Below are 57,671 nucleotides of genomic sequence, written 5' to 3' on the forward strand. Positions count from 1 at the left end.
ATTAGAAGTCTACAGATTAAGCCGATAAAGCTTATTATGTGGGCTTTTTTGTATGCTTAAGAAGTTAAGTGAATTGTTCCGAAGTTTTATGAATTATTATTCTAAACACAATTTTAACCACACAAAAATAATACACATTTAGAGAGTAAGCAGTCAATAACAGTACGTCTAGCACTAGCTACCCTGGATCTCCTATACTGAGACTATCATCAGTAAGGAGATTTTTATGTATGACAGAACAAAATGAAATTATTACCCCAGTTTTCAAAAACAAGCCAAGTAATTTACAAAAGCGTTCTTTTACGGCACGCCCTGCCGTAAAAATTAATGTGAATGAAGTCGAATTAACGATTTTCAAGGGGACTAATTCTGTTTTAGCTTCGGATATCGTTAAAGTGGTTATTCGTTATGCTCGTTAATTGGCATGACCCAGATCATATCTATTTAGTCTGTGGAAAAACAGACATGCGAAAAGGTGTTGATGGGCTCGCAATGGTAATCGCTGAGAACTATGGATTAGAATTATATAATAATTCGCTTTTCTTATTTTGCGGCGGACGTAATGATCGGTTTAAAGGATTGTTTTGGGATGGCGAGGGCTTTATTATGCTCTATAAACGGTTTGAAAATGGCCACCTTAGTTGGCCGAGAAACAGTAATGAAGCCAAAGAATTATCTGCTCAACAGCTCGACTGGTTATTGCAAGGACTGAACCCATTACCAATTCGTAAAATTCAAGCTGTTCGACTGGGAAGTTTTTATTGAGTTACCTCTATTTAAAAGAAGAATTCTTTGATATAATTACCAAAGAATAATTCAAAGGAGGTGACGTACCATGAAGCAAACAGCGGAAGAACAAATCAAAGAACTTAAACAGCAATTAGCTATGGCCAATGAAAAGATTGCTCAATTAACAGCTATTATCAAACTTCAAAAGAACCAAATATTTGGGAAAAAAACTGAAGTAATGGAGCCCGTCGTTGATGGACAACAATCCTTATTTAGTGAGCAAGAAATGGATCAACTTCAAGATCCTGATATTTCAGTCACGGAAGTGACTGAAAAGAAAATAAAGCAAGTGGTGCGTCACCGGAAAGCAAAACAATCTGGTCAGCGGACCACTTTTTTAGATGGTTTACCACAGGTTGAAGAAGTTATTCCATTAAAAGATACTAACTGCCCACACTGTCATCAACTAATGAAAAAAGTGGGTCAACATGTATATAGTAGAGAAGCACGGTTAAAACCAGCTGAATTATATTGTGTGAATTTGATTCAAGAAACTTATAAATGTAATGAGTGTATTAATTCTAATGGTAGCGATGTACTTGTCAGTAGTAAGATGCCACAGAGTCTTTTACCCCATAGTTACTTTTCGAGTACTATTTTAGCTAAAGTAGCAGAGTTGAAGTTTAATCTTGCTTTACCGTTTCATCGTCAAATTAAGTTTTGGCAAGCCGTCGGCTTACGAGTTGATGCTCGATTATTGGCGACTAACATTATTAAGGTTAGTCAAACCTACCTTGAACCGTTGTATGATTATTTACAGGAATTAATCAGAAAAGAATCGGTAATTCATATGGATGAAACTCCATTCAAGGTAATTGATGAGCCTAATGAAACTGGCTACTTTTGGGTAACGCGATCAACAAAAGAATTCAGTAAGCATCAAATTATCATGTTTCATTACTATAATACCCGCGCGGGTAAAACCATTGGTCAAATTATCGGTCATCAATATCGTGGAATTATTATGTGTGACGGTTATGGTGGATATAGTGATCGATTATATCCCCAGGCAAAATTTGGGTCATGTTTAGTTCATATTCGACGTGAATTTTATCACATTACATGTTTATTGAATAAGGAGCAATTGAAGAACTCCAAAGCATACCGAGTTTTACAGCTAATGCGACCGATCTTTCATGAAGAGAAACAATTAACATATTCCAATCATAAGGAAAAACTAGTGCAACGTCGGTTGCACGTGAAGCCTTTGATGGATAAGTTATATACTTATTTAGAAAATATCAGTTTTCCTCAAGGACGGTTGAAAGCTGCCATTAATAATGCTTTGAAACTAAGAAAGCGAGTATATCAAATATTTGAAGATGGTCGAGTGCCGTTAACGAATAATCCGGTTGAACAAGCGATTCGTCCATCAACTCTTATTCGAAAGAATAGCTTATTTGCGAAAAGCTCTGCTGGAGCTCAGGCAAATGCCATTTTCTATACTTTGGTGGCAACTGCAAACCAGAACCATTTAAATATCTACAAATACTTTAAGTATCTTTTTGATTACTTACCAAACCGCAAGGACGCAGGACTTGAGGCTTATTTGCCATGGTCAAAAGAAATTCAAGCAGAATGCCATAAATAAAACGGGGTCATGAATTACCATTTTCGGTAGCTCATGATCCCAATTTTTTCAATCCGTAATGTTACTGACTGCTTACTTTAGAGAAGGTTCTGACCATTGATATATCAACATTTTGGTTTTAAATTGTGTGATAGTGGAAAACTCCATGTTCATTTACTGATATTGATTAATGCAGTAAAAACAAATGATAAAACCGTACTAACAAGTCACTTTTTTGTATATCGAACAGGGAAAATGATCTAATTCCGTTAATGAAGCCAGCCCACGTAAAGATGCTAAGACGATAATTACGCGATCAAGTTAGGAAGTACAACAAAAACAGCGAATTTAATTACAAAAATAAGAAAAAGAGAGTGAAAAACAATCAGTCTAATAATAAGCATTATCAAGTAAAAAACAAAAAGATGATTTGCTATTTGGTTTCAAGAAGCTTTAATATTATTTTACTCAAATACTCTGTTTTAGAATAGATGTACCAAGAGCAGTTGCCAATCTTAAAAGGGTAGTTGAATTAACATCATTTGAACCACCACGCTCAAGGCGAGAAATAAAATTATATGATTATATAGTAGAGTTGCTAAGCGGATCGAGCTAAAAGCGCATGCGATTCATTGAAACTTAATTTCAGTTAAAAAATCAGCACCTACCTTTTATGTTATTCTCTTATGATTAAGTAGAGTAGAAAATGAATAAACTCCTACTTGAAAATATTTCTAGACAAATTTTAAATTAGCTTGACGGGTATAAGGAGATAATATATAATTATATCCGTTGAGTTATTCCGGCATAGCTCAGTTGGTAGAGCACCTGACTGTTAATCAGGTTGTCGTCAGTTCGAGTCTGACTGCCGGAGTCGATAAAGATGTTAGCTGTTTGGCTAGCATCTTTTTTTACGCCTTCTAAATATCTTTTTAATAGTCTAAATTGTATATCTCCAGTTTTTAACGATAGATTATTAATTTTTATATCAAAAAAATTGTAGAAGTTTTAACATGAGAATATACTAAAACTGTAACTAGTTTCATATGTAGTTTAGGAGAATGGAGGTATTTATAATGCGATTTAGTAAAGCAATCCTTGTTGCAACCAGCATAATTGCAATTGGGCTATGTACAAGTGGCTGTAGTAGTTCTAGCACGAGTTCCAACAGTAGCAAGAGCAGTGCCCAAGTCTCATCAGCAAAAAAAGAGGAGTCACATATTGTGGGCTCATATCGTGATGATGCCGATGGAGCTGCTATTACCCTTAATTCAGATGGAACTGGGACATATGTAATGGCAAATCCGACGCAGGCTGATATTCATGATCAATTAACCTGGAAAAAGGAAAAGAATAATTACATCATTAACTTAAATGATAGTAATTATGATACACCGATTGATGCGCGGCTAAATGAAGATAATTTGAGCCTTGTAGGTAACGATGAGTGGCCTAATCAGTCATTTAAGCGAGTTCACGGGGACTTTGACGTTGATAATTTCTTAAAAGAACAACATGCGAAAAACAACAGTTCTACAACTAAGGATACTCATTCTAAGGAATCATCGACTCATGCCCGTGCAGCACTTAAGAAATGGGCGAGTGACCACCACAAAGACACCAGCAAGATTGATAATTTGAAGGCTACGACTGACCTATCTGAGCCAGATGAGGGGTGGGCCTTTGTTGATGATAATGGAACTGAATATGCCATTGTTCGAAATGGAAAAGTTTACCCACGTCCAGTTATTGACGGAGATACTTCATCTAATTAATAATCTTAGCGACAAACTTAATAAAATAAACAATTATAGCTCATACATGCGGTTGCGTTCTCATCAAAAACTTATTTTTCAATTGACGATGTTTTGAAACACGTTTATAATAGTACTATTCTGAATTTTATTGTTAAAGTTTTTTAATGTTTAGAATACGTATTCAATTAACATTGTGCTAATTGAAAAGTGAAATTATTTGGAGGAATTGTATGAGTAAACAAAAGAATTTGGATACCTCCTTCTTTGGACAACCGCGTGGATTGTCGACATTGTTCTTCACTGAAATGTGGGAACGGTTTAGTTACTACGGAATGCGGGCTATCCTTCTATTCTATATGTACTACGCTGTTACCAAGGGTGGTTTGGGCATGGACCAAGCTACCGCAGCATCAATTATGTCAATTTATGGTTCATTAGTTTACCTGGCCAGTGTTGTCGGGGGATGGTTATCTGACCGTGTATGGGGATCGCGGCGAACGGTTTTCATCGGTGGTGTCCTTATTATGTTTGGACATATCGCTCTGTCATTACCATTTGGTGTGTCAGCACTTTATGTATCAATCGCTTTGATTGTTATTGGTACCGGGTTATTGAAGCCAAATGTTTCAGAAATGGTTGGGGGCTTATACAGTCCTGAAGATCGTCGTCGAGACTCTGGTTTTAGTATGTTTGTCTTCGGGATTAACTTAGGGGCCGCTGTTGCTCCTTGGGCTGTTCCTTGGGCTGCTAATGGTTTTGGCTTAAACCTTTTCCATGGTGAAATGAACTTCCACGCTGGTTTCTCACTAGCTGCTATCGGAATGTTCTTTGGGTTAGTACAATATGTAGTTGACGGTCGGAAGTATCTTTCAAAAGATAGCTTGTATCCTGATGATCCGATCGATAAGGAAAGTTTACGTCCAGTAATTATTTGGTCAATTGTTGGTGTTGTTGCATTAGTGATCATTCTTGGATTGCTTGCGGCAATGGGTCAATTAAACATCAATAATATCATTACGATCATTACGGTTATTGCTATTGCTTTACCAATCTACTACTTTGTAATGATGTTGAATTCCAAGAAGGTTACAAAAGATGAAAAGTCACGGGTTGTTGCTTACATTCCACTTTTCATTGCTGCTGCTATCTTCTGGGCAATTGAAGAATCAGGTTCAGTTGTTTTAGCCCTCTTTGCTGAACAACGGACTGTTTTACACATTGGTGGCTGGCACTTTGCTGCTGCTAACTTCCAGACATTGAACCCATTATTTATTATGATCTTAACACCATTCTTCGTTGCACTTTGGGATCACTGGAAAAAACAACCAAGTGCTCCTGGTAAGTTTGCTGCTGGGTTAGTAATTGCAGGTCTTTCATATGTTTGGATGGCACTTCCAGCAATGATTCACGGTACAACCGCCGGACGGGTTAGCCCATTCTGGTTAGTTGGTTCATGGTTCATCGTTGAAATCGCCGAAATGTTGATTTCACCAATTGGTCTTTCAGTAACTACTAAACTTGCACCAAAAGCATTTAAGTCTCAAATGATGAGTATGTGGTTCTTGGCGGATGCTGCTGGACAAGCGGTTAACGCCCAAGTTGTTAAGTACTACTCATCAGCTACAGAAGTTCCATACTTCTTAATTATCGGGGCAGTAAGTATCGTCTTCGGATTGATCCTTTGCTTATTCGTTAAGAAGATTCATGGCTTAATGGATGGTGTAGACTAAAAATTATATTAAGAGATCGAGAATAATTCTTGGTCTCTTTTTTTATGAGGTGAGTTATGAAAATCGCAGTAAGCAGTGACCTTCATTTAGATTTAAATCATGCTGATGTTGCAGAAATTATTACTCAACAGGCACATTATTTAACCCGTCAAGAAATTGACCATTACTTTTTTGTGGGGGATGCCTTTAATGATTTTGAGCAAACCAGCGCTTGTTTTGCGGAACTACAATCGCAATTACCTACCACAAAGGTCCATTATCTTGCCGGTAACCATGATATGTTAAAAGGGGTCACTTATGAGCAATTAGAAAATTTAGATGATGATCTATATTTTCATAACCGATTTATCGATATTCCCCAAACAAACTGGCGGATTATCGGTAACAATGGTTGGTATGATTATTCGTTTTCAATGTATGAAAGTAATGTAAAAGAGGTCGCAAAATGGAAGCGGGCATATTGGGTGGATCGTCCAATTATGCAGCCAATGAATGATCCAGAACGAATGGCGATTGTCTTACACCAAGTTGAAGAAGCCCTAAAACAGGCTCACAATCAACAAAAACAGGTTATCTTTATGACCCACTTCGCACCAATTAGAGAAGCTCTCCCGCATCCACTTATTGAGTCTGCACGGCGACAACGGATGTGGGAGATGACGACAGCGATGTTGGGCAGTAAACACTTAGGAGCGTTACTAGCTAGATTCCTGGAAGTAAAAGCAGTTTTCTATGGGCATCTTCATTATGCTCAACCATTAATTACCGTTGGAAATATTGAATACCGTAATCAAGCAGTTGGCGTAAGACGCAAAAATAGTGAGGACTGGAAGGGGAAAAGCCTATTAGATCAATGGATTAGCCACCTTTATACTAAAAAAATCTAGTTTTTTCAAAAAAATAAGAAAAAACACTTGCAATGAGGTTGGAAATTAGGTATTATAATAAACGTTGATTGATACGAAATATTTAATCAAGCAACTTCTTGGAGGAGTAGCGAAGTCTGGTTAAACGCGACGGTCTGTAAAACCGTTCCTTCGGGTTCGGCGGTTCGAATCCACCCTCCTCCATCTTTATTATTGGGCTATAGCCAAGCGGTAAGGCAACGGTTTTTGGTACCGTCATGCGCTGGTTCGAATCCAGCTAGCCCAACTGTTATTGAAAGGCTAAGAAAAACATCTGTTTTTCTTAGCCTTTTCTAGTTCAAAATTTTATTAAGCTATATGAAAAAAGGAATGACAGCCAATGCCTAAACAAGGTCATTTTGCAAAAAGCATGCGAACTAAACAAATAAATGATTTTAAAGTGAAACGCAATGCGACTGGTGCGACCATTGATGATGAACAGTTAACAGATTTCTTAGTGGTTCGCTTTGCTTTAACAGCTAAGAAGAGGGTTGGATCCGGGGCTCGAGAAACTGTTCAACGGTTCTTGATTGAAATTGGTGATTCTTTACAAGAAAATGATGGAGATTTACAGACAATCATTCCAAATTTACTAGCGAGTCTTAATGCCCGGGTACCTTGGCAATTCTATCTAGAAATTTTGGGAGAGTGGGATTTGCTTCAAAAGTTTTTACAAAAAGAACTTCCTGCAGTCCCGTTAGAAAAACGTCTACGAATTAAGCACCCAGTCACAACCCAGGAAATGGAGACGTTAATTGCAAAATTATTGGCAAAAAAGATTACTGCAATTACGTTTATTAATCAGCCAGGAGTGGATCAAAATAAGAAAGATCAGATGGTGACAATGATGCTAACAACGATCTATCATGATCAAACGATTGAATGGGAAAAAGTGCGGTTGTTACTGGCGCCATTTAAATTTGAAATCGCTCCTGAACTAGATGAAGAAACAAAAGACTGGTTAAAGAAATTAGCAGAAAAATAATAACGTTGACTTTCGTTCTGCTTCCTTGGTAGAATTAAATCGTTATTGCAGAGCTGTGGTGGAGTTTTTATCACCGTGGCTCTTTTTATTTTGATTTGAAGGAGGAAGCGGAAAGCAATGGCAGAAAAAAACTATTCACGTATTTATCTCGCAATTGGTTCCCTTGCATTACTAACGTTTATCGGAATTTTGAATGAAACATCGATGAACGTCACATATCCAGAATTATCTGCTCAGTTTAATGTATCGCTCGATGTTATTCAGTGGATTACAACTGGTTATTTATTGATGGTAACAATTACGATGGGGACGACTGCCTATCTATTACGCCAGTATCAAGCACGCTGTTTGCACTTATTTGCAGTATCATTTTTCATTATTGGTGACTTGATGTGTGCTTTGACTGGTAACTTTCCTATTTTGTTAACGGGGAGATTGATTCAAGCAATTGCTACTGGGTTAGCAACGCCAATTATGTTCCATTTAATTTTTACGGAGATTCCGCGTGAAAGAATTGGCATGATGACCGGAATGGCTGCAATGGTTATTTCGTTTGCGCCAGCGTTGGGACCAACATATGGTGGGGTCGTTTCAGAAATGCTATCATGGCGGATGATCTTTTGGATTTTACTACCAATTGTTTTGATTAGTCTTGTATGCGGTCAACTTTTTATTCGTAATAAACCGCTTGGAAATGATAAAGCATTTAGTTATGGAAGCTTAATTACACTGGCAATTGCCCTTATTAGTATAATTAGTGCAGTTTCTTCAATTGGGAAACAAGGATTTGGAAAGCAGTTTTGGCTTTTATTATTGGTAGCAATTATTTTCTTTAGCGCCTTTATCTATATCAATAATCATGGTAAATCAGAATTGTTTGACTTAAGGGTGTTTAAGGTTGTCCCATTACGGCTATCAACTGTCACTTATTTTAATTTACAGTTTATTAATATTGGAATTTCGCTTGTTATTCCTATTTACGTTCAATATGTTTTGCACTCTTCGGCAATTGTCGCGGGTCTTATTTTATTTCCCGGGTCATTAATCGGTGCTTTTATCTCGCCATTTGCTGGAACTTTGGCTGATCGTTATGGTTTTGCTACGCCAGTTATTTCTGGGGGAACTCTTTTGGTTATTGGGACAAGTTGCTTCAGTATTTTCCAACGTCATTTAACGCCATTACTAATAACGATCTTCTTTGTTATTTTGCGAATTGGATTTAACTTTGCCTTTTCTAATACGATTTCCAATGCCTCAATGTTAGTTCAACCGCAAAATGCCCCCGATGTAAACTCAATCTTTAATATGGTCCAACAATTTGCCGGCTCACTGGGAACTAGTCTTCTGGCCTCCACAATTGCTTTATTCCAAATGAGCAACAGCGGTTCACTGATGGGACGTACGTACGCCGGAGGACGATTTGATTTTATCTTATTGGGCGTTTTAGCAATCGTTACTTTATTAACAATGGTTACTAATTATCGCATGCAACAAAAGAAGGAAAGTATTTCTCAATAAGTGGTTGAATTAGCCTGACAAGAATGTAATAATGTGGCTTGATTAATACAAGTTATTACAGGTTTTTAAAGAAAGTGACTATAAGTTAAAATGATACATTCTATCGTTCACTTTATGGTGAGCAATCAGGTTTTTACGCTGTTTATTTGTCTTGCAATTGGCTTTTTGATTGGAAACTATAAAATTGCGGGTAAATTTAATATTGGAGCAACGGTGGGAACGTTAATTGTGACCTTAATCGTGGGGCAGATTGGGAGTTTCCCCCGGGATGAAATGTTGGGAACGATTTTCTTTGGCGCCTTCATGTTCTCTGTTGGTTATCGGATCGGACCCCAGTTATTAGTTAGTTTGAAATTATTTGGGGTTCGCATTTTAATCGCTAGTATTTTCTGGATGGTTGTTGCGTTCTTAGTTGGGTGGAGTCTTTTTTCTGCCTTTAAGATTGGCCCGGGGATCGCTGCTGGAGTTATTTCCGGGGCCCTCACCCAGTCAGCTACCGTGGCCAGTTCGTTGCAAACGATTGGATCATTGCCAGTTAGTCAAAGCGTTAGGGCAACTTATGAGGCGCAGCTCCCGGTTGCTTATGCTTTAACATACGTTTTTGGGACGTTAGGGGTAATTATCTTTTTACGTGACCTAGCACCTAAAATTTTGGGGATTTCAATTGCTGAACAGGGTCCTAAAATGGCTGAACATTATCACTTTCATGCTAAAAACCCGAACCCAACGTGGCGACGAACATATCGCATTGCAGATGATTCACCGCTTGTCGGCAAAACGCTTGAGGAATTTAATCGGCGGTCTAATTACCGGATTATTGGGTTAGCTGCTTTTCATGATGGCAAAATGACTGACCACCTTGAATATCAATTGCAGGTTGGCGACTTGCTAACTGTTATTGGTTACGCCGTTCATTTCGATCGGTTAATGCGAGTGCCAGGTTTAACAGAAGTATTGACGCCAACCAATGCGCCGCGTGAACGAGCTTTTGTTCTGGGGAAAAACTTTAAACCGAGTGAATTAGCTCTTCTGCGTCAACACGGGGTTTTTGTGAATATTCAAGACCCAATCAGTGGAAATCAACAATTGATTAACCAGTTGCGACCAGGGGATGTGATTTCATTGACTGGGAATACATCGCGAACCAAGGCAATCTTAAAAAAGATGGGACGTTGGAAAGCTGCAGATACAGCAATGAATTATTCTTTATTCTCTTTAGGAATCGGTTGTGCTTCCCTTTTAGGAATTATCGGGCTAAAATTAAATAGTATTCCGTTGCAACTAGGGAATGGAACGGCGGCTTTGATCATGGGACTAATCTTGAGTTCGTGGATTGAACGTCACCGTGACCGTAAATCCATCCCTGTAACGGTAACCAGCTTTCTTCAGAGTTTTGGACTAACGCTTTTTGTGGGGACAGTTGGTTTACAATCAGCTCAAGCATTTACAAGTGCAATTAAGTCGTTAGGTATCGGGGTCTTATTTATTGGGGCGATGATTTCAATAATGCCACATTTGCTAACGATGTTCTTTGGACGCTATGTATTGAAAATGGAACCTCTTGCTTTAATTGGAGCAATGACAGGTTCGGGAACGATCGCAGCGGCAATGAATGAGATTTCGCAAAAAGCAGGTCCGGAAGGTGGCGCATATTATGCGGCTGCCTTTACTCCGGCGTTTGTAGTTGGTAATATTGGAATTACATTACTAGGGCCGATTTTTGTGGCGCTACTATCATAATTTATCGCTTAGAAAGGGCGTGCAAAATTATAATGCAACAATTTTTTACAATTTTAGGTGGAATGGGGACGCTGGCAACAGAGAGTTATGTACGTCTGTTAGATAAAAGAACGCCAATTCATTGTGATCAAGATTACTTAAACTATTTAGTTGTTAACCATGCAACCGTTCCTGATCGTACTACATGGATTCTCGATCATAGTCAACCAGATCCTAATGAGGCCCTGATTGAAGATATTAAACAGCAAAGTCTTTTGAATCCTGCATTCTTTGTTTTAATTTGTAATACAGCCCATTACTCTTTTGATAAGTTACAGGCAGCAACGGAGATTCCGATTCTCAACATGCTGCAAGAAACGGTTAACGAGATCAAGAAGATTAAGCCGGATGCAAAGCGGGTTGGCCTATTAGCCACTAAGGGAACTTTGGCAGCTAACTTATATGATCCTTATATTGAGAAGGCTGGGTATGAGCTTATCAAGCCAACTCCTGAGATTGCCGATATGACAGAAGACTTGATTTACCATGATATCAAAGAGGCTGGTCATTCTGATGGCAAGAAGTATCATGAGCTAGTACGGAAAATGATTGAAGAACAAGGAGTAGATGTAGTAGTTTTGGGTTGTACTGAATTATCTTTTGCAGAAGAGATGGACCCTGAAACTAAGTACCCTGTTGCCGATTCACAATCAATTATTGTTGATCGCTCCCTTGAACGCGCATTGAAATTACGCCAAAAATAATAAAAATTAAAAATTAGAGACCGGGGAAGGGGAATAGTTCCAACGGTCTCTAATTTTTATTAATTTTTTGCCGATATTTTAAGAAATTGGTCTAGATTTTTGGGAATGGTGTAAAATATACACATGCGCAATGTTTAGCAAACAATGGCGTAAGGAGGAAAGAAAATGAGTTCACCTGTTTATATTCAAATTCACAATCAGTTAAGACAAAACATTGAAGATGGTGAGTGGAAAGTTGGCGATAAAATTCCCGCTGAACGCGAACTCGCTAATGATTTTGGCGTCAGTCGAATGACTTTGCGGCAAGCAATTCAAGCATTAGTTGATGAAGGAATTCTTGAACGAAGAGTTGGCTCTGGAACTTTTGTCGCTAATCGCAAAGTCCAAGAAAAGATGTCAGGAATAACGAGCTTTACTGAATTAATGCACGCGACAGGGAAGAAAGCTGCTAGTAAGACAATTTCTTACCACTTGACGATCCCTTCGCAAACAGAGGTTGAAAAGCTAAAGTTAGCCCCAGATGAACAGGTTTTACGAATGGAACGGGTTCGTTATGGAAATGATGTGCCAATTTGTTATGAAATCGCAACCGTTCCTGCTAACCTCGTTCAAAAATTTAGCAAAGAAGAAATTACCACATCTTTTTATCGGACGTTAGAAAAAAAGGCGAACCTTTATCCTGGTCATGCAACCCAGCATATTTCAGCAACGAAGGCGACGGAAAAGATTGCTAATTACTTGCAGATTAAACGTGGAGATGCGCTCTTGCGAATGACCCAACTATCTTACTTGCAAGATGGTCGTCCTTTTGAATATGTCCACACTCAATATGTTGGATCACGGTTTGAATTTGTCTTTGAAAAGTAATCAAGACAAATCCATGTTACAATACTGATTAACGATATTACTTTTGAGAGGAATTATACTAATGAAATTTGATTATCCGGATGATAGCCTTACCCTGCATACTGATGCGTATGAATTGAGTATGATGCAGACCTACTGGAAAAAAGGAATGGGTAACCGCCGTGCTGTCTTTGAGGCCTTCTTCCGTAAAATGCCATTTAATAATGGGTACGCTGTTTTTGCCGGGTTAGATCACATTATTCGCTATGTAAAACAATTACATTTTACTGATAGCGACATTGAATACTTAAAGTCTACGAATCAATTTGATGATGACTTTCTAGAATATTTACGTAACTTTAAATTTACGGGTTCAATCAACAGCTTTGAAGAAGGAGATCTGGTATTTAACCATGAGCCTATTATTCAGGTTGATGCGCCGATTATTGAGGGCCAATTGATTGAAACGGCAATTTTAAATATTCTTAATTATCAGATTATGATTGCGACAAAGGCTTCACGGATTAAGTCGATTGTCGGTAACCAAACTGTAATGGAATTTGGCTCACGCCGGGCACAGGAACTGGATGCGGCTTTGTGGGGAACGCGAGCAGCATATATTGGTGGCTTCGATGCTACAAGTAACGTCCGTGCAGGTAAATTATTTGGTATCCCGATTTCAGGAACCCATGCCCATGCTCTTGTGCAGGTATACATGAATGATTATGACGCATTTAAAGCATATGCAGAAACTCATCATAATTGTGTCTTTCTTGTGGATACTTTTGATACCTTAAAGAGTGGGGTTCCTAATGCAATTAAGGTTGCTAAGGAATTTGGCGATAAAATTAACTTTATCGGTGTCCGCATTGACAGTGGTGATATGGCCTACCTATCTAAAAAAGTACGCAAAATGTTGGATGATGCTGGTTTCCCAGACGCAAAAATCATCGCATCTAATGGCTTAGATGAAAAGACAATTCAAAACTTGCAAATGCAAGGGGCGAAGATTGATACATGGGGAATCGGGACTAAGCTAATTACTGCCTATGACCAACCAACTTTAGGGGCCGTATACAAATTAGTCGCTATTGAAGATGAAGATGGCCAACTTGTTGATACGATTAAGATCTCTAATAATGTTGGTAAAATGTCAACTCCCGGCAAAAAACAAGTATGGCGGATTAACGATCGTGGAGACGGCAAGAGTGAAGGGGATTATATTACATTAGTTGATGAGGATCCTCGTAATGAAAAGTCACTCAATATGTTCAATCCTAACTTCCCACTCCAGCAAAAAGACGTGGAAGATTTTACTGCCCGGCCAATGCTAAAGCCAATCTGGCAAGATGGTAAGTATGTTTATGATGAACCGACCTTAGAGGAGAGCCGTCAACACCGTTTCGATAGCTTAAATGCTTTATGGGATGAATATAAACGCGATTTAAACCCAGAAGTATACCCAGTCGATTTATCACAGAAATGCTATGATAATAAACTTAAATTAATTCACCAAGTTCATGAATATGTTAAATCATTGAGTAAGTAGAGGTAATCTGTAGTGCGAAAGTATCAAGAAGAAATAATTAATGCATTAGGCGTTAACTCGCAAATTGATCCCCAAGCAGAAGTAACTAAACGTGTTCAGTTCATCTGTGATTTTCTCCAAACCACTAAGATGAAGGCCTTAGTATTAGGAATTTCTGGTGGCCAAGATTCAAGTTTGGCGGGGCGGCTTTCACAATTGGCAGTCGAAAAGCTGCGGGAAGAGACTGGCGACAATGAATACCAATTTATCGCAGTCCGGTTGCCATATGGTGAGCAAGCTGATGAGTCAGATGCAATGTTTGCAATTAATGACTTTATTAAACCTGATAAAATAATGCGGGTTAATATTAAGGCGGCTACTGATGCGATGGTAGCATCCTTAAACGAAGCAGGCACGCCAATTAGCGATTTTAGTAAGGGAAACATTAAAGCCCGAGAACGAATGATTGTCCAATATGCTATTGGTGGAGAAAACAAAGGAGCTGTAGTGGGAACAGACCACGCCGCTGAAGCAGTAACTGGTTTTTACACTAAGTTTGGGGATGGCGGTGCAGATATTACGCCACTTTCTGGATTGGATAAGCGACAGGGAAAGGCCTTATTACAATACTTAGGAGCACCAGCAAAGCTTTATGATAAAACACCAACCGCAGACTTGGAAGAAGACAAACCAATGCGTCCCGATGAAGAAGCGCTTGGTGTTCGCTATGATGAAATTGATGACTACTTAGAAGGTCGTGAAGTTTCGCCAGCAGCTGCCGAAAAAATTGAAAGCTGGTATCGGCGAACTCAACATAAGCGTCACTTACCGATTGCTCCATATGATACTTGGTGGAAGTAAATTGATAATAAAATGGGAGGCTGGGAATCAACTCAGTCTCTTTACTAGTTTTAAGGAGAATGATGATGGAAGAGGAAACACTTCAACTTGTTAGTAAACAATTACCGGATATTCGCCCTCAACAAATTAAAGCGGCCCTCGGATTAATGGATGAAGGAAATACAATTCCTTTCATTGCCCGTTACCGTAAAGAAATGACGGGCACGCTTGATGAAGTTCAATTACAAGCGATCCGGGATGAATATCACCGGGTAACGACATTGCGGGAACGTCAAGCAACAGTTATCAATAAAATTAAAGAGCTCGGGAAGTTAACCCCGGCGCTCGAAAAGCAAATTAACAGTGCGACCGAATTGCAAGAAGTAGAAGACCTTTACTTGCCATATAAGCAAAAGCGGCAGACAAAGGCCCAACAAGCTCGTGAACATGGCTTAGCACCGTTAGCAAATTGGCTGCTCTCTTATCCTGATGATGATTTAAGTGCGAAGGCGCAAGAGTTTATTAACGATGATGTTCCTGATGCTGAGAGCGCATTAACAGGCGCCCATGAAATTTTGGCTGAAGCAATTAGTGAAATGGCCACGGTACGAAGCTGGTTGCGAAATTATACTGCTCAACACGGTCAATTAGAGACAAGCGTAAAACGTGATGGCGAAGAAAAGGATGAACTGGGGACTTACAAGCAGTACTATGAGTTCACTAGTCCAGTTCAAAAATTGAATTCTTATCAAATTTTGGCTTTTAACCGCGGAGAAAAAGAAGGGATTATTAACGCCAAAATCACTTTAGATGAAGAACCGGTGATGAATTATCTTCGTTTCCGTTTGATTAAAACTAGCAAGAAAAATGATGCGACTGCCTTTATTGAGGAAGCTTACAAGGATGCTTACAAGCGTTTCTTGGGTCCTGCAATTGAACGGGAACTGCGGCGGCAATTAACAGAGGGCGCTGATGAACAGGCGATTAAGGTCTTTGGTGAAAATCTCTATCATTTATTGATGCAAGCACCAATTAAGGGAAAAGTTGTGTTAGGATTTGACCCTGCTTACCGAACCGGTTGTAAGTTGGCGGTTCTTGATGAAAATGGGAAGTTTTTAACTAAGGCAGTTATCTATCCACACAAACCAGCACCAGAAAAGCAACGCGCGACAGCAGAAAGTGAGTTTATTGACTTACTAGAAAAGTACCACGTTGAAATGATTGCGATTGGTAACGGGACAGCTAGCCGAGAATCAGAACAATTTGTTGCGGAAGCACTTAAAAAGATCAAACGGCCAATCTATTATGTCATCGTAAATGAAGCCGGTGCCTCTGTTTACTCTGCAAGTAAGGAAGCACGTGATGAATTTCCTGACTTGCATGTTGAACAGCGAAGTGCGATTAGTATCGGTCGTCGTTTGCAAGACCCACTTGCCGAATTAGTCAAGATTGATCCCCAAGCGGTTGGTGTTGGGCAATACCAGCATGATTTGCCGAAGAAAGAATTGAATGGGGAACTGGAAACAATTGTAGAACGGGCGGTAAACCGGGTAGGAGTAAACCTCAACACAGCTAGTTACCAATTATTGACGCGAATTTCCGGGCTTAATAAAACGATTGCTAAAAATATCGTTACCTATCGAGATGAAAATGGACGTTACACAAACCGGACACAGTTAAAGAAAGTGCCACGGTTAGGACCTAAAGCTTATCAACAATCAGTCGGGTTCTTACGGATTATTGGTGGCGAAAATCCATTAGATAACACCGATGTCCACCCAGAAAGTTACCAGGTGGCGGAAAAAATTATTCAAGCGGCAGGGATTAATGTCGATGAGTTGGGAACGCCAAGTGCTGATGATAAGTTAAAGAAAATTGATGTTAAGCAGTTTACGGATGATCAAGTCGGGACTGAAACCGTTACTGATATTATTTCTTCCTTGCAAAAGCCAGGCCGTGACTTGCGTGATTCAATGCCTGCTCCATTATTACGCCATGATGTAATGACAATTGAAGACCTTAAGCCGGGGATGAAACTTCAAGGAACTGTCCGGAACGTTGTCGACTTTGGAGCCTTTGTTGATATTGGTGTCAAACATGATGGGTTAGTTCATGTTTCAAAGATGAGTAAGCAGTTCATTCGTGATCCGCGAGCAATGGTAGCCGTTGGTGATATTGTTGACGTATGGATTGATGATGTCGACTTGAAGCGTCAGCGGATTCAATTAACGATGCTTGAACCGGAGACAGTCACAAATGACTAATGCTGAATTACAACAATTGACCGAACAGTGGTCGAAAGAATACTTTGGGCGCGAATTTACGCACAAGGTATTTTTTAATAAGCGGTTAAAAACAACCGGTGGACGTTATCATTTAAGTGACCATCATATTGATATCAACCCGTTAATGTATACTGAGTTTGATCTTCATAATCTGCGCCAGGTGGTTCTTCATGAGTTGTGCCATTATCATTTACATCTGCTGGGGATGGACTATCACCATCGCAGTAAGGAATTTAAAGCTCTATTGACACAGGTGGGAGGATCAAGATATGCGCCACCAACTAGTAAAAGAAAGGTAAATTCCAAGAAAAAATGGCATTATATATGTACTGGTTGTGGTGTTGAAATCGCGCGACAACGGCGTTTCAACACCCAAAGATATATTTGCCGACGATGTGGTCACAAATTTATTTTAAAAAATTGAAAAAAGTTGTTGCCAACGAATAGGTATCTTGCTATAATAATATTCGTTGGTTGATATGCGGCCGTGGCGGAACTGGCAGACGCGTAAGATTAAGGATCTTATGGTCGATTATGACCGTGGAGGTTCAAGTCCTCTCGGCCGCACTACTTAAAAGGCATTGAGTAATATTTGCTCAGTGCTTTTTTTGTTTTAAAATTTCTGTTTAATAAAATTTACGTAAATTTTACCTCTCCTCTTGCTATCTCAATCATGAAAGCGCTATACTTTAGATGTTGTAGATAGTAACGAGGAGGGATTTATCAATGGATGCAGATATCAAATGGCTTGATGAACCGGAAACATTCCGCGTCAATCAATTACCTGCTCATAGTGACCATTATTATTACGGTAACTATGATGAATGGCGGCATAATAATAGTCGTTTTGCGCAAAACTTGGATGGTCAATGGCAATTTAACTTTGCTGAAAACCCGCGTAAACGAGAAAATGACTTTTATAAGGTAGATTATGATAGTAGTAGTTTTGGAACAATCGAAGTGCCTAGTGAGATTGAACTAAATAATTACGCCCAAAATAATTACATTAACACTTTGATTCCGTGGGAAGGTAAGATTTACCGTCGTCCCGCATATGCCCTTAGTCCTGATGATGCGCAAGAGGGATCATTTAGTGATGGGGATGATAATACTGTTGGCGAATACTTAAAACATTTTGACCTTGAACCTTCTTTACGGGGAAAGCAGATCCGCATTCGTTTTGATGGTGTTGAGCGTGCCATGTATGTTTGGCTTAATGGTCACTTTATTGGTTACGCTGAAGACAGTTTTACCCCCTCTGAATTTGACCTGACTCCTTACATTCAAGATGAAGGTAATGTTTTAGCTGTGGAAGTTTTCAAGCATAGTACCGCCTCGTGGATTGAGGATCAAGATATGTTCCGTTTTTCTGGAATTTTCCGGAGTGTAAACTTATTAGCCCAACCACTTGTTCATGTTGAAGACCTTCATATTCGGCCAATTGTTACTGATAATTATCAGGACGGTATTTTTAATGTTGACCTTCAACTTCACGGTGAAAAGACCGGGAACGTTAATGTGCGGGTTATCGACAATGATGGTAATACGCTCGTCAATGAAACACACCCTGTTGATTCCACGGTAAAAGTTCAGGATCAATTTTTAGAAAATGTTCACTTATGGGATAACCATGATCCTTACCTCTATCAATTGTTGATTGAAATTCGTGATGACGAAGGTAATTTGGTCGAACTCGTTCCATATCGTTTTGGTTTTCGGCGAATTGAAATTAATAAAGATCATGTTGTCCTATTGAATGGTCAACGGCTAATTATAAATGGTGTTAACCGTCACGAATGGAATGCTAAACGTGGCCGCGCGATCACGATGGATGATATGACGAGTGATATTCACACCTTTAAGGAAAATAATATTAATGCCGTCCGGACGTGTCACTATCCAGACCAGATTCCGTGGTATTACCTTTGTGATGATAACGGAATTTACATGATGGCCGAAAATAATCTGGAATCCCACGCTACCTGGCAGAAGATGGGAGCAATTGAACCATCATATAACGTCCCTGGTTCAGTTCCTCAATGGCGTGACGTAGTAGTAGATCGGGCGCGGACTAACTATGAAACATTTAAGAACCACCCGTCGATTTTATTCTGGTCGTTAGGTAATGAATCATATGCTGGCGATAATATTGTCAAAATGAATGAATTCTATAAGAAGCATGATGACAGTCGGCTTGTTCACTATGAGGGTGTTTGTCATACTCCCGAATACCGTGATCGGATCTCAGACGTTGAAAGCTGGATGTACTTACCACCTAAAGAAGTTGAGGAGTACTTGAAGAACAATCCAGACAAGCCATTTATGGAATGTGAGTACATGCATGATATGGGGAACTCTGATGGTGGAATGGGTTCATACATTTCTTTACTTGATAAATACCCACAATACTTTGGCGGCTTCATTTGGGACTTTATTGATCAAGCCCTCCTTGTTAAGGATCCGGTAAGTGGGCAAGAAGTGATGCGCTATGGTGGTGATTTCGATGATCGTCACTCAGATTACGAATTCTCGGGAGATGGCTTGATGTTTGCTGATCGGACACCGAAGCCAGCAATGCAGGAGGTAAGATACTACTATGGCTTACACAAATAAATTACGCGTGATATATGGTGATGCGACATTAGGACTTAGTGGTGACAGCTTTCATTATATTTTTAGCTATGAGCGTGGTGGATTAGAATCGCTTAAGCTAAACGGTAAAGAATGGCTATATCGTGAACCAATGCCGACGTTTTGGCGGGCAACCACTGATAATGACCGAGGAAGTGGCTTTAATATTCGGTCTGCTCAGTGGTTAGCAGCGGACACTTTTCATAAGTGTGTTGGGATTGACCTGACAGTTGATAATCAACACTTTGCCGAATTACCTATTGCGCCGATAACCAATGAATTTAGTGATCCGGTATCTGCTGAAAACGTCAAAATTAAGTATACTTTTGAGACGCTAACAGTTCCGGCCACGCAAGTCACTGTAACTTATGAGGTTAACAGACAAGGTGAGATTAAAGTGACAATGCACTATTACGGCCATGAAGACTTACCTGGTCTACCAGTAGTAGGAATGCGTTTTATCATGCCAACAGTTGCTACCGGCTTTGACTATCAAGGATTATCCGGTGAAACTTACCCCGACCGGATGGCAGGAGCGACTGAGGGTACCTTCCATGTTGACGGTTTACCGGTTACTAAGTATCTCGTTCCCCAGGAAAATGGAATGCACATGGATACTCATGCATTAACAATTACCCGCGATTCCACTCAAAATAATGCTGATCATTCGCGGGAACCATTTAACTTAACTATTAAGCAAGACGAGCAACCGTTTGCCTTCAGTTGTTTACCATATACAGCGGAGGAATTAGAAAATGCAACACACATCGAAGAGCTCCCACTCGCACGACGAACTGTTCTCGTTGTTGCGGGGGCGGTCCGCGGTGTTGGGGGAATTGATAGTTGGGGTGCAGATGTTGAAGAACAGTATCATATTCCTGCCGACCGTGATGTTGAGTTTTCGTTTGTATTGAATGCAAAATAAGAGGTTGGATTATAGTCTATGCCGCTATGTTCGTAAAAAGTTGTATAACAAAGGTCTCTAACACCCGGTAAATCCGAACGTTAGAGACCTTTTTGTTTTAACTAATTTGTCCAGCTGCAATCCCTTGGAAGTATTTCTTAACATGAGTACAGAAATAATAAAGACCATAAATTGCAAGAATGCTAAGACCAACTAATGAGATCACTAATAAAGCGGTGAACCATTTTGCTTGCTTAAAGTAGAGGGTAACAGTATTTTTTCCTTTACGTTGCTGAATGTATGGAGCACCAACTGAGGATCGCTGATAGTGGCGAAGTAGGTGGCCATTAACCGTTAATTGTGATTCGTGATACGTAATAATTGGCAACCGAACTTTTCCCGCTTTTCCTGCTTCCCATGATAGTTGCAATCCTCCATGCGGCAAGACAGTATGAGTATATTTATGGGCTTCATTAATGATTTGCCCTTCGTAAGCGTAAGAACGAACATATTTTTGATTCATGTACTTCTTAGGAATTGGCAAATAGTCAGGACTTCTCTTTTCGACCATTGTTAACAATTGACCAGGGTAAAGGTCGTGGACAGAATGTCGCAGGGCGGTCTTATTTTCACTTACGCGGGTAATCGCGCTAAAGCTATTAAGGACAATTTCTGAGTCATAGCGGGCTGCGCGTTTATAAACATCAATTGTCGTAGGAGTAAAGACCAGAAAAACCATTAACAAGAGGATACCGGTGATTAATTGATTTCGTAAATCAATTTCTTGCGCTTTTTTATCAAGAGTTGTCGCACTGATCCCAACTCCTGCGAGTAAGAGGGGAAAGGCAATAATTGTCAACCGGTTAGGAAACTGCAAAGTGTGTCCAAGTGCGGGAATCACATCTTGGAAAAAGGACCAAGGAGTAAGGGGAGAACTAAGCAGGAGGACCAAAGAACCAAGTAACGTCAGGACTGTATTAGTAAGCGATTTTTTGAAGGTGAATAATACGTAGATGAGTTGAAGGATAAAGAGAATCCACATTGCGTAGATTAGATAATCGCGCGTACTGCTAAACATTGAAGGCAATAGCACATTATCGGCGAGACTGAAATCGGCAGGATTGGCAATATTATTATGGAGGTTAAGCATTAATAAGGCTCCCCAGACATTGGCTGTTAAAATAACGGTTCCGCCGACTGCCTTCAGCGTTTCGATCCACATTTTCTTACGATTAGTCGTTATAATTAACCCAATAATAAAAAACGGTGTTAGGGTAATCACGAAAAATAAAGAACTTAGCATGTGGATCTGAATGATGATCGTCATCAGGGTCATCAATTGTAGCCAGTTGACTGGTCGTTGGTGATCCTGAATCATGCGTACGCCGCAAATTACCATATAAGGAGCCAGAGCAGCTCCCCAGGCATTCATATTCTGTGCTAATTCCCATCGTGGAAGCCACCCAATGTTCATATAGATTAGGGCACAGATAATTGCAAATGTCCTTTTACTATGAACACGGATGCCAAGTCGATACATACCGATTCCACCTAATAGATAGACGATAAAGGTAGTAACGATCTGATATTGATACCAAGTTCCTACTACGCCAAGAATAGCTCCATTTAAATATGCAAAGAGGGGGCCATAAACGGCATTGATGATGCGACCACTTTGTTGAAAACTATAATTACTTTGAAAATAGCTAAAATTAAGCTGTTGAATTTGCTTAGCTGCATCGTAAAAACGATTAAAGTGAAAAATGGAGTCCGTCCCTAAAATAACTCCATGTGATACAAACTGAGGGAACATGATTAAATAGGCCATTGCAGCGATGGCACAATATGGTAGCACCCAATTAATTAGATTAGCAATTTTAGATTTCATAAAATTGAGAATTAAACAAAATCAGTTTAATTTCTCCTTTCCTCAAATACTTACCTTAATAATTATACGGCAGAAAAGTCGACTGTAAAATAACCTTCTGCAGCTAGTTTAATTGTTAAGCACTAGTAAAATGCGCTATTATAAGATAGTGGCAAAGGGGAGTGAAAAAATGGCAGAATTAGTAATTGTACGTCATGGGCAAAGTCAAGCTAACCGTGATAATATTTTTACTGGCTGGACTGATGTTCCGTTGACTCCTAAAGGAATTGAACAAGGTGAATTAGTCGGCAAGGAATTGCTAAGACTAGGTATCCAATTTAGTGATGCGTATACGTCCTACATGGAACGGGCAATCATGACAACTAATATTATCCTAGAAGAAATTAATCAGTTATATATTCCGGTTCATAAAACGTGGCGACTAAACGAACGTCATTATGGAGCATTGAGTGGTCGGAACAAAGATGAAGTGAAGAAAGAGATTGGTGCAGAACAGCTTCATAAATGGCGGCGTGGTTTTAAAGATTTACCACCACAATTAAAAGAGCGTCAGCATGATCGCCGCTATGATCGCTTAGGAGTTAAGATTCCGCTTAGTGAGAGTTTAGAAATGACGCTCCAACGACTCCTCCCATATTGGCAAGACCATATTGCGCCTCGTTTAATTGACGGACACAATCAGTTAATTGTTGCCCATGGTAGTTCTTTGCGGGCACTAATTAAATATTTAGATGGTATTTCAGATGACGATATTGATAAAGTGGAAGTTCCAAATGGCAAGCCAATTTTATATCGCTTTGATGATCATCTTAATGTCATTAAAAAGACTTTTATAACAATGGATGGTGAAATTGATGACAATACACGAATTAGCAAATAACCCAACGTTAAGCGGCCAAGTACGCTTGATTGAAAATATTGTTTATGGTGCGATGGATGGTGAGGCATTACATATGTCGATCTTAGCACCGTGGACGCAACGTTTCCCGAAACAATATCAAACTGAACCTCGACCATTGATTGTCTTTGTTCAAGGAAGCTCGTGGCGAACACCAAAAATGGGAGAAGAAATTCCACAACTGGTTCAATTTGTTCGGGCCGGTTATATTGTAGCGACTGTTCAACACCGTAGTTCAATTGATAGCCACCCATTTCCTGCCTTTTTGCAAGATGTTAAGACTGCCATTCGTTTCTTACGGGCCAATGCGCAAAAATATGCAATTGATCCGCAACAGGTTGCAATTTGGGGGACTTCCTCTGGAGCCAATGCGGCAATGCTAGTCGGCTTAACGGGTGATGATCCGCGCTATAAAGTTGACCTTTATCAAGACGAATCGGATGCAGTAGATGCTGTGGTTAGTTGTTTTGCCCCAATGGACGTGGAGAAGACGTTTGAGTATGATGCTAATGTTCCAGGAAATAAGTTACTGCAATATTGCTTATTAGGGCCTGATGTATCAAAGTGGCCAGAAATTGAAAAGCAAATGAGTCCCTTATATCAAGTCAAAGATGGGCAAAACTACCCACCATTCTTATTGTTCCACGGAGATGCTGATAAAGTTGTTCCATATGAACAGATGGAAAAAATGTATATGCGGTTGAAGGATAATGGAAATTCTGTTGAAGCGTACCGGGTTAAGGGTGCGAACCATGAACGAGATTTCTGGAGTCCAACAATTTATAATATTGTGCAGAAGTTTCTTGGCGATCAATTTAAATAAATTTTAGGAATTGTATTGACAACTTATTTTTTATAAGTTATGATTTTGACATACTAAGTTAGGAGGAACACGTCATGTTTAACAAACAATTAATTAACGCTACTGTTTGTTGTTGTGGATCGCGTCTTATGCGACCCACAGTTTGGCGTGCTTACTTTTAGTTGAGTAACTGCTAACGTAATCGGGAATAAATGCATAAGGCGCAAATTCAAGTGAGAAGTTCTTGAGTTTGCGCCTTTTTTGTATTCTAAAGGAGATAGATATTATGAAATTCAACACACAATTAATTCATGGCGGTAATAGTGAGGATCCAACCACTGGTGCTGTCTCAACACCGATTTACCGTTCATCAACATTCCATCAACACGTTCTTGGCGGTGAACCTAAATGGGAATATTCTCGAACAGGAAATCCAACACGTGCATCTCTTGAAAAATTAATCGCAGAGCTTGAACATGGGACAGCCGGCTTTGCATTTGCTTCCGGATCTGCTGCTATTCATGCTACTTTTTCTTTATTCTCTCAAGGCGATCATTTTGTAGTTGGTAGTGATGTATACGGGGGAACATTCCGGTTAATCAATAAGGTATTAAAACGCTTTGGCCTTGAATTTACTGTTGTTGACATGCAAGACCTTGAAGCAGTCGAAAATGCAATTCAAGATAATACCGTTGCAGTTTATTTTGAAACACCAACTAATCCGCTCTTGCAAATCGCTGATATTAAAGCAATTGCTGATATCGCAAAAAAGCATGGAATAAAGACAATTGTTGATAATACCTTTGCTACTCCTTATAACCAACAACCGTTAACTCTTGGGGCAGATATTGTTGTTCACTCCGCAACAAAATATTTAGGCGGCCATAGTGATGTTGTTGCCGGATTAGCAGTTACTAACGATGATGAAATTGCTGAACAATTAGCATTCCTGCAAAACTCAATCGGTAGTACGCTTGGTCCTGATGATAGTTGGCTACTACAACGAGGGATGAAAACTCTCGGTGCCCGGATGCGCGTTCACCAAGAAAATGCGAATGAAGTTATTAACTTCCTCCAAAATGATGACCATATTGGGAAAATTTATTATCCAGGCTTAAAAGATTTTCCTGGTCATGAGGTTGCGGCTAAGCAAATGCGTAACTTTGGAGCAATGATCTCCTTTGAACTTAAGGATGGTTTAGATGCGAAGAAGTTTGTTGAAAGTCTACAATTGATTGATCTTGCCGAAAGCTTAGGGGGAATTGAAAGTTTGATTGAAGTTCCAGCTGTCATGACCCATGGATCTATTCCCCGGGAAATAAGACTAGAGAACGGAATTAAAGATGAGTTAATTCGTCTTTCAGTGGGAATCGAGGACCCTGAAGATATTATTGCTGACTTGCAACAAGCACTTAAAAAATTAGACTAATTATAGAAGAAGGGAAACTGTGACTTATGTGGGAAATTATCAAGACATCTTTACCACAACTCTTAGCAGCGGGATTTAAATATACGATTCCGTTAGCGATTATTTCATTTTTCTTTGGACTGATTATTGCACTAGTAACAGCTTTAATTCGTCTTTCTCGTCAACGTGGTGCATTCATGATTCTTAAATGGATTGCTAGTTTTTATGTCTGGCTTTTTCGGTCAACACCGCTGCTGGTTCAATTATTTATTGTATTCTTTGGACTGCCATATCTGAGAATTAAGGGAGTCCTGCCACATGGAATAAAATTAGAACCATTTACAGCCGGCATTATTACATTTTCACTTAATACCGGTGCTTATGCTTCAGAAACAATTCGGGCAGCGATCAGTTCAGTTCCAACTGGGCAATGGGAAGCGGGCGCAGCAATCGGAATGACGCGGTTGCAAATCTTGTGGCGAATTATTTTACCGCAAGCCTTAAGAGTAGCTTTACCGCCTTTATCAAACAGTTTTATAAGTTTGGTAAAGGACACGTCATTAGCTGCTTCAATTACAATTATGGAAATGTTTGCCGTCAGTCAACAGATTGCGGCCGAAAACTATCAACCATTACTGATGTATACTTTAGTAGCAATGGTCTACGCGGTCTTTACGACAGTTTTATCTTATTTCCAAGGGTATCTTGAGCGGGTAGTAGACCGTCAAGTAAATGCAAATAATAGGTGAGAAAAATGAAATTAACAAATATTAATAAAAGTTTTGGTAATAAAAATGTCTTGAAAAATACCACGTTAGAGTTTCCTGCAGGTAAAACAACAGTAATGGTTGGTCCATCTGGATCTGGTAAATCAACAATTCTCCGCTCACTTAACTTATTGGTAATGCCAGAGAGCGGCCAGTACGATTTTGATGATCATCATTTGGATTTTAGTCAAAAAGTAAGTAATAAAGATAAGTTGGCAATTCGTCAAGAAACAGGGATGGTTTTCCAAGACTACAATCTTTTTCCTAATAAAACTGTCCTTGGTAACATTATTGAAGGACCAACACAGGTTTTGAAACAGACGAAAAAGGAAGCAATTGCAAACGCGCATAATTTACTTGCTAAAGTGGGCTTAGCAGATTATGGAGAAGCCTATCCGAATGAATTATCTGGCGGACAGGCACAGCGGGTGGCGATTGCCCGAGCATTAGCAATGTCACCAAAGTATATCCTACTTGATGAACCGACTTCTGCCCTTGATCCAGAATTAGAGCTTAGTGTGTTGAAGGTTCTGTTGCAATTAGCTGAAGAAAAACAATCAATGGTAATTGTTACTCATAATATGGTCTTTGCGAAACATGTTGCGGATAAGATTATTTTTGTCGAGAACGGTGAAATTTTATATGATGGTACTCCAGACGAGTTTTTTGCTCCAGATAATCCAAATAAACGAATTAAGAACTTTATCGCCTCAATGACAATGGAAAATTTAAAATAAAGGAAGTTTAGAATAATGAAATTTTGGAAGAAAGCACTATTAACAATTGCAGCCTTAACAGTCGGCACCTCCGCAGGAATTACAAGCGTTTCTGCCGCTTCATCAGCTGTTAATTCAGAATTAGTTCATAAGGGAGAATTGACAATTGGTCTTGAGGGAACGTACTCTCCGTACTCTTATCGTAAAAATAACAAATTAACTGGCTTTGAAGTAGATCTTGGTAAAGCAGTTGCTAAAAAGATGGGCTTAAAAGCTAACTTTGTACCAACTAAATGGGATTCGCTAATTGCCGGTCTTGGTTCAGGCAAGTTTGATGTAGTAATGAACAACATTACACAGACACCTGAACGGGCCAAGCAATATAATTTCTCTACCCCATATATCAAGTCCCGGTTTGCATTAATTGTTCCTACTGATAGTAACATCAAAAGCTTGAAGGATATTAAAGGCAAGAAGATTATTGCTGGTACGGGAACTAATAATGCGAATGTGGTTAAAAAATATAAGGGTAACCTTACACCAAATGGCGATTTTGCTAGTTCCTTAGATATGATCAAGCAAGGTCGGGCTGCCGGGACAGTTAACTCCCGTGAAGCTTGGTACGCTTACAGCAAGAAGAACAGTACTAAGGGTCTCAAGATGATTGATGTTTCTAGTGAACAAGATCCAGCTAAGATTTCAGCACTTTTTAACAAGAAAGATACTGCTATTCAATCTTCCTACAACAAGGCACTGAAGGAACTTCAACAAGATGGAACAGTCAAGAAGCTATCTGAAAAGTACTTCGGTGCAGATATTACTGAATAATTAAAAAAGATCTCCAACGTCTGTGTGTTACAGTGTTAGAGATCTTTTTTGAAAGCTATAAATAAAATATATTTATCACAGCTTTTTCACAAATTAATGTTAAATTATTATGCTAAAGTTCCCATTGGATCCCAAGGCTTAAGAACGACGGGGGTCTTAGCGTAATCACGTTTAAGATCTTCGCTAAGGTACTTCTTATTAATAACGACTTGGTAGCAGTACTTGTCCATCCAATCATCACTCATAACAAAGTAACCTTTATGGCCGACCTTGTTACCCCATGAGTTTTCGACTTTCCACTTGGTTGGCTTACCATTAACAAGGTCAACACCAGTGATAACCATTGCGTGATCCATCATGCTTTCACCATAATCAAGTGCTTCAGCTTTAGTCATTTCAAGGTCAACGTCAAATAGCTTGTCGTAGTCATAGGTGTTAAGGGCCATAATCCCAAGTTTAGTTTCTGAATATTTAATAACATCTGAACCAAACCAAACACTTTCGCCATTCTTTAATTGTTCAATCGCGAGTTGCTTGAATTCATCCATTGGCAGGTTTAAGTGCTTGATTTCGCGGCCACCAACGACATTACCAAGCATGTCGATGGTGTAAGTTTGGTGGTACTTCTTATCAGCAGTCGGTGCTTGGATAATTGAGATATAGTCATCGAGGTTCCAGCCAACATACTTCTTAAAGAATTCTTGAGGAGTAAGGTTAGTATCGCGGTGGAATTCGTTGTCCTTCTTTGTCCGATATTCGAAATCAAAGTGGCTAACCGGTTCACCAAACGTGTAAGCAAGCATCCGGTAATTTTCATTCAACATCTTCCGGCGTGTTTCATCGATCGCTTCTTCATTTGCATGATCTTCGTTAATCATTTTCCGCAAAATAACGGCATCGTGACGAAGCTTGTTGTTTAAGACTTCATCAATTCCCCGTGAGTTAGAAGAGTTAAATGATTCGGGCATTGCGGCTTTTGGCATAACCCCATACTTGCTGATAAGGGCGCAAAGCATATCCCATTGGCCACCATCGTTTTGTGGTTCGTTCATTAACCATGAAACTTTTCGGCTGTCGGTAGGCTTTTTAGCCGTCTTAATTACGTTTTGGTAGAAGTAATTGGATTTTTCAAACTTATCCCAGAAGAACTGGTAGGCTTGGGAAAGTTCAAAATTATCAGGTAAGTTAAATTTTTGCTGCATATCATGACGCATTGTGTTTAGTGCCGCAAACATCCAACAACGACCGGATTGCTTTTGATCAGCAACATCCCCCGTTTTAAGGTCAATGGAGAAATGAGGAGTATTATCAGCAATTGAATGCCAATTGAAGCTTGCATTCCGTACCCCATTTTTTGTAACAGTATTTTCTAAGACACTGCTGTTAGGGTGATGACGGTAGTTTTTATGAAAACTAGCGATATCTTCTTTGTTAATTGAAAAGTTCATTTGCAATATCTCCTTTGAATAGATTGAATTAACGGGCGTGTAATACCTTTGGACCTTCTGGAGTACCAACAATTACGTCGTTAACTCGATTTAAGAATAAACCAGTTTCAACAATTCCAACCATGTGGATCAATTCGTCGGCTAAGGCCTTAGGATCATCAATTTCGCCAAGGTGAAGGTCAATGATATAGTTATTTTCATCGGTACGGAACTTTTTATCTCCATCCATCCGCCAAGTTGGCTTGTAACCTTTCTTTTCAAGACGGTCAAAGACATGTTGAGAACCGAATGGAATTACTTCAACAGGAAGAGGGAAAGCGCCAAGTTTGTGGACGAGTTTGCTTTCATCGACAATCCACATTACTTTATTTGAGGCATTGGCAACGATCTTTTCCCAAAGGAGGGCGCCACCGCCACCTTTGATACCTTGGAAGTCATCACTGATTTCATCGGCCCCGTCAATAGTTAAATCGATGTGGTCAACGTCATCAATATCTTTAATTGTAATTCCGAGGTCGCGTGCTTGCTTAGCAGTTCGGTTTGAAGTTGTTACACCGATAATGTCTTTGATTTTACCTTCTTGGACTTGCTTACCAAGTTCATCAACCATATATTTAACAGTTGATCCAGTTCCGAGACCGACAATCATTCCAGATTTAATGTACTTAACTGATTCCTTACCTGTTTGTTCTTTTAATGCATTTTGATCCATTAATATTCCTCCTAATTAAAGCGATCTGCAACTGGCAATAGTTGCTGATATTCTGGATGTAGTTTGAATTGCGCTACCGCATATGGGCACATGAGCTTGACAGTGTATTGTTCTTTTGTTGCATAATCCACAAATTGACGCACTAGTTCAGCTGCAATTCCTTGTCCACGGTAAGTTGGTTGCACAAAAACTCGTTCAACGACAACGTGATCATTTGTATCAGGAACTTTTGGAAAACTGATCTCGCCAACTAAGGGTTCTTGATCGTCAAAAGCAATGATACGCTGACTATCAACTCGATATTGCATATAAACACATCCTTTCATAATAATTTTCGATAAACTGCTTTTAAAAGTCAAGTTATCAAAGCGATACCATTAACTTATTATCTAGCATATAATAGTATACTGGAATTATTAAGAATAAAACACTATGAGGTGAACGTAATGAAACGTGGATTTAAGATTGTTTCTAGTAAGAAAGACCAAGATATACATTTACCCCAACGCCAAACAACGCGGGCAGCCGGATATGATTTTGAGGCATCAGAAGATTTTGTTCTGCCATCAATTTGGAAAGGCAATTTCTTAAAGGCGCTTTGGCAAATTCATCAACAAAAAAAGCTGACTGATGAAGAGTTTAAGGCTGCTGATTCCTGCTTAAAGCCATACTTAGTCCCAACTGGCATCAAAGCCTACATGCAACCTGATGAATTTCTCTTATTAGCTAACCGGTCAAGTGGTCCTTTTAAACGCCGCCTGATTTTACCAAATGGAATCGGCATTGTGGATGCAGACTATTATGATAATGATAGTAATGAAGGTGAAATCTTCTTCCAGCTTATTAACTACGGGTTACGAGATTATCATATAAAAAAGGGAGAACGGATTGGTCAGGGGATTTTTATGCCATATTTAATCGCTGATGGTGAGGAACAACCAACTGCCAAACGGACTGGCGGATTTGGTTCAACAAAAGAATAAATAACTTAGAGAGGAATTAAAGCAATGGCAAAAGTTCGAACACAATATGTTTGCCAAAACTGTGGTTACAACTCACCACGCTACTTAGGCCGGTGTCCAAACTGTGGTGAGTGGAATACTTTAGTAGAAGAACAAGTAGAAGCCAATTCTGCACCAACAAAAAAAGCAACCACCACCTTAACCGGCTTAGTTGCCAAACCACAGAAAATTAATGAGATTGATAGTACAGAGACTCCCCGCGTAAAAACAAAATTGAACGAGTTAAATCGTGTTTTAGGTGGGGGAATCGTTCCAGGATCACTAATTCTAATTGGTGGGGATCCTGGAATCGGGAAATCTACCCTCCTTTTACAAGTTTCTGGACAATTGAGCGATGAGCATCACCGAGTTTTATATGTGTCTGGAGAAGAAAGTGGGACACAAATTAAAATGCGGGCGGAACGGTTGAAGGTTGCTGGAGATGACTTTTATGTGTATCCAGAAACGAATATGGATAGTATTCGGGATACTATTCGTGACCTCAAGCCAGAGTATGTCGTTATTGACTCCGTGCAAACGATGCAGGCAACTGATGTAAGTTCCGCGATTGGGAGTGTATCGCAAATTCGTGAAGTTACCGCCCAGTTAATGCAAATTGCTAAAAGTAATAACATTACGATTTTTGTTGTTGGTCATGTGACAAAGGGTGGTGCAATCGCTGGTCCAAAGATTTTAGAGCACATGGTTGACACGGTTTTGTATTTTGAAGGAGATCTGCACCATACATATCGTATTTTGCGATCAGTGAAAAATCGATTTGGTTCAACCAACGAGCTTGGTATTTTCGAGATGCATACAAATGGGCTGACGGAAGTAAAAAATCCATCAGAAATCTTTTTAGAGGAACGATTACATGATGCAACTGGTTCAGCGGTGGTTGTTTCATTAGAAGGAACGCGACCGATTTTAGTGGAAATTCAGGCGCTGGTAACACCGACCGTTTATGGAAATGCACAGCGAACTGCTACCGGTTTGAGTCGAAACCGAGTATCATTGATAATGGCAGTATTAGAGAAACGTGCTAACCTAATGCTTCAAAATCAAGATGCTTACTTAAAAGCAGCTGGGGGCGTTAAGTTAGATGAGCCAGCGATTGATTTAGCAATTGCGGTAAGTATTGCCTCTAGTTACCGGGATAAAGGTACCCAACCAACTGACGCATTTGTCGGTGAAGTAGGTTTAACTGGGGAAATTCGTCGGGTAAACCGCATTGAACAGCGGGTTGCTGAAGCAGAAAAACTTGGATTTAAACGGATCTTTATTCCTAAAAATAATTTAAAGGGTTGGAAACCGTCAACTAATATTCAAGTAATTGGTGTCTCAACCCTGAAAGAAGCGTTATATTTAGCGTTGGGGTAAAAATAAATAATTGAAAGGATGAAGCAAATGCGGCGTAGAATGATTACTCTCATTTATATTCTAGTTGGCGCGGCAGTGGGATTTTATTATTTGCCATTATTATGGGGGATTTTGAACATCGCCCTTAACCCGGCATTATTAGTATTTATCGACATTATTATTGGTGCACTTATTTTCTGGCTATTATCACTCCCATTGGCTAGCGGCACTGAAAAGTTGATCCAGCGAATCGAAAAAGAACTAACCAAGCGTAGTCCCGTATACCTTTTCTTTGGGACCTTATTAACGATTATTGGCTTAGTTTTAGCAGTTCTTATTTCGATTCCATTGTGGAGAACGAGGATTCCGGTAATTAATAATATTTTGCCGATCCTCTTGATGATTGTCTTTAGTTATTTTGGTTTTCGAATTGGTACGACGCGGTTAGATGATTGGCGCAAAGCATTTACCCATGCCAAAAGTAGTAAAAACGATGGTGGGAATGTAATTGAACGCCAGGATGATAATTACCATCATTATAAAATCTTAGATACGAATATTTTGATTGATGGGCGTATTTATGATTTAGTCAAAACAGGTTTTTTAGAAGGGACATTACTGGTTCCTAACTTTGTTTTATATGAATTGCAATATATCGCTGATTCTGGCGAAAGTATTAAGCGTGTTCGTGGACGCCGTGGCCTTGATATTTTAAATAAGTTACGGAATGAGAAAATTGTCCCAATCGAAATGTATGATGGGGACTTTGAAGATATTCCAGAGGTTGATAGTAAATTAATTGCCCTCGCTAAAAAAGTCGATGGGGTAATTGTGACAAATGATTATAACCTTAATAAGGTAATTCAATTCCAAAATGTTCAAGTACTGAATATTAATAACTTGGCGAAATCATTGCGGCCACGAGTTATCCCGGGCGAAACGATGACGGTTGTTGTTGTGAAAAAAGGGACTGAACGACAACAAGGTGTTGCTTACCTTGATGATGGAACGATGGTGGTTGTTGAAGATGGTCGTTACTTCATGGATAAACAAATTGAAGTTGAAGTAACCAGTGCGCTTCAGACAGACGCTGGTCGAATGATCTTTGCCCGTCCGCTCCATTCACAACGAGGAATTGACGAGCATACAGACCATAAAGAAAATCGGAACAATAAAGACAAGAAAAAATAATAAAGAATGGCTGCGAAGAGAGTTTTCTTACTTCCAGCTATTTTTTTAAACAAAAAAGAAGCAGCTCGGGAAAAAGCTGCTTCTTAGGGAGTATTACGATAATCTTGGGGGAGATTTCGTAAAAAAAGAAAATATTTTTTTCGGTTACTATTGGGAGGAGTAATTGAAAAATAATAGGTTTCATTGATGTAGTAAAGTTCATCTTTACTACGCTATATATAATAACAGTAGAATGTGAAGAAAGTATGACCAAATGGTAAATAATTTTTTGGATACAAATTAATATCATCAGAAATGCTATTCTAATACGGAATGTGGTAAGATTAACTGTACAAATTAATTCTTTATTAATGATTTTTAAGGAGCGGATAGACATGCTAACAATTTACAATACGTTAACAAGAAAAAAAGAAGAATTTAAGCCATTGCATCCAGGCGTTGTTAACATGTATGTCTGTGGTCCGACGGTTTATAATTACATTCATATTGGAAATGCGCGCAGTGCGATCGCCTTTGATACAGTCCGGCGTTATCTTGAATTTAAGGGATATAAAGTAAATTACGTTTCAAACTTTACGGACGTTGACGATAAGATGATTAAGGCGGCGGCCGAGCAAGGGATTACCGTTCCACAATTAGCGGAGAAGTATATCAATGCTTTTATGGAAGATACCGCAGCGATTAATATTGAACCAGCTACTCTTCATCCCCGGGCAACAGAAAATATTACGGAGATCATTAAATTCGTGCAAGGATTAATAGAGAAAGGATATGCTTACCCTAAAGATGGGGATGTTTATTATCGGGCACGAAAGTTTAACCACTATGGCCAGCTTTCTGGGCAATCACTTGATGACCTTGAAGTTGGGGCAAGTGAACATGTTAGTGCGGATGAGGTTAATAAGAAGGAAGATCCGCTTGATTTTGCTTTATGGAAAGCAGCTAAGCCCGGCGAAATTAGTTGGGATTCACCATGGGGAAAAGGTCGTCCAGGATGGCATATCGAATGTTCAGTGATGTCTACTAAGTACTTGGGAAAGACAATTGATATTCATGCGGGGGGACAAGACCTTGAATTCCCTCACCATGAAAATGAGATTGCCCAAAGTGAAGCAGAAACGGGCCAAAAATTTGTTCGTTACTGGATGCATAATGGCTTCGTAACAATTGGAAAAGACAACGAGAAGATGAGTAAGTCTCTCCATAATTTCATTACTGTTCATGAAATTATCAAGGAAGTAGATCCTCAGGTTTTACGTTTCTTTATGGCGACTACGCAATATCGGCGTCCAATTCAATATAGCCAGGCAAACCTAACTGATGCGCAAAATAATCTTAATCACATTCAAACAGCCTTTGATAACTTGACTTATCGTGAACAAGATGCCGATGAGGGAGATGTTCAAGAAGTCACTGATCGGCTTGAGCAATTCCATCACCAATTTATTACAGCAATGGATGATGACATCAATGTTCAAAACGGGATTGCCACAGTCTACGAATTAGTTAAATATGCAAATGTTTATGCTCAACAAGATAATGTTAGCTTAGGTGCCATTCAAGCAATCAAAAAAGAGCTTGTTGAATTGATGAGTATTTTTGGCGTTAAGCTTGAAGCAAGTGACAATCAAATCAATGATGAAAAGATTAAGCAATTGATTGAAGAACGAAATATAGCACGGAAGAATAAAGATTTTGCGCGAAGTGATGAAATTCGAGACAATCTTAAAAAACAAGGGATTATTCTTGAAGATACTCCTCAAGGAACGCGTTACAAAAAGGAATAGAAAGGATCCTTATGGTACAAGCAGACTATCGACAACTTAATGGAATTGCTTTGGCTTATTTAGGGGATGCAGCTTATGAGGTTTACATTCGTCAGCATCTTTTAACCAAGGGAATTAGCAAACCAACGAAATTGCAGCATATTGCTACCCACTATGTTTCAGCAAAAGCACAGGCGGCTCTCATTGACCTGATGAAAGAAGACAAGTTATTGTCAGATGAAGAATGGTCGTATTTCAAACGTGGCCGAAATGCTAATAGTCATACCCATGCTAAAAATACATCAGTCATGACTTATCGGATTTCCACCGGATTTGAAGCGGTGATGGGTTACCTTAAATTAGCTGGGAAAGAAGAGCGGTTGGCCGAATTGGCGCAATGGTGTATTAAACAAGTAGAAGCGGGGCGAACAGCGCATGAAAAATGAGAATACAGATTTTATTATTGGTCGGCATCCGGCTGTGATGGCACTAAAATCTGACCAAGAAATTAATAAGGTTTTTATTCAGTCGGGGTTAAAGGCCGATGCTATTTCCCAGATTGTTAAACTAGCAAAGGAACGTCACTTAGTAGTGTCAAATGTTCCTAAGAATAAATTGGACTTGATGACTGACCGGCAAAATCACCAGGGGGTTGTTTTAGCTGTAGCTGCCTACCAATATGCAACTATTGATGACCTCTTTGATAATGCAGCTAAGCATGACGAAGATCCATTTTTCCTTATTCTTGATGAACTAGAGGATCCGCATAATTTGGGTTCAATCATGCGAACAGCTGATGCCGCTGGTGTTCATGGTATTATTATTCCACGCCGGCGAGCAGTAGGATTGACTTCAGTGGTTGCCAAAACATCCACGGGAGCAATTGAACACGTTCCAGTTGCCCGAGTAACAAACCTGGTTCAAACCGCGAAAGAATTGCAGGAACGAGGCGTTTGGCTATTCGGTACTGATATGAAAGGAAAAGATTACCGAACATGGGATGCGCATGGTGCCGTCGCTTTGGTTATCGGCAATGAAGGTAAAGGAATTTCATCCTTGCTAAAGAAAACTTGTGATGAAATGCTGACAATTCCAATGGTTGGGCATGTTCAAAGTTTAAATGCGAGTGTGGCGGCAAGTTTATTGATCTACCAAGGCTTCAACTCTCGTCATCCTTTAAAATAATTTTGATTTTATTGCTTTTAAACCTTGATTCGTGCTAACCTAAGTACTGTGTGGAGGTGATAAGTATGTCCCAGAAAAAAGTAGCATTGGAATGTACAAAGTGCGGTGCGCGTAATTATACGATTACCGCTAACCCTCAACGACAAGAACGATTAGAATTACGTAAGTTCTGTAAACATTGCGGTGAATATACTATTCATCGTGAAAGCAGATAGTGGAGGAAAATATGCACTTAATTCGATTTATTAAGAGTGTTAACCACGAAATGAAGCTAGTTGTATGGCCAACAGCTAAAGAGAATCGTCGTGATACGACTATTGTTGTTTCATTGACTCTGTTCTTCGTACTATTCTTTGCTCTGTTTGATTGGTTAATTCAATTAATGATGAAACTCTTTGTTTAACATTAGTAGTCAAATAGAAATTAGTTTGTTATACTAAGTCTAAGGGAACTTCGTAGCTATTACGAAGTTTTTTATTTTACTGAAAAAAATGATTTGAATTATGATAGGAGGATTCATCGTGGAATCACATGAAAAACGTTGGTATGTGCTCCATACCTACTCTGGTTACGAAAACCGGGTTAAGAGCAACTTGGAATCACGGGCTCAATCAATGGGAATGGAAGACTACATTTTTCGCGTAGTTGTTCCTGAAGAAGAAGTTCGCCAGGTTAAGGACGGTCAAGCAAAAGAAACAATTGAAAAGACATTCCCAGGCTATGTTTTAGTTGAAATGGTAATGACTGATCAGGCTTGGTACATTGCTCGTAATACTCCCGGCGTAACTGGTTTCTTAGGATCTCACGGTGGTGGTTCCAAGCCAACCCCATTGCTTCCTGAAGAAGTTGATCGGATTATGAAACGGATGGGAACTGAAACAACTGTTAGTGACATTGATGTTAAGGAAGGCGATACTGTAAAAGTTATTGCAGGATCCTTTGCAAATATGACTGCCAAGGTTGTAGAAGTTGATCACGAAAAGCAAAAGATTAAGGCGACCGTTGAAATGTTCGGCCGTGAAACTGCTGCTGAATTAGGCTTTGATCAGATCGATACATTTTAGTTAGTTTAATATTTTGAAAATTGTTGAAATAAGTTTAGAATTGTGGTATGTTTTCTAAGTATGCTATTAACATACTGTGGGAGAGGTAAAACTTACTGCCTCATCATGACCACAACACGGACTAAGGAGGTTTTGTCTCGTGGCAAAGAAAGTAGCTAACATTGTCAAGTTGCAAATTCCTGCCGGTGCCGCTACACCAGCTCCACCAGTAGGTCCTGCACTTGGACAAGCAGGTATTAACATTATGGGCTTCACTAAGGAATTCAACGCACGGACTGCAGACCAAAAGGGTATGTTGATCCCAGTTGTAATTACTGTATATGAGGACCGTTCATTCGACTTCATTACTAAGACGCCACCTGCTGCTGTCTTACTAAAGAAGGCCGCTGGTGTTGAACATGGTTCCGGTGAACCTAACACAAACAAGGTTGCTTCAGTAACGAAGGACCAAGTTAAGGAAATCGCTGAAACTAAGATGCAAGATCTAAACGCAGCTGACGTAGAAGCAGCTATGCGCATGATTGAAGGTACTGCTCGTAGCATGGGCTTCACTGTTGAAGACTAATTACTAGCAGTCGGGATGCGCTATGAAAATAGTGCACCCACGTGGGAGGTATAACTCCGTTAGACCACATTTGCAAGGAGGAAAACACAAGATGGCTAAAAAACGTGGTAAGAAGTACCAAGACGCGCTCAAGAAAGTTGACAGCAAGAAAGAATACGCTGTTAAAGACGCTGTCCAATTAGTAAAAGATATTGCCTACGCTAACTTCGACTCTACTATCGAAGTAGCATTTAACTTAAACGTTGATACAAAGCAAGCTGACCAACAATTACGTGGTGCCGTTGTTTTACCAAACGGTACTGGTAAGGATCAAACAGTTATTGTTTTCGCTAATGGTGAAAATGCTAAGGCTGCTCAAGAAGCTGGTGCTGACTTTGTTGGCGACGATGATTTAGTAGAAAAGATTCAAGACGGTTGGCTTGACTTTGATGTTGCAATCGCAACACCAGACATGATGCCTAAGGTAGGTCGTTTAGGACGTGTCCTTGGACCTAAGGGCTTAATGCCAAACCCTAAGACTGGTACTGTTACAATGGACGTAGCTAAGGCTGTTTCTGATGCCAAAGCTGGTCAAGTAACTTACCGGACTGACCGTGATGGTAACGTTGCTGTACCATTCGGTAAGGTTTCATTTGATACTGACAAGTTAGTTGAAAACTTGGCTACTTTAGAAGATATTGTGGCTAAGGCTCGTCCAGCTTCAGTACGTGGAACATACATCAAGCACGCTTCCATTTCTTCAACATTTGGACCAAGTGTTACGCTTGATTTAACTACATTTTAATTTGAATTAATTAAAATTAACAAGACTTTGAGACTTTTTTGCTCAAAGTCTTTTTTTATCTTAATTTTTACTTCACAATAGGGATTCCTTGTGCTATATTATTAACCAATGATAAAACGATTAAAAAATAATTAGAGTTTATCATTTAAGTTTAAAACTAATTAAGGAGTGACGACAATGACACAATTTAAATATTCAAAGCGTGTTCCAGCAGATGGTACGGATGCGGTTGGTGCAATTTTACAAGCAGCGGCGGATCCTAAGATTATTTCATTTGCTGGGGGATTGCCGGCACCCGAATTGTTTCCTGTTAAAGAAATGAAAGCAGCTGTTGATAAGGTTTTTGAAGAACACGGTCAAGAAGCGATGCAGTACGGAGCGGCGAAGGGAGTCACAGCTTTACGTGAAGTTATCCAACAACATGTAAAGGAAAAAGAAAATGTGGATTCCGAATTAGACAATGTTTTAGTAACAACGGGATCAGAACAAGCCTTAGATTTAGTGGGCAAGGCTTTTGTTGACCCGGGTGATACTGTATTAGTTGAACAACCAACGTACCTGTGTGCTTTAGATGTTTTTCGTTCTTACGGTGCTAATTTTGCTAGTGTTGAGATGGATGAAGATGGGATGAAGATGGATGCTTTAGAAGAAGCACTAAAGGCTAATCCAAATACTAAGCTCATCTATACTGTGCCAAACTTCCAAAATCCAACTGGACGAACAATGACTGAAGAACGACGAAAGCAGTTAGCTGAATTAGCAGAAAAATACGATGTATATGTACTAGAAGATAATCCATATGGTGAAATTCGTTTTGCTGGCCAACATGTACCAGCAGTTAAGTCATTTGATAAATCAGGCCATGTCTTTTACATGAGTACATTTTCAAAGACGTTAGCCCCAGGATTTCGTTTAGGATGGTTGGTTGCTGATAAAGCTGTAGTTAATAAATTAACGGTTCTTAAGCAATCAGCTGACCTCCATACAGATAACTTAGCTCAATTCGCGGTTGCCCAATTCTTTGCTGATAACGATGTGGATGCTCACGTTAAAGAAATTAGTGCTTTATACGGCAAACGTAAAGATTTGATGCTTGAGGGAATTAAAAAATATTTCCCAGAAGGAGTTAAATATACGGATCCTGAAGGTGGCATGTTCTTGTGGGTAGAAGTTCCTGGTGTTGATGATACAGTAGAGTTATTTAAGGAATGTCTTGAACATGATGTAGCCTTTGTTCCAGGTGATCCGTTCTTTGCTGGTGAAGTTCAACCTGGTGCTTTCCGTTTGAACTATTCAAATATGAAAGAAGACCAGATTGAAGTTGGTTTGAAACGTTTAGGAGCGGCTTTAACAGCTGCAGTTAATAAGTAATTATTTCAGCCATTAATAAATACAATCCTAATAAAATTAAATGATGATGGGAGTAAGACAGAAGAACTCCCGTAAGCAATAATAGGCCTCCAACGTTCGGTTTTACCGGGCGCTGGAGGCCTATTATAATGCGCTGTTGACGTAACCTGTATCTGTTCCTGTTTTTTATTTTCTGAAATCCACTGCGTTAATAAACTCCCTCTGTACTTTGAGTTAATTGTGATTATAATTATATTAATTGCGGAAAAGTTTTAAATATTCGGGTTTCTGGCTATCTAATTGGGATAGTAATAAGCATTATCAAAAATTTTTAAGGGAAAAGGAGTTTTTGATAATGTCAATGATAGATTTCAATAATACAGAAATGGCAGTAGCCGTTATCTTTACTTTAATAATAATGTTTGTAATATCCTTTGCAGTTAGTTTTTTATTTTGGCTGATTTATCACCAAAATATGAAAAAGGGATAATTCTCGATGCTAATCATAATTTTTACGCTTATTTGGGGGATCGCGCTGTTTATATTTTTGGTTTATTCATTGATTAGTCTGCTATTTCGGATGATTTCGTATCCTCGGGACTTTTATCACTTTGCAGGAAACCAGCAACCAGCTAAAATTGATCGTAATTTACAATATTATGTTATTGTTCCCTGTTTTAATGAAGCAGCAGTTATTCAACGAACAATCAAATGTTTGTTGCGATTTAAGCAATTTGAAATAGTGGTAGTAGACGATGCTAGTAGTGACGATTCAGTTAGTCAGATTAAGCAGATTACTAACTCACGGGTCCACCTTTTGCGACGGTATCTTCCTAATGCTCATACAGGCAAGGGGGATGTCTTGAATTTTGCCCTAGATTATATTTGTCAGATCACTATCCGTCAGCGAGTTCCCTTTGAAAAGGTTATTATTGGCGTAGTGGATGCGGATGCTCAATTAGCTGATAATGCTCTGCAGCGATTAAATGCCTATTTTTCCTCGCCAAGGACGAATGTTACTCAGATGCGAGTTAAAATGTATCCACATTTTAAAAATTGGCTGCAGATTTTACAAGATATTGAGTTTTTTAGTATTAATCATATGGCTCAGATCATGCGAATGTATACTAAAACAGTTGGTTTAAGTGGGAATGGCCAGTTCTTCCGGCTTGCACCAATTATTGATAAAATTGGCGCACATCCATGGGGCAATGCGCTCTTAGATGATTACGAACTAACGATAAAAATGATGCTGAAAAAATTGCATGTTGATTATATGACAGATACATATGTTTATCAGGAAGCGTTAACGTCCCCTAAAAGATTTGTTCGACAACGAAGCCGGTGGGTGCAAGGCGATTTAAATTGTCTTAAGTATCTTCCACAAATTATTAAAAGCCGAGTTTTAAGCAGGACAGAGAAACTTGGCATATATTATTTCCTGCTTCAACCATGGCTCAATTTTCTGGCGGATGTTGCAATTATTATTTTAACGACGATTACCCTTACTCACTGGCATAATCTTTATGGTCACTTGACTCTTATGACTTTTTCATTAGTGATGGCTGGCTTGGTAGTCTTTTCGTTATTTTGGGGAATAATATTTGGGATATTTTACTATCGGGACTTAGCCCACTACCATGAACCACCTTTAAAAAAGCATCAATTAGCCTTATTACCGCTTGGAATTTCCTATATGTATGTTATCTTATTTTTTAGTATTATAATGGCTTATTGGCGGTGGAGTTTTCGCCAAAATTCGTGGATAAAAACGGAACATGGAAAAATGTTTCTTAAGTAGCGGGGAGATATGATGAGAAAGATTAAAGTAATGACGGTATTTGGAACTCGTCCAGAGGGAATCAAAATGGGCCCAGTAGTCAAGGCCTTGGAGAAAGATGATCGCTTTTCATCAGTAGTTGTTTCGACCGGTCAGCATGCTGAAATGCTTCAACAGGTTTTAGCTGTTTTTCAGATAACCCCTGATTATGATTTGAAAATAATGCGTCCTGGACAAACACTAACGGAAATTACAATTGAAACGATGACAAAGCTTGAACCGATTATTCAAAAAGAGCAACCAGATATTGTGCTAGTTCATGGCGATACTAGTTCAGCCTACGCATCAGCTTTGGTTGCCTTTTATAATCGGGTTGCTATTGGTCATGTCGAAGCTGGTTTGCGAACATGGAATAAATATTCGCCTTATCCAGAAGAGATGAACCGGCAAATGATTGATGATCTTGCTGATTTATATTTTGCTCCCACCCAAACAAGTGCTAACAATCTCAAAATGGGAAATCATCAGCATGGGATTATAGTGACGGGAAATACTGCCATCGATGCTTTGCGGTATACAATTGACCATTCGTATCATCACCAAGTATTAGACGAAATTGATCCCGACAAGAAGGTTATTTTACTTACCATGCATCGGCGAGAAAATTGGGGTAAACCGATGGAAGAAACCTTTAAGGCGATTCAAGAGATTGTGGATCAACGGAATGATATTGACGTTATTTATCCGGTTCATCTGAATCCTAAAGTTCAAGCGATTGCTAATAAAATTTTTGGAAACGATAATCATTTTCATTTGATTTCCCCATTAGATGTTGTTGATTTTCATAATATTATGAGTAAGTCTTTACTTGTGATGAGTGATTCGGGTGGGGTTCAAGAGGAAGCACCAGCACTTCATAAACCAGTTTTAGTTTTGCGTGATACTACAGAGCGGCCGGAAGGAGTAACTGCTGGAACTCTTAAGTTAATCGGTACGCAATTTAATAACGTAACGAAAGAGTTATCGTCACTATTAAATAGTCCTGAAGAATATAATAAGATGAGTGAGGCACAGAATCCTTATGGGGATGGGCATGCAAGTGAACGAATTTTAGATGCTATTGCTAGATGGGTAGCAACTCAAAAAGAATTATAAAAAGTCCCTTTACAGAACTTCAGAGAATATGTTAAACTGTAACAGTTGATTAAATATGACTCTGCCTAAGACTCAGGTGGCGAAAGCCTTAATCGAATGCCTGCCGAGGAAGAAATGAAAGTTCCTTCTCTATGTCTGCGGTCATAGGGATTTTTTTATAAATCCGATCAAAAAAACATTGCAGGAGGTGAAAATTCATGAGTGAAGCAGCTATTGCTAAGAAAGCTGAAATTGTTAAGCAAACTACTGATATGCTTAATGCAGCTCAAAGTGCTATCGTTGTAGATTACCGTGGTTTAACTGTTGCGGAAGTTACTGACTTACGTAAGCAACTTCGTGATGCTGGTATCCAAATGTCAGTTATCAAGAACAAGATTCTTGATCGTGCTGTTGAAGGTACTGACTACGAAGATCTTCGTTCTACTTTTGTTGGACCAACTGCTGTTGCCTTCTCTGACGAAGACCCAATTGCTCCAGCTAAGATCTTGAAGAAGTTCGCTGATGACCACGACGCTCTTGAAATCAAGGGTGGTTTCATCGAAAAGAGTGTTAAGACTCTTGACGAAATCAACGAATACGCAAATATGCCAGGTCGCGAAGAACTGTTGTCAATGCTTGCATCTGCATTGCAAGATCCAATGCGGAAGATTGCTCGCGCAGTCAAGGCTATTGCCGACAAGGAAGACGAAGCCGCATAATTGCCGTATATCAATACAATATAAAATTAAAATTAATTACCTAAATATTGGAGGAAATAAACATGGCTTTTGATAAGGATGCTATCATTGCTTCATTAAAGGAAGCATCAATCTCTGACCTTAACGACTTAGTTAAGGCTATCGAAGAAGAATTCGACGTTTCTGCTGCTGCTCCAGTTGCAGTTGCAGGTGCTGCTGGTGGCGACGCTGCTGCTAAGGACAGCTTCACTGTAGAATTAACTGAACCAGGTTCAGCTAAGGTTAAGGTTATTAAGGCTGTTAAGGACATTACTGGTCTTGGTCTTAAGGACGCTAAGGACCTTGTTGATGGTGCTCCATCAGCTATCAAGGAAGACGTTAAGGAAGACGAAGCTAACGACATCAAGGAAAAGCTTGAAGCCGCTGGTGCTACTGTTACCCTTAAGTAGTCTTAAGTTATTAAATAAAAAAGAGTTACGAGAAGCAATTTTTCGTAACTCTTTTTTATTTCGGGGATACCATATGAGGTGTTCCTTTATAATACGAAAATAGCTCCTACCATTTATTCTAAATAAGGAGCTATTTTATGATGTGTGCAAAATTTTAGAAGAACAGGAAAGTTAAAAGTAAATAAGTCTACTTTGCAGGATGAGTAGTACTATCGTTGCTTGTGCGGTAACCAAAGTAGAATTGAATAGCGGCGATCGCAATGTTAACCCAGTTCATAGCAATAAACCAACCGTTAATTGCGCTTGCATCATGAGATACACCATAATAAACCCAAAAACCGATAACAATTGCACAAACATTGATCCAAGCGAAAGTCTTTTGTAGAATTTGATTATTAAGCTGGAACCACATCCAAATGACATTAATGACAAACCAAATAGCTAAGATCCAAAAAATAACATTAAATAACATAAGATATCCCTCCTTAGGGCCTCGATAAACATTAATAAACGCGTATTGAACTGATGAATAGCAACATTCGAAAAAAGTATTACGCGGTGTGGTTAGCAGTTGAAGTTATTTACAATGATTGGTAATACTTTACTATTTTTTGGAAAGTTGTTGCTTAGCATCTTCATACCCGTCAACATAGTCACGAAGAGCATGCATCTTACCTTTAATAAACTTATTGGTAACATTAATAATGCGTTGTGGATACTTCCGGAAGGGTTCCAGTGCCTTATAATCCTTAACGGCCTGATCATAACCTTTTTGGTATGCGTTTGTTGCATCTTTTTGGCTATTTGACGTAGGACAATTTTTCTTTTTAAACATAATTATCACCTCTTTTGTTTTCCTACCATGATAGTAACAAGTATATAAATTCAATTCCAATAATATGGTATAAAAATAAAAATGTTATACAATAATAAAAATGCTGATTAAAAACTTTTAACCAGCATTTTTATTATTCTTTATTCTTTTTCAGAAGTTCAGTAATTTCTTTAAGGTACATAACTTCTTCACTTGGAGCTTCTGTTTTTTTATCTTCTTTTTTGCGGAATGTATTGATTGCTTTTACCATTAAGAAAACAACAAAGGAGATAATCAGGAAGTTAATGACTGCATTTAGGAAACTTCCGTATTTAAACTGAGCATCGCCGACCGTCAAAACAAGGTTAGATAGGTCAATTCGACCAATGAATAAACCAATAAGGGGGTTAATAAGGTTATTAACTAAGGACTTTACGATTGAGGTAAAAGCTGCACCAACAATTATCCCAACTGCCATGTCAATAACGTTACCGCGGGCAATAAATGTCTTGAATTCTTTTAACATAAAATAGGCCTCCTTCTAGCTTTAGAGGGGAACAACTTCAATTATGATTATATCAAACAGAATTATATGCTTAGGGCTTTTATGAGATGACATAAGGAGATTTAATTTATTTTTAAATAATAATTGCATATTATATCAAACCATTATATTATATGACATATAATATTACAGCTAAAAAGGAGGGATAGAATGAAGATTCAAATTACAGCTGACTTACTCGATGGGATGGTTTTAGCAATTCTTGAACACAAAGATTACTATGGATATGCTTTAACCCAGCGAATGCAATCAGCTATTACCATTTCCGAATCAACAATGTATCCCGTTTTACGCCGGTTAAAAAAAGACGGTTATTTAATAACTTATGATCAGCCTTACCAGGGACGGAATCGCCGTTATTATCAAATTACGAAAGCCGGTAAGGAGCATTTACAACGTATTCGTAAGTTATGGACTGATTATAAAAATAGTTTAGATGGTATTTTTTATGGGTTAGGTGAGGGAGAAGATAAAGATGAATGAACGTCAAAAATACATTAATGATTTATCAATATATTTAAGACAATTAACTGATGAAGAACGAAATGATGCCTTAGAATTTTATGATGAATATATTGCCGACGCTGGACTGGAGACCCGAACAGCGATTGAAGAAAGGCTAGGAACGCCACGACAGTTAAGTCATAAGATATTAGCTGATTATTCAATTAAAGCTAATAATGAATCGATCAAAGAAGGACATCCTGCTTCGCCTCATTCTAGTTGGCGTGTCTTTTGGTGGGTGCTAGTGGCAATTATTACTTCCCCAATAACGTTTGGACTAGGAATTGCCGTATTAGCACTATTGTTGGCAGCAGGGGGAGTCGCCTTAAGTTTGATTGTTGGAATAGTTGCTTTGATCTTCGGAGTTGCCGTTATAGCAATTGTGTCCCTTTATATTGGAATTGGTTTACTTGCGACAAACTTGTTCAGTGGACTATTTTATCTTGGATTAGGAGTGACCCTCATTGGCTTATTCCTTGTTTGTTTGCCTTTAATCTACTGGTTAATCAGAGTTATTGTTCAAGGGATTGCCAACTTTGCTAAGTTCATTTATGCAAAAGTGCAGGCAAGGAGGAAAAAGTAAATGAAAAGAATATTTAAGATAGGAGTAATTGTTTTAATCTTAGGAGTAATCCTCCTCGGAATAGGCTTCTTTAATAATGGTAATAAGGCCATTTATTTTGAGAACAATCGTCCAGCAATCTTTCATTCTCACACTAAAACAATAAGTACTAATAAAGCTTTTGAACGGATTGATATCTCAGCATCGACGGCTAATGTAATAGTTCGTGAAGGCAAGAAATATCAGATTACTTATTCTGGCATAAGCAGGCATACTCCAGCTGTAACTGTTCATAATAACGTTGCTTCAATTCGCCAAACTGGTGGCTTTCCGCTTGTCTTTAACTTTAATGATTATCAGCCCCACCAAGATTTAATCATTGTGACTATCCCACATGATCAAGCCTTAGCTGGTCGTATTCATTTAGAGAGTGGTGATCTAACAGTTTCTAAAGTTAAAATGGACAATATTGATGTTAACAGTGACGCAGGCGAGGTTGAATACCGTCAAGTTACATTACGCGGAGGAAGTACAAAACTCTCGTCAGGTAACTTCACAGGACATGATTTAACAGTTCAGGGACAATATACTGTTAATAATCAATCTGGTGATAATACAGTCACAAGTACAACAGTTGATGGGTATTTCCTGAAAACTGAAGATGGTGATAATGAGCTTAATGGTGAAGATAAAGGTGAAGAACCCTTGCATCAAAATGATGATGCAGAAAATGTACTCCGCTTAATAACACAATCTGGTGATAATGAAGTAAATTGATTTAGCTGAAATTAATAAAAGGCCCTCGACAGATATCGAGGGCCTTTTTAATAGGAGAAAAGTCTTAATTTTTAATTATGCGCTGGATTATTTTTCTTCAACGCCAGTACCATCGTAGCAACGTTCAAGTAATTCCTTGAGTTGGCTAACAAGTGGTTCAACTGGGTTAGTAGTAGTACATTGATCTTCGTAAGCTAAGCGAGCAAGATCGTCAACCGCCTTATCAAATTCTTCACGTGTAACACCATTGTCCTTAAGACTAAGCTTAACACCACATTCGTGAGCAAGTTCGATAACTTTCTTAGCATATGCTTCAGCTAATTCTTCATCAGTGTTGCCTTTCAAACCAATGAACCGTGCAATGTCAGCGTAGTCCTTAGTTGCATGGTAAGTCTCATAGTGAGGCCAGAGAGCAAGCTTTTGTGGACGTTTTGCGTTAAAGCGAATTACTTGTGGCATTGCAATAGCGATAAGCAAACCGTGAGGAAGACCGAATGCTCCACCCATCTTGTGGGCAAGGGAGTGGTTAATTCCTAAGAAGGCTTGACCAAATGCCATCCCGGCCATTGTTGAGAAGTCGTGCATCTTACGACGAGCTAACTTATCACCTTGAACTGACTTAGGAAGGTTTTCCATAACACCCTTGATGGTTTGTAGTGACCAACCACGAGTGTAGTCAGTTGCCATAACAGAAACATATGATTCAGTAGCGTGACATAAAACATCTAGTCCAGTCCAAGCAGTAGTTTTTGCTGGAACAGTTTCAACGAATTGTGAGTCAACGATTGCAATGTTTGGTGTTAAGGCGTAGTCAGCAAGTGGGTACTTAACATGAGTTTTTGAATCGGTAATAACCGCAAATGGAGTAACTTCTGAACCAGTACCTGATGTAGTAGGGATACCAATAAGTTGAGACTTAGTAGGCTTCTTGATTTGGTAAGCACGCTTCCGAATATCAAGGTACTTTTGCATAACCCCATACCATGAAGTTTCTGGGTGCTCATAGAACATCCACATAGCCTTAGCAGCATCCATTGGTGAACCACCACCAAGAGCAATAATTGTATCAGGTTTGAAGTCATTCATCATGGCAACACCTTTTTCAACAGTGTTTGTTGATGGATCTTCTTCAACGTCATCAAATACTAAGAAAGCAGTGTTGTTTTGGCGTTGACGCAATTGATCGATAACACGTTGAACGTAACCACGCTTGCTCATTCCAGGACCAGTAACGATGAATGCCCGGTTAATGTTTGGAATATCTTGCAATTCTTTTAGTGAGTTGCGTTGAAAGTATACTTTTGGGGGAATCTTAACCCATTGACGGTTTTCACGCCGCTTTGCAATTGTTTTGATGTTTAAGAGGTCCCAATCAGTAACGTTGTGAGAAATTGAGTTACTACCGTATGAACCAGTACCTAAAGTAAGGGATGGAGTCATGTTGTTGTAGATGTTACCAATACCACCAATACCAGATGGGGAGTTAACAATGATCCGTGAAGCACGCATTTCAAGACCGTACTTAGTAGCTAAATCATCATCAAGGGTGTGAATAGCAGCAGTGTGACCTTCACCACCGTAGTGTAATAATTGAGCACAGATATCAAAGGCATTTTCGTGAGAGGTTGCCTTGTACATTGTTAATACTGGTGAAAGCTTTTCAGCTGAAAGTGGGTACTTGTCACCAACACCTTCGTATTCAGCAATGATAACCTTAGTGTTGTCAGGTACTTTAATACCACACATGTCAGCAATAGCATTAGCTGAACGACCAGCGATTGGACCACGAACTTGATGACGATCTGGGTCAATAAAGCCATCAGTAAATTTATCAATTTCGTTTGGCTTCAAGAAGTAACAGTTCCACTTTTGGAATTCTTCTTTAACCTTGTCGTAGATTTCTTCATCAACAACAACTGAGTTTTCAGTGGCACAAATCATACCGTTATCGAATGTCTTAGAAAGAACGATGTCGTAAACAGAACGTTCGATGTTGGCAGTTTTTTCGATGTAAGCAGGACCGTTACCAGGACCAACACCAAGAGCAGGGTTACCAGAACTGTAGGCAGCCTTAACTAATGAAGGACCACCGGTTGCTAAAATAGTAGCAGTATTAGGGTGTTGGAGTAATGCGGTAGTGTTTTCGCGGGTACTTTCAGGGAGCCATTGAATCATGTTCTTTGGCGCACCGGCTTTTTCAGCAGCTTCTTGGAGAATCTTTGCAGTCTTGATAGATGACTTCATTGCTTGACGGTGGAAAGAAAAGATGATTGTATTCCGTGTCTTAGCACTAATGATTGATTTGAAGATCGTTGTTGAAGTAGGGTTAGTAACTGGAACAATTCCGGCAATGACACCAAGTGGATCAGCAATTTTGATAGTTTGGTCTTCATCATTGTCTTCGATAATACCAACAGTCTTATCGTGACGGATGTTGTTCCAAATGTATTCACTTGCGTAGATGTTCTTGATAGCCTTATCTTCAGCAACCCCACGACCAGTTTCGTTAGCAGCATCAACAGCTAAGTCCATGTGGTGTTCTTCGGCAGCGAGAGCCATTGCCTGACAAATCTTGTCAACTTGTTCTTGTGAATAGTAACGTAACTTTTCAAAAGCAGCTTGACTCTTAGTCATTAAATCGTCAACTAGCTTTTGGGCGTTTTGCTTTTTTTCTTCAGCAGTTAATTCTTTCTTTTCAACTTGTTTCTTGTTGTTAGCAGGCATAATTGAAATCTCCTTTTTCAATTCTTTTCTTTGTTAACCTTTGAACATGTATAATGTTACTACATTTTTTTGCTTTGTAAATACCTTTGTGAACATTTAAACAATGGTTGTTTTGTATGAATTCGCTTACAATATTGTCTTTATAATACTTTTATAGCAGCAAAAAACATTGGTATTATTTTTGAGATTAAGAGATGATAGATTTGCATACTGTTATTAATTGAAGTCTATTTCACAAATAGAATATAAAAGCGAATATATTAATTTAACTCGGCTAGTTATTAAGTTAACTAATCATTAACAGATTATTATTGGGAATAATAAAAAAGCCACCATTCAGAAATGGTAGCTTTTTTATTAATCGCAGGCATTAATGTCTTTTCCCGCGTTTGGATCTTTAACGTCATAATCACTATCATTCATTGCTTCAACGGCACCCATGCGATATCCATTGCCGACTTGGCTAAAAAAATCGTGGTTAGAAGTAGAAGTAGAAATTCCGTTCATAACAACTGGGTTAACATCAGAAGCGGTATCAGGGAATAGTGGATCTTGACCAAGGTTCATCAATGCCTTATTAGCGTTGTAACGGATGAAGGTTAAAACATCATCTGTCCAACCAACTTGATCATAAAGAAGATGAGTGTATTTTTCTTCATTATCATATAATTCATAAAGGAAATTATACATCCAATCTTTCATATCTTGTTGTTGCTTTTCCGTTCGATCACGTAAGCCGACTTGGAACTTGTATCCAATGTATGTCCCGTGAACTGATTCGTCCCGTAAAATTAGCTTAATGATTTCAGCCACATTGTTTAATTTGTTGTGACCAAGATAATAAAGGGGAGTGTAGAAACCAGAGTAGAATAAGAAAGTTTCAAGAAAAACGTTGGCTACTTTCTTTTTGAGTGGGTCTTGACTTGGATCAAGGTACATATTTGCAATTTTGACAGCCTTGTTTTGCAAGTATTCTTCTGTATCGGACCATTCAAAGATTTCTTTGATTTGGTCTGGGGTATTAAGAGTAGAGAAAATAGTTGAGTAACTCTTAGCATGAACTGATTCCATAAATTGGATGTTATTAAGAACTGCTGTTTCATGAGGAGTTTTAACATCTTCTTTAAGGGCAGTTAATCCTGCTTCTGATTGAACAGTATCAAGAAGGGTTAAACCACCAAAAACATGTCCGACAGTCCATTGATGATCGTCATCTAATTCACGCCAATCATCCATATCATTGGCAACAGGAATTCGTGTATCAAGCCAGAACTGTTCTGTTAGCTTTTCCCAGGTAGCTTTATCGATCATGTCGGAAACTTCATTCCAATTGATTGCTTTATATTGATTTACAGGTTTAAATTCTTCCAGTTTCATTGATTGAGCTCCTCCAAATACGTTGCTTTTAATAAATCGAGATACCAAAAGCCATTTGTATACATAATATCAAGTTTACCAGTGCCCAACGTTTAAATCAAATTCTGATTAGGCTTAGATAACACAGCTTTCACATTGGTTTGCACCAATTTCATCGCTATCGTCAGTAAACGTTCGAATGTAGTAAATTGACTTAATACCGCGTTTATAGGCATAGTGCCGTAAGATATTTAAATCACGAGTCGTCATTTTATCTGTTCGTCCATTTTTCCATTCGTAAAGGCCTGCTGGGATTGTTGACCGCATAAAGAGGGTCATTGAAAGAGATTGATCGATGTGCTGTTGTGCAGCGGCGTAAGTGTCAATAACCTTTCGCATATCCATATCGTAAGCTGAACGATAGTAAGGCATCGTGTCGTTTGAAAGATATGGGGCAGGGTAATAAATTTTACCGATCATCTTTTCTTGGCGCTCTTCAACACGATTAATGATTGGATGTAGACTAGCAGTCGAATCGTTAATGTAGGAAGTTGAACCGTTTGGCGCTACAGCAAGACGGTATTGATTGTAAAGACCATCTTGCATTACATTTTCTTTCAACTTCTTCCAATCTTCAATTCCAGGGATAAAAATACCTTCAAAAAGACCTTTAACAACATCTGATTGTGGTCCCCAATCCTTAGTGACATATTTGTCAAAGTAGGAACCATCCGCATATTTACTGTTCTCAAAATCGTGGAAAGTTTCCTGCCGCTCTTTGGCAATTTCATTTGATGCCACTAATGACCAATAATTTAAGAGCATAAAGTAAACACCTGTGAATTCAATCGCAACCGGGCTTCCGTATTGAATATGGTGCTTAGCGAGGTAGCTATGCAATCCCATTGCACCCAAACCAACTGAATGGGCAAGCCGATTTCCGTTTTGAATAGTTGGGACAACATCTAGGTCTTCTACGTCACTGATTCGGGTTAATCCCCGCATCATTGCCTTAATCGATTTACCAAAGTCAGGGCTTTCCATCATATTAGCAATATTGGTTGACCCAAGATTACAACTGATATCAATTCCCATTTCAGAATATGATTGATCATCATTTACTTGCGCTGGTACTTGTACTTGAGCAATCTCTGAACATAAATTACTCATCACAATTTTTCCATTAATCGGATTATCTCGATTTTCTGTATCAATGTTGATAATGTAAGGATAGCCTGATTCTTGTTGGAGTTTGCTGATTTCATCTTCTAAGTCACGGGCATTAACTTTCTTCTTGCGAATATCATCGTTTGCTACTAAATTGTTGTATTCTTTTGTGATATCGACGTAGGAGAATGGCATTCCGTATACTCGTTCAACATCATAGGGACTAAACAAGTACATATCAGCATTTTGCTCTACTAATTCGTAAAACTTATCAGGAACCGTAATTCCGAGAGAGAGGGTCTTTAAGCGAATCTTTTCATCAGCGTTTTCCTTTTTTGCTCCTAAGAATTCAATAATATCAGGATGGAAAACACTAAGGTAAACGACTCCAGCTCCCTGTCGCTGTCCCAGTTGATTGGAGTAGGAAAAACTATCTTCTAACAACTTCATTACAGGAACAACTCCACTAGCAGCACCTTGTATTTTCTTGATTGGGGCACCAGCTTCACGAAGGTTGCTTAAATTAATTCCAACACCACCACCAATTTTAGAAAGTTGGAGGGCAGAATTGATTGTTCGACCAATGGTATTCATGTCGTCCGTTGTTTGAATCGCAAAGCAAGAAACAAATTCTCCCCGGCGTTTACGCCCAACGTTAAGGAATGTTGGAGTTGCGGGTTGATAACGTTGATGGATGATTTCATCAGCGAGCTGCATTGCTAACTCTTCATCACCATTAGCGAGGTAAAGAGCATTCATTGCGACCCGATCAATATAGTTTTCAAGGTAGTACTCTTTATCATTTGTCCGTAAGGCATATTGGGCATAGAACTTGTAAGCAGCCATAAAAGAATGGAAGTGGAAGTTTTGTGCTTTTAAATAATCGTAAAGCTTTTCAATGAACGCTTCACTATATTTATTCATAAAAGTTTCTTCAATATAATCATTTTCTTCTAACCATTGAAAACGCTCTTTTAATGAAGAAAATCTTTTGGTATTTGGCTCAACATTATTTTTGATAAAGTCTTCTAAGGCCAATTTATCTTTATCTAGTTGAATTTGTCCGTTTTTAGGGATATTTACTTCGTTGTTATAATCGTAATATTTAACTTTGGTCATATCGATATCAGATAACGCCATATTAATAACTCACTTTCTGAATTAATTTGATTATGTCAATAAAGAAGCCAGTACACCAATAGCGAATTGATGCCTGGCAAAATATTAGTTTATTTAAACTTAGGCAAGTTGGTTTAATTGATCAGGACGAAAGCCAGAAAAAGCTTGACCGTTAGGAAGCTTTACAACTGGAGTCGCCATAAAACCCTCCGACTTAAGTTGCGATATGTATTCTGGTTGTTCATCGATGTTGTGTTCAATAAATGAAATTTTGTGCTGTTCAAGGAAACGTTTTGTCATCTTGCATTGGATACAATTATTTTTTGAAAATACAGTTACCATCTTCACGAGGCCTCCTAAACGATTAGTCGATGTTTTCTAGTATAACGGTGAATCAGAAAAAATCAATTAAAAAAGCACTATATTTCGTGCTTGCGAAATAGTGAAACACAATATATAGTACTTGAACTGGCGATTGACATCTGTGAAACTTTTTTTGATAAAATGCCTAAGCAGGTGATGAATAAAATTAATTTGAAAAACCAGTCTATTATTATACACTTAAAAGCAGGGTAATTTTAAGTACTTGGAGAAAAAGAATGAAAAAAAACAATTCATCATTATCTGAACAACAAAAGTTTATGAAGATGGCGATTGCAGAAGCAAAACAAGCCAGAATTTTAGATGAAGTACCAATTGGTGCGATTGTTGTCCACGATGGACAGGTAATTGGACGTGGTCATAATATGCGTGAAAAGTTTCAAGATGTTACCTATCACGCAGAAATGCTTGCAATTATGGAAGCATGCACGAATTTAGGGAGTTGGCGCTTAGAAGATTGCGACTTGTATGTTACGTTAGAACCGTGCATCATGTGTAGCGGTGCCATTATCAATGCACGGATAAAAAATGTTTATTATGGTGCCGCTGATCCGAAAGCAGGGGCAGTTGATAGCTTATATCATTTACTAAGTGATTCACGTTTAAATCATCAAGTCAATGTTCATTCTGGTATTTTAGGGGATGAGTGTAGCCAAATGTTAAAAAACTTTTTCCGTGAAATTCGCCGTCGTCGGAAAGAGGCTCGAAGAAAAAATAAGACTAACCTCTAGTAATTTAAAGAAAAATAGTGTATTATACTATTTGCCGTAAGGCCTTAGAGCAAGGGCATGCTTACGAACCGTGTCAGGTCTGGAAGGAAGCAGCACTAAGTATGATATGCCTTGTGCTCTAAGTTTTATTGATAATTAAGCGGACTCGTAATAATTTGTTGCGGGTCTTTTTTATTTTGAAATTTTAATTAAAATGTATTTTAACTACTTTATATGCTTAATTCCTTGTATAATATTTTATAGTATTTTAAATTCAGAAAGGGAGTCTGGCGATGAGTTATCAGGCATTATATCGTGTCTGGCGACCACAGCGATTCGATGATCTTGTCGGTCAACAGATTGTTACAAGAACCCTAAAAAACGCCATTATCACTCACCAGATAAGCCATGCATACTTGTTCGCTGGTCCACGTGGTACTGGTAAAACCTCAGCAGCGAAGATTTTTGCTAAAGCGGTTAATTGTCATCACTCTAAGGATGGCGAACCATGTAATGAGTGTGAGATTTGTAAAGCAATTACGAACGGGCAATTAAATGATGTAATTGAAATCGATGCGGCTTCTAATAATGGGGTTGAAGAGATTCGTGATATTCGGGATAAGGCAAAATATGCCCCTACCCAAGCGGATTACAAGGTCTATATAATTGATGAAGTTCACATGCTTTCAACAGGGGCCTTTAATGCATTGCTAAAAACGCTTGAAGAACCACCAGCCAATGTGATTTTTATTCTCGCAACTACGGAACCCCATAAAATTCCTTTAACAATTATTTCGCGAGTTCAACGATTTGATTTTCGACGAATTTCAGCAGAAGATGCATTTAATCGAATGAAATATATCCTTGATCAAAAGAAAGTTACTTATGATGAAAAAGCATTATGGGTAATTGCGAATGCCGCTGAAGGAGGAATGCGGGATGCGTTGAGTATTCTTGACCAGGTGCTTTCTTTCAGTGATAATGAAGTAAAGTTGGATGATGCTTTATTAGTTACAGGAAGTGTTACTAAACAGTTATTAAAGAAGTACTTTTTGGAAATTAGTAAGCATGAAGGGGCGACTGCTCTTGATACTATGAAGGATATTTTAGATGAAGGGAAAGACGGTCAGCGGTTCATTGAGGACTTGATTTCCTTTATTCGTGATATTCTGTTGTACCAAGAATCACCAAGCTTGATTAGTGTTGAAAGTACAGGTCTAAAGCAGGAAGACTTTGAAGAAATAGTCCAACTTGCTTCTTCAGCGACCTTATACCGAATGATCGATGAACTAAATAATATTCAAGAAGAGATGCGTTTTACGACCCATCCAGATGTGTATTTGGAAGTTCTTACAATAAAACTTGCACAAATCGAACCACAAAAGAATCTTCAATCGGCACCAGCAGTTTCTGCGGATACAAATGCTGAAGCTACTAAGACGATTGAAAAATTACAACAAGAGATTCAGCAATTGCAACAAACAGTAAAACAGTTGCAGAATACGCCGGTAAGAGCTAGTCGACCATCACCTCGCCAACAAAATGAGCAGCCACGAGTACAACAAAAGAAAGTGCAGGTTAATCTCAATAAGATTTACCCAGTGTTAGAAAATGCGACTCGTCAAGATTTAATAAATGTTCGTGAGCTATGGGGAGATATGTTGAACCTATTGTCGGTGCCGCAACGGTCATTACTTCACGTTTCACAACCGGTTGCCGCTAGTGCCGCGGGAATAATTGTTGCTTTTGATTATCCGTTCTTATTCCAACAAGCAGCTGATGATACAACGTTGTTAGAGAATATGGAAAGTGCTTTGCAACGTTTAACTGGGAATGAACGGCAAGTTGTTTTTGTACCTAAGGATAAGTGGCCAAAAATTCGGCAAGACTTTATCAAGGATCATGGTTTTGGTAAGAATCAGCAAAAGTCGCAACCTATTACACAAAAGCCGCAAACTACTGAAGAAAGCGGACAAACTCCTGCAGCTACACCAGCACCGATGGAGGAACCACCGCTACCCCCAGAAGATGAGGCACTAACTGAAGAAAAGTCACCTCAAGAAGATAAACAAGTAGCAACAGCACAGAAGCTATTTGGTAGTGATATTGTTAAAGTAGAAGATAATTAAGAAAAAGGATGGATGATATTATGATGCGTGGAATGAATATGCAACAAATGATGAAGCAAGCTAAGGCAATGCAAAAGAAAATGATGGCTGAACATGAAGAACTTGCTAAACAGGAATTTGTTGGAAAAGCACCAGATGATATGGTAACTGCTACGTTTAGCGGGGATAATCAATTAATTGACTTAAAGATTAAGCCAGAAGCAGTTGATCCAGATGATATTGATATGCTTCAGGACTTGGTAATTGCTGCTGTGAAAGACGGAATGAAGCAAGTTAATGATGCTACTCAACAAAAGCTT

Annotated in this window: 57 protein-coding genes, 4 tRNA genes, 1 other RNA gene and 1 other annotated feature (1 of these 63 cut by a window edge); of the genes, 51 read left to right on the forward strand and 11 right to left on the reverse strand. The window is 38.9% G+C overall.

Annotated elements, in window-relative coordinates; translation table 11 throughout:
- Window positions 1–230 precede the first annotated feature (230 nt).
- The 21 genes from LREU_RS01420 to LREU_RS01520 all read left to right on the forward strand — a co-directional run bounded on the left by LREU_RS01420 (window position 231) and on the right by LREU_RS01520 (window position 20,792).
- Entirely contained in the window at window positions 231–419 is a 189-nt protein-coding gene (locus tag LREU_RS01420; protein WP_003667271.1) for a hypothetical protein, read from the forward strand.
- Window positions 409–765, forward strand: a complete 357-nt coding sequence (tnpB, locus tag LREU_RS01425; RefSeq protein WP_003667289.1) for an IS66 family insertion sequence element accessory protein TnpB — start codon at window positions 409–411, stop codon at window positions 763–765. The genes LREU_RS01420 and tnpB overlap by 11 nt, the downstream gene beginning before the upstream one ends.
- A gap of 70 nt (window positions 766–835) precedes the next feature.
- Window positions 836–2,380 (forward strand): IS66 family transposase, encoded by a 1,545-nt coding sequence (tnpC, locus tag LREU_RS01430; protein WP_003667292.1) that lies wholly within the window; start codon window positions 836–838, stop codon window positions 2,378–2,380.
- Between the two features lie 780 nt (window positions 2,381–3,160).
- Window positions 3,161–3,233 (forward strand) — tRNA-Asn (locus tag LREU_RS01435).
- Between the two features lie 202 nt (window positions 3,234–3,435).
- The gene (locus LREU_RS01440; protein ID WP_011953391.1) at window positions 3,436–4,134 is read left to right on the forward strand and encodes a lipocalin/fatty acid-binding family protein; all 699 of its coding nucleotides are present in this window, start codon (window positions 3,436–3,438) and stop codon (window positions 4,132–4,134) included.
- Window positions 4,135–4,346: 212 nt separating this feature from the next.
- Entirely contained in the window at window positions 4,347–5,846 is a 1,500-nt protein-coding gene (locus tag LREU_RS01445) for a peptide MFS transporter (RefSeq protein ID WP_003667295.1), read from the forward strand.
- Between the two features lie 56 nt (window positions 5,847–5,902).
- Window positions 5,903–6,733, forward strand: coding sequence for a metallophosphoesterase (locus LREU_RS01450; protein ID WP_003667296.1), 831 nt, complete (start codon window positions 5,903–5,905; stop codon window positions 6,731–6,733).
- A gap of 100 nt (window positions 6,734–6,833) precedes the next feature.
- Window positions 6,834–6,916, forward strand: a tRNA-Tyr gene (locus LREU_RS01455).
- Window positions 6,917–6,926: 10 nt separating this feature from the next.
- Window positions 6,927–6,998, forward strand: a tRNA-Gln gene (locus LREU_RS01460).
- Between the two features lie 93 nt (window positions 6,999–7,091).
- On the forward strand, window positions 7,092–7,736 hold the full coding sequence (locus LREU_RS01465) for a hypothetical protein (RefSeq protein ID WP_003667298.1): 645 nt from the start codon (window positions 7,092–7,094) through the stop codon (window positions 7,734–7,736).
- A 117-nt stretch (window positions 7,737–7,853) separates the two neighbouring features.
- Complete coding sequence (locus LREU_RS01470; RefSeq protein WP_003667300.1) at window positions 7,854–9,254, forward strand: MFS transporter; 1,401 nt, start codon at window positions 7,854–7,856, stop codon at window positions 9,252–9,254.
- 90 nt (window positions 9,255–9,344) lie between these two features.
- Window positions 9,345–10,994, forward strand: a complete 1,650-nt coding sequence (locus tag LREU_RS01475; protein ID WP_011953392.1) for an aspartate-alanine antiporter-like transporter — start codon at window positions 9,345–9,347, stop codon at window positions 10,992–10,994.
- Between the two features lie 32 nt (window positions 10,995–11,026).
- On the forward strand, window positions 11,027–11,737 hold the full coding sequence (locus LREU_RS01480) for an aspartate/glutamate racemase family protein (protein WP_003667304.1): 711 nt from the start codon (window positions 11,027–11,029) through the stop codon (window positions 11,735–11,737).
- A 165-nt stretch (window positions 11,738–11,902) separates the two neighbouring features.
- Window positions 11,903–12,604 carry a GntR family transcriptional regulator gene (locus LREU_RS01485; RefSeq protein WP_003666262.1) on the forward strand — a complete coding sequence of 234 codons (702 nt, stop codon included), beginning with the start codon at window positions 11,903–11,905 and terminating at the stop codon, window positions 12,602–12,604.
- A 61-nt stretch (window positions 12,605–12,665) separates the two neighbouring features.
- On the forward strand, window positions 12,666–14,132 hold the full coding sequence (locus LREU_RS01490) for a nicotinate phosphoribosyltransferase (protein ID WP_003667307.1): 1,467 nt from the start codon (window positions 12,666–12,668) through the stop codon (window positions 14,130–14,132).
- 12 nt (window positions 14,133–14,144) lie between these two features.
- Window positions 14,145–14,972, forward strand: coding sequence for an NAD(+) synthase (gene nadE, locus LREU_RS01495; protein WP_003667309.1), 828 nt, complete (start codon window positions 14,145–14,147; stop codon window positions 14,970–14,972).
- Window positions 14,973–15,031: 59 nt separating this feature from the next.
- Window positions 15,032–17,215: a Tex family protein gene (locus LREU_RS01500; protein ID WP_003667311.1), complete on the forward strand. Its 2,184-nt coding sequence runs from the start codon at window positions 15,032–15,034 to the stop codon at window positions 17,213–17,215.
- Window positions 17,208–17,660 (forward strand): SprT family protein, encoded by a 453-nt coding sequence (locus tag LREU_RS01505; protein WP_003667312.1) that lies wholly within the window; start codon window positions 17,208–17,210, stop codon window positions 17,658–17,660. Before LREU_RS01500 ends, LREU_RS01505 begins: the two co-directional genes overlap by 8 nt.
- A gap of 57 nt (window positions 17,661–17,717) precedes the next feature.
- Window positions 17,718–17,803: transfer RNA gene (locus tag LREU_RS01510), tRNA-Leu, on the forward strand.
- 159 nt (window positions 17,804–17,962) lie between these two features.
- Window positions 17,963–19,849: a glycoside hydrolase family 2 TIM barrel-domain containing protein gene (locus tag LREU_RS01515; protein ID WP_003667314.1), complete on the forward strand. Its 1,887-nt coding sequence runs from the start codon at window positions 17,963–17,965 to the stop codon at window positions 19,847–19,849.
- A complete protein-coding gene (locus tag LREU_RS01520; RefSeq protein ID WP_003667315.1) occupies window positions 19,833–20,792 on the forward strand; it encodes a beta-galactosidase small subunit in 960 nt (319 codons plus the stop codon). Before LREU_RS01515 ends, LREU_RS01520 begins: the two co-directional genes overlap by 17 nt.
- Before the next feature lie 97 nt (window positions 20,793–20,889).
- Here LREU_RS01520 and LREU_RS01525 read toward each other — a convergent pair whose 3' ends face one another.
- The gene (locus tag LREU_RS01525) at window positions 20,890–22,659 is read right to left on the reverse strand and encodes a putative glycosyltransferase family protein (RefSeq protein WP_003667316.1); all 1,770 of its coding nucleotides are present in this window, start codon (window positions 22,657–22,659) and stop codon (window positions 20,890–20,892) included.
- A 130-nt stretch (window positions 22,660–22,789) separates the two neighbouring features.
- Between LREU_RS01525 and LREU_RS01530 the strand changes: the two genes are divergently transcribed.
- From LREU_RS01530 to LREU_RS01555, 6 genes are all read left to right on the forward strand, one after another.
- Window positions 22,790–23,539, forward strand: coding sequence for a 2,3-bisphosphoglycerate-dependent phosphoglycerate mutase (locus LREU_RS01530; protein WP_003667318.1), 750 nt, complete (start codon window positions 22,790–22,792; stop codon window positions 23,537–23,539).
- Window positions 23,514–24,380 (forward strand): alpha/beta hydrolase, encoded by an 867-nt coding sequence (locus tag LREU_RS01535; protein WP_003667320.1) that lies wholly within the window; start codon window positions 23,514–23,516, stop codon window positions 24,378–24,380. Before LREU_RS01530 ends, LREU_RS01535 begins: the two co-directional genes overlap by 26 nt.
- Window positions 24,381–24,645: 265 nt before the next feature.
- A complete protein-coding gene (locus LREU_RS01540; RefSeq protein WP_003667321.1) occupies window positions 24,646–25,788 on the forward strand; it encodes a trans-sulfuration enzyme family protein in 1,143 nt (380 codons plus the stop codon).
- 26 nt (window positions 25,789–25,814) lie between these two features.
- Window positions 25,815–26,516 (forward strand): amino acid ABC transporter permease, encoded by a 702-nt coding sequence (locus LREU_RS01545; RefSeq protein WP_003667322.1) that lies wholly within the window; start codon window positions 25,815–25,817, stop codon window positions 26,514–26,516.
- A gap of 5 nt (window positions 26,517–26,521) precedes the next feature.
- A complete protein-coding gene (locus LREU_RS01550) occupies window positions 26,522–27,271 on the forward strand; it encodes an amino acid ABC transporter ATP-binding protein (protein ID WP_003667324.1) in 750 nt (249 codons plus the stop codon).
- A 15-nt stretch (window positions 27,272–27,286) separates the two neighbouring features.
- Complete coding sequence (locus LREU_RS01555; protein WP_003667327.1) at window positions 27,287–28,078, forward strand: transporter substrate-binding domain-containing protein; 792 nt, start codon at window positions 27,287–27,289, stop codon at window positions 28,076–28,078.
- A gap of 107 nt (window positions 28,079–28,185) precedes the next feature.
- On the opposite strand, the gene LREU_RS01560 is transcribed toward LREU_RS01555, so the two are convergent.
- The 3 genes from LREU_RS01560 to LREU_RS01570 are packed head-to-tail and all read right to left on the reverse strand — an operon-like array spanning window position 28,186 to window position 30,546.
- Window positions 28,186–29,526 carry a C1 family peptidase gene (locus LREU_RS01560; protein ID WP_003667329.1) on the reverse strand — a complete coding sequence of 447 codons (1,341 nt, stop codon included), beginning with the start codon at window positions 29,524–29,526 and terminating at the stop codon, window positions 28,186–28,188.
- Window positions 29,527–29,554: 28 nt separating this feature from the next.
- Complete coding sequence (rpiA, locus tag LREU_RS01565; protein ID WP_003666281.1) at window positions 29,555–30,238, reverse strand: ribose-5-phosphate isomerase RpiA; 684 nt, start codon at window positions 30,236–30,238, stop codon at window positions 29,555–29,557.
- Window positions 30,239–30,249: 11 nt separating this feature from the next.
- A complete protein-coding gene (locus LREU_RS01570) occupies window positions 30,250–30,546 on the reverse strand; it encodes a GNAT family N-acetyltransferase (protein ID WP_011953394.1) in 297 nt (98 codons plus the stop codon).
- Between the two features lie 138 nt (window positions 30,547–30,684).
- On the opposite strand from LREU_RS01570, the gene LREU_RS01575 reads away from it, so the two are divergent.
- The 17 genes from LREU_RS01575 to rplL all read left to right on the forward strand — a co-directional run bounded on the left by LREU_RS01575 (window position 30,685) and on the right by rplL (window position 44,564).
- Window positions 30,685–31,221: a dCTP deaminase/dUTPase family protein gene (locus LREU_RS01575; protein ID WP_003667334.1), complete on the forward strand. Its 537-nt coding sequence runs from the start codon at window positions 30,685–30,687 to the stop codon at window positions 31,219–31,221.
- Between the two features lie 24 nt (window positions 31,222–31,245).
- The gene (gene radA, locus LREU_RS01580) at window positions 31,246–32,619 is read left to right on the forward strand and encodes a DNA repair protein RadA (RefSeq protein ID WP_003667336.1); all 1,374 of its coding nucleotides are present in this window, start codon (window positions 31,246–31,248) and stop codon (window positions 32,617–32,619) included.
- A gap of 18 nt (window positions 32,620–32,637) precedes the next feature.
- Window positions 32,638–33,789, forward strand: coding sequence for a PIN/TRAM domain-containing protein (locus tag LREU_RS01585; protein WP_003667337.1), 1,152 nt, complete (start codon window positions 32,638–32,640; stop codon window positions 33,787–33,789).
- 374 nt (window positions 33,790–34,163) lie between these two features.
- Window positions 34,164–35,576 carry a cysteine--tRNA ligase gene (gene cysS / locus LREU_RS01590; protein ID WP_003673191.1) on the forward strand — a complete coding sequence of 471 codons (1,413 nt, stop codon included), beginning with the start codon at window positions 34,164–34,166 and terminating at the stop codon, window positions 35,574–35,576.
- Between the two features lie 11 nt (window positions 35,577–35,587).
- Complete coding sequence (locus LREU_RS01595; protein WP_003667341.1) at window positions 35,588–36,001, forward strand: Mini-ribonuclease 3; 414 nt, start codon at window positions 35,588–35,590, stop codon at window positions 35,999–36,001.
- Entirely contained in the window at window positions 35,991–36,740 is a 750-nt protein-coding gene (rlmB, locus tag LREU_RS01600) for a 23S rRNA (guanosine(2251)-2'-O)-methyltransferase RlmB (protein WP_003667343.1), read from the forward strand. Before LREU_RS01595 ends, rlmB begins: the two co-directional genes overlap by 11 nt.
- A gap of 65 nt (window positions 36,741–36,805) precedes the next feature.
- Window positions 36,806–36,955 (forward strand): 50S ribosomal protein L33, encoded by a 150-nt coding sequence (rpmG, locus tag LREU_RS10160; RefSeq protein ID WP_003666293.1) that lies wholly within the window; start codon window positions 36,806–36,808, stop codon window positions 36,953–36,955.
- Window positions 36,956–36,966: 11 nt separating this feature from the next.
- Window positions 36,967–37,143 (forward strand): preprotein translocase subunit SecE, encoded by a 177-nt coding sequence (secE, locus tag LREU_RS01605; protein ID WP_003666294.1) that lies wholly within the window; start codon window positions 36,967–36,969, stop codon window positions 37,141–37,143.
- 118 nt (window positions 37,144–37,261) lie between these two features.
- A complete protein-coding gene (nusG, locus tag LREU_RS01610) occupies window positions 37,262–37,804 on the forward strand; it encodes a transcription termination/antitermination protein NusG (protein WP_003666296.1) in 543 nt (180 codons plus the stop codon).
- A gap of 139 nt (window positions 37,805–37,943) precedes the next feature.
- Window positions 37,944–38,369: a 50S ribosomal protein L11 gene (gene rplK, locus LREU_RS01615; protein ID WP_003666299.1), complete on the forward strand. Its 426-nt coding sequence runs from the start codon at window positions 37,944–37,946 to the stop codon at window positions 38,367–38,369.
- A 91-nt stretch (window positions 38,370–38,460) separates the two neighbouring features.
- A complete protein-coding gene (gene rplA, locus LREU_RS01620) occupies window positions 38,461–39,153 on the forward strand; it encodes a 50S ribosomal protein L1 (protein WP_003666300.1) in 693 nt (230 codons plus the stop codon).
- Between the two features lie 177 nt (window positions 39,154–39,330).
- Window positions 39,331–40,524 carry an aminotransferase-like domain-containing protein gene (locus tag LREU_RS01625; protein WP_003667350.1) on the forward strand — a complete coding sequence of 398 codons (1,194 nt, stop codon included), beginning with the start codon at window positions 39,331–39,333 and terminating at the stop codon, window positions 40,522–40,524.
- Window positions 40,525–40,858: 334 nt separating this feature from the next.
- On the forward strand, window positions 40,859–40,993 hold the full coding sequence (locus LREU_RS10605) for a hypothetical protein (RefSeq protein WP_003675926.1): 135 nt from the start codon (window positions 40,859–40,861) through the stop codon (window positions 40,991–40,993).
- 6 nt (window positions 40,994–40,999) lie between these two features.
- Entirely contained in the window at window positions 41,000–42,304 is a 1,305-nt protein-coding gene (locus tag LREU_RS01630; protein WP_003667353.1) for a glycosyltransferase, read from the forward strand.
- Window positions 42,305–42,316: 12 nt separating this feature from the next.
- Window positions 42,317–43,438: a non-hydrolyzing UDP-N-acetylglucosamine 2-epimerase gene (wecB, locus tag LREU_RS01635; protein ID WP_003667355.1), complete on the forward strand. Its 1,122-nt coding sequence runs from the start codon at window positions 42,317–42,319 to the stop codon at window positions 43,436–43,438.
- Between the two features lie 46 nt (window positions 43,439–43,484).
- Window positions 43,485–43,603, forward strand: a sequence feature (ribosomal protein L10 leader region).
- Between the two features lie 32 nt (window positions 43,604–43,635).
- Complete coding sequence (gene rplJ, locus LREU_RS01640) at window positions 43,636–44,136, forward strand: 50S ribosomal protein L10 (protein ID WP_003666309.1); 501 nt, start codon at window positions 43,636–43,638, stop codon at window positions 44,134–44,136.
- Between the two features lie 62 nt (window positions 44,137–44,198).
- Window positions 44,199–44,564: a 50S ribosomal protein L7/L12 gene (rplL, locus tag LREU_RS01645; RefSeq protein ID WP_003666310.1), complete on the forward strand. Its 366-nt coding sequence runs from the start codon at window positions 44,199–44,201 to the stop codon at window positions 44,562–44,564.
- Window positions 44,565–44,751: 187 nt separating this feature from the next.
- On the opposite strand, the gene LREU_RS01650 is transcribed toward rplL, so the two are convergent.
- The 3 genes from LREU_RS01650 to mscL form a co-directional block, all read right to left on the reverse strand.
- Window positions 44,752–45,036 carry a hypothetical protein gene (locus LREU_RS01650; protein WP_003667357.1) on the reverse strand — a complete coding sequence of 95 codons (285 nt, stop codon included), beginning with the start codon at window positions 45,034–45,036 and terminating at the stop codon, window positions 44,752–44,754.
- Between the two features lie 132 nt (window positions 45,037–45,168).
- On the reverse strand, window positions 45,169–45,399 hold the full coding sequence (locus LREU_RS01655) for a hypothetical protein (RefSeq protein WP_003667358.1): 231 nt from the start codon (window positions 45,397–45,399) through the stop codon (window positions 45,169–45,171).
- A 133-nt stretch (window positions 45,400–45,532) separates the two neighbouring features.
- The gene (gene mscL, locus LREU_RS01660) at window positions 45,533–45,904 is read right to left on the reverse strand and encodes a large-conductance mechanosensitive channel protein MscL (protein ID WP_003667360.1); all 372 of its coding nucleotides are present in this window, start codon (window positions 45,902–45,904) and stop codon (window positions 45,533–45,535) included.
- 189 nt (window positions 45,905–46,093) lie between these two features.
- Here mscL and LREU_RS01665 point away from each other — a divergent pair, with 189 nt between their 5' ends.
- Genes LREU_RS01665 through LREU_RS01675 form a run of 3 tightly spaced genes read left to right on the forward strand, consistent with a single transcriptional unit; the run spans window position 46,094 to window position 47,786 of the window.
- Window positions 46,094–46,426, forward strand: a complete 333-nt coding sequence (locus tag LREU_RS01665; protein ID WP_003667362.1) for a PadR family transcriptional regulator — start codon at window positions 46,094–46,096, stop codon at window positions 46,424–46,426.
- Window positions 46,419–47,030, forward strand: a complete 612-nt coding sequence (locus tag LREU_RS01670) for a DUF1700 domain-containing protein (protein ID WP_003667363.1) — start codon at window positions 46,419–46,421, stop codon at window positions 47,028–47,030. The genes LREU_RS01665 and LREU_RS01670 overlap by 8 nt, the downstream gene beginning before the upstream one ends.
- Window positions 47,031–47,786, forward strand: coding sequence for a DUF4097 family beta strand repeat-containing protein (locus LREU_RS01675; RefSeq protein WP_003667365.1), 756 nt, complete (start codon window positions 47,031–47,033; stop codon window positions 47,784–47,786).
- Between the two features lie 87 nt (window positions 47,787–47,873).
- On the opposite strand, the gene adhE is transcribed toward LREU_RS01675, so the two are convergent.
- The 4 genes from adhE to nrdH form a co-directional block, all read right to left on the reverse strand.
- A complete protein-coding gene (adhE, locus tag LREU_RS01680) occupies window positions 47,874–50,510 on the reverse strand; it encodes a bifunctional acetaldehyde-CoA/alcohol dehydrogenase (protein ID WP_003667367.1) in 2,637 nt (878 codons plus the stop codon).
- 357 nt (window positions 50,511–50,867) lie between these two features.
- Window positions 50,868–51,887 carry a class 1b ribonucleoside-diphosphate reductase subunit beta gene (gene nrdF / locus LREU_RS01685; RefSeq protein WP_003667369.1) on the reverse strand — a complete coding sequence of 340 codons (1,020 nt, stop codon included), beginning with the start codon at window positions 51,885–51,887 and terminating at the stop codon, window positions 50,868–50,870.
- A gap of 114 nt (window positions 51,888–52,001) precedes the next feature.
- Window positions 52,002–54,173 (reverse strand): class 1b ribonucleoside-diphosphate reductase subunit alpha, encoded by a 2,172-nt coding sequence (nrdE, locus tag LREU_RS01690; protein ID WP_003667371.1) that lies wholly within the window; start codon window positions 54,171–54,173, stop codon window positions 52,002–52,004.
- A gap of 99 nt (window positions 54,174–54,272) precedes the next feature.
- On the reverse strand, window positions 54,273–54,494 hold the full coding sequence (nrdH, locus tag LREU_RS01695; RefSeq protein ID WP_003666324.1) for a glutaredoxin-like protein NrdH: 222 nt from the start codon (window positions 54,492–54,494) through the stop codon (window positions 54,273–54,275).
- Window positions 54,495–54,751: 257 nt separating this feature from the next.
- Between nrdH and tadA the strand changes: the two genes are divergently transcribed.
- The 4 genes from tadA to LREU_RS01710 form a co-directional block, all read left to right on the forward strand.
- Complete coding sequence (tadA, locus tag LREU_RS01700) at window positions 54,752–55,264, forward strand: tRNA adenosine(34) deaminase TadA (protein WP_003667373.1); 513 nt, start codon at window positions 54,752–54,754, stop codon at window positions 55,262–55,264.
- Between the two features lie 35 nt (window positions 55,265–55,299).
- Window positions 55,300–55,397, forward strand: an RNA gene (gene ffs / locus LREU_RS10135) — signal recognition particle sRNA small type.
- 139 nt (window positions 55,398–55,536) lie between these two features.
- The gene (gene dnaX, locus LREU_RS01705; RefSeq protein WP_003667376.1) at window positions 55,537–57,372 is read left to right on the forward strand and encodes a DNA polymerase III subunit gamma/tau; all 1,836 of its coding nucleotides are present in this window, start codon (window positions 55,537–55,539) and stop codon (window positions 57,370–57,372) included.
- 20 nt (window positions 57,373–57,392) lie between these two features.
- A protein-coding gene (locus tag LREU_RS01710) for a YbaB/EbfC family nucleoid-associated protein (protein WP_003666329.1) crosses the window boundary here: on the forward strand, window positions 57,393–57,671 show its 5' portion. It continues 30 nt past the right edge of the window; 279 of the gene's 309 nt are visible here — the first part of the coding sequence; it begins with the start codon at window positions 57,393–57,395; its stop codon lies beyond the right edge, outside the window.

The organism is Limosilactobacillus reuteri subsp. reuteri (genome assembly GCF_000016825.1).
GTDB lineage: Bacteria > Bacillota > Bacilli > Lactobacillales > Lactobacillaceae > Limosilactobacillus > Limosilactobacillus reuteri.

Coding starts and splice junctions, on each gene's coding strand:
- LREU_RS01420 (WP_003667271.1), top strand. CDS start 231: ATGACAGAACAAAATGAAATTATTACCCCAGTTTTCAAAAACAAGCCA.
- tnpB (WP_003667289.1), top strand. CDS start 409: ATGCTCGTTAATTGGCATGACCCAGATCATATCTATTTAGTCTGTGGA.
- tnpC (WP_003667292.1), top strand. CDS start 836: ATGAAGCAAACAGCGGAAGAACAAATCAAAGAACTTAAACAGCAATTA.
- LREU_RS01440 (WP_011953391.1), top strand. CDS start 3,436: ATGCGATTTAGTAAAGCAATCCTTGTTGCAACCAGCATAATTGCAATT.
- LREU_RS01445 (WP_003667295.1), top strand. CDS start 4,347: ATGAGTAAACAAAAGAATTTGGATACCTCCTTCTTTGGACAACCGCGT.
- LREU_RS01450 (WP_003667296.1), top strand. CDS start 5,903: ATGAAAATCGCAGTAAGCAGTGACCTTCATTTAGATTTAAATCATGCT.
- LREU_RS01465 (WP_003667298.1), top strand. CDS start 7,092: ATGCCTAAACAAGGTCATTTTGCAAAAAGCATGCGAACTAAACAAATA.
- LREU_RS01470 (WP_003667300.1), top strand. CDS start 7,854: ATGGCAGAAAAAAACTATTCACGTATTTATCTCGCAATTGGTTCCCTT.
- LREU_RS01475 (WP_011953392.1), top strand. CDS start 9,345: ATGATACATTCTATCGTTCACTTTATGGTGAGCAATCAGGTTTTTACG.
- LREU_RS01480 (WP_003667304.1), top strand. CDS start 11,027: ATGCAACAATTTTTTACAATTTTAGGTGGAATGGGGACGCTGGCAACA.
- LREU_RS01485 (WP_003666262.1), top strand. CDS start 11,903: ATGAGTTCACCTGTTTATATTCAAATTCACAATCAGTTAAGACAAAAC.
- LREU_RS01490 (WP_003667307.1), top strand. CDS start 12,666: ATGAAATTTGATTATCCGGATGATAGCCTTACCCTGCATACTGATGCG.
- LREU_RS01500 (WP_003667311.1), top strand. CDS start 15,032: ATGATGATGGAAGAGGAAACACTTCAACTTGTTAGTAAACAATTACCG.
- LREU_RS01505 (WP_003667312.1), top strand. CDS start 17,208: ATGACTAATGCTGAATTACAACAATTGACCGAACAGTGGTCGAAAGAA.
- LREU_RS01515 (WP_003667314.1), top strand. CDS start 17,963: ATGGATGCAGATATCAAATGGCTTGATGAACCGGAAACATTCCGCGTC.
- LREU_RS01520 (WP_003667315.1), top strand. CDS start 19,833: ATGGCTTACACAAATAAATTACGCGTGATATATGGTGATGCGACATTA.
- LREU_RS01525 (WP_003667316.1), bottom strand. CDS start 22,659: ATGAAATCTAAAATTGCTAATCTAATTAATTGGGTGCTACCATATTGT.
- LREU_RS01530 (WP_003667318.1), top strand. CDS start 22,790: ATGCGCTATTATAAGATAGTGGCAAAGGGGAGTGAAAAAATGGCAGAA.
- LREU_RS01535 (WP_003667320.1), top strand. CDS start 23,514: ATGACAATACACGAATTAGCAAATAACCCAACGTTAAGCGGCCAAGTA.
- LREU_RS01540 (WP_003667321.1), top strand. CDS start 24,646: ATGAAATTCAACACACAATTAATTCATGGCGGTAATAGTGAGGATCCA.
- LREU_RS01545 (WP_003667322.1), top strand. CDS start 25,815: ATGTGGGAAATTATCAAGACATCTTTACCACAACTCTTAGCAGCGGGA.
- LREU_RS01550 (WP_003667324.1), top strand. CDS start 26,522: ATGAAATTAACAAATATTAATAAAAGTTTTGGTAATAAAAATGTCTTG.
- LREU_RS01555 (WP_003667327.1), top strand. CDS start 27,287: ATGAAATTTTGGAAGAAAGCACTATTAACAATTGCAGCCTTAACAGTC.
- LREU_RS01560 (WP_003667329.1), bottom strand. CDS start 29,526: ATGAACTTTTCAATTAACAAAGAAGATATCGCTAGTTTTCATAAAAAC.
- rpiA (WP_003666281.1), bottom strand. CDS start 30,238: ATGGATCAAAATGCATTAAAAGAACAAACAGGTAAGGAATCAGTTAAG.
- LREU_RS01570 (WP_011953394.1), bottom strand. CDS start 30,546: ATGCAATATCGAGTTGATAGTCAGCGTATCATTGCTTTTGACGATCAA.
- LREU_RS01575 (WP_003667334.1), top strand. CDS start 30,685: ATGAAACGTGGATTTAAGATTGTTTCTAGTAAGAAAGACCAAGATATA.
- radA (WP_003667336.1), top strand. CDS start 31,246: ATGGCAAAAGTTCGAACACAATATGTTTGCCAAAACTGTGGTTACAAC.
- LREU_RS01585 (WP_003667337.1), top strand. CDS start 32,638: ATGAAGCAAATGCGGCGTAGAATGATTACTCTCATTTATATTCTAGTT.
- cysS (WP_003673191.1), top strand. CDS start 34,164: ATGCTAACAATTTACAATACGTTAACAAGAAAAAAAGAAGAATTTAAG.
- LREU_RS01595 (WP_003667341.1), top strand. CDS start 35,588: ATGGTACAAGCAGACTATCGACAACTTAATGGAATTGCTTTGGCTTAT.
- rlmB (WP_003667343.1), top strand. CDS start 35,991: ATGAAAAATGAGAATACAGATTTTATTATTGGTCGGCATCCGGCTGTG.
- rpmG (WP_003666293.1), top strand. CDS start 36,806: ATGTCCCAGAAAAAAGTAGCATTGGAATGTACAAAGTGCGGTGCGCGT.
- secE (WP_003666294.1), top strand. CDS start 36,967: ATGCACTTAATTCGATTTATTAAGAGTGTTAACCACGAAATGAAGCTA.
- rplA (WP_003666300.1), top strand. CDS start 38,461: ATGGCTAAAAAACGTGGTAAGAAGTACCAAGACGCGCTCAAGAAAGTT.
- LREU_RS01625 (WP_003667350.1), top strand. CDS start 39,331: ATGACACAATTTAAATATTCAAAGCGTGTTCCAGCAGATGGTACGGAT.
- LREU_RS10605 (WP_003675926.1), top strand. CDS start 40,859: ATGTCAATGATAGATTTCAATAATACAGAAATGGCAGTAGCCGTTATC.
- LREU_RS01630 (WP_003667353.1), top strand. CDS start 41,000: ATGCTAATCATAATTTTTACGCTTATTTGGGGGATCGCGCTGTTTATA.
- wecB (WP_003667355.1), top strand. CDS start 42,317: ATGAGAAAGATTAAAGTAATGACGGTATTTGGAACTCGTCCAGAGGGA.
- rplJ (WP_003666309.1), top strand. CDS start 43,636: ATGAGTGAAGCAGCTATTGCTAAGAAAGCTGAAATTGTTAAGCAAACT.
- rplL (WP_003666310.1), top strand. CDS start 44,199: ATGGCTTTTGATAAGGATGCTATCATTGCTTCATTAAAGGAAGCATCA.
- LREU_RS01650 (WP_003667357.1), bottom strand. CDS start 45,036: ATGTTATTTAATGTTATTTTTTGGATCTTAGCTATTTGGTTTGTCATT.
- LREU_RS01655 (WP_003667358.1), bottom strand. CDS start 45,399: ATGTTTAAAAAGAAAAATTGTCCTACGTCAAATAGCCAAAAAGATGCA.
- mscL (WP_003667360.1), bottom strand. CDS start 45,904: ATGTTAAAAGAATTCAAGACATTTATTGCCCGCGGTAACGTTATTGAC.
- LREU_RS01665 (WP_003667362.1), top strand. CDS start 46,094: ATGAAGATTCAAATTACAGCTGACTTACTCGATGGGATGGTTTTAGCA.
- LREU_RS01670 (WP_003667363.1), top strand. CDS start 46,419: ATGAATGAACGTCAAAAATACATTAATGATTTATCAATATATTTAAGA.
- LREU_RS01675 (WP_003667365.1), top strand. CDS start 47,031: ATGAAAAGAATATTTAAGATAGGAGTAATTGTTTTAATCTTAGGAGTA.
- adhE (WP_003667367.1), bottom strand. CDS start 50,510: ATGCCTGCTAACAACAAGAAACAAGTTGAAAAGAAAGAATTAACTGCT.
- nrdF (WP_003667369.1), bottom strand. CDS start 51,887: ATGAAACTGGAAGAATTTAAACCTGTAAATCAATATAAAGCAATCAAT.
- nrdE (WP_003667371.1), bottom strand. CDS start 54,173: ATGGCGTTATCTGATATCGATATGACCAAAGTTAAATATTACGATTAT.
- nrdH (WP_003666324.1), bottom strand. CDS start 54,494: ATGGTAACTGTATTTTCAAAAAATAATTGTATCCAATGCAAGATGACA.
- tadA (WP_003667373.1), top strand. CDS start 54,752: ATGAAAAAAAACAATTCATCATTATCTGAACAACAAAAGTTTATGAAG.
- dnaX (WP_003667376.1), top strand. CDS start 55,537: ATGAGTTATCAGGCATTATATCGTGTCTGGCGACCACAGCGATTCGAT.